Here is a 57,671-nt window from a genome sequence, read left to right on the forward strand (position 1 = left end):
TTGGCCAGTTCGTTATACAAGACTGCATTTTTATCAAAACCTGCGGCCAATCCAACCGGGTTTTTGAAGGTCAAACCAAATAAATGCCGCTCCAGGCGCTTATCGTTAACCACATACAAACGTCTGAATAAAGCGTTTACACCTGGGATTTTGGACGTGAATTTTATTAAGGAAAAGGTAAAATGATGGATTTTTTCTGGATCAAACGCAAAGAATATAGGGCGAAGTATCAGCTTATACATCAGTAATATTTGTGCAAAAGTACATAAATTTTTTCATTTTTAAATGCACCATTGCCATTGAAGAAAATGATATGGATCTACAAAGCGGTACCGAAGTCATACAATATGTTTGGTGAGGTATGGCATTCAACATGCAGTCCCTTCCCGAAATAAATGACCTTGCAATCCTTAAAATAAAAATCCCCTGAGCAAAACCTTAAAAAATTAATAATTGTACCTTTATACTGGTAATAAACGATGAATTATTTCAATAAACTGAACATGATTTCAAAAACTGCCCTTATTAAACGTTTTGTGGACTATGTTTCCATAGATACACAATCCGATCCTCATTCCAGTACGACTCCAAGCACTGAAAAGCAATGGGATTTAGCGAATAGATTGGTCAAGGAACTCGAAGCCATTGGTATGCAGGAGGTTTCCATTGACGAGAACGCCTATATCATGGCAACCCTTCCCAGTAATTTGGAGGTCGAGGTGCCCACTATAGGTTTTATATCCCACTTTGATACCTCACCGGATTTTACAGGAACAGGGGTCAAACCACAAATTATTGAAAATTACCATGGTGGCGATATTTTATTGAACAAGGCCGAAAAGATTGTATTATCCCCGAATTATTTTGAAGACTTGAAACAGTACATCGGACAAACCCTAATTACCACAGATGGTACAACCCTGTTGGGTGCCGATGATAAAGCAGGTATTTGCGAAATTGTTTCCGCTATGGAGTACCTTATCGCTCACCCCGAAATAAAACATGGTAAAATTAGAGTTGGATTTACCCCTGATGAAGAGATTGGTCGTGGGGCACATCAATTTGATGTTGAAAAATTTGGTGCCGATTGGGCCTATACCATGGATGGCAGTCAGATTGGTGAATTGGAATACGAAAATTTCAATGCCGCCAAAGCCGTTGTAAAAGTTAAGGGAAAAATGGTCCATCCGGGTTATGCCAAGGGCAAACTGATCAATTCCATGTACATTGCCACCGAGTTTATCAATTCCTTGCCCAAATTTGAAACCCCGGAGCATACGGAAGGCTATCAGGGCTTCTTTCACTTGACCGGCATTCATGGCGATGTCGAGGAAACCACTTTGGAATACATTATACGGGAACATGATAAAGGTCATTTTGAAGCGCGTAAAGCAGTGATGATTAACCTCACCAATGAGTTAAACTCGCAATATGACCGCTCCGTTATTGCTACGGAAATTACAGATCAGTATTATAATATGCGACAAAAAATTGAGCCCCTCATGCATATTGTGGATATAGCAGAAGAGGCCATGAGGCAACTGGACATTGAACCCCTTATTAAAGCCATCCGGGGTGGCACCGACGGCTCCCAATTAAGTTATATGGGCTTACCGTGCCCTAATATTTTTGCGGGAGGTCACAATTTTCATGGACGGTATGAATACATTCCCGTGGAGAGCATGATTAAAGCCACCGAAGTTATTTGTAAAATTGCTGAACTTACGGCTAAAACCTATATGACTTAACTCCTGAAAAAACAACTTGGGTTGGTAAACGGTTAAAATGAACAAGCCTTTTAGTCGTCCTGAACCCTTTTGGACCAAACCGCTCTGTAACCCTATTTAACCCTAAATGAAAGGTTGTGGTTTGCCAACGTCCTGTGCAAACGGAGATCAAGATGGCAGGGCGACTTTCGTTCCTACCGCTTTACCTTCAATAATATCAATAATGGTATTATCTTTCTTTCCATTGGCAATGTAGGTAGGGATATTATTTGCAGCGGTTTGCTGGGCATAATCGAGTTTCGAACCCATACCGCCTCTTCCTTCTTCATCAGACTTGTTACTATCTCTTATATATTTTTCCAGATTGTCATTCGGATCAACGCATCTTACGAGATCACTGGTTTTGGCCTCAGGATGTCCTGTGTAAAGTCCATCGATATCGGTTAATATGATAAGTCTATCCACCTTCATCAATTGGGCAATTAAACTTGCCAGCTCGTCATTATCGGAAAACATAGACATGGTAAGGGATACGGCATCATCTTCATTGGCAATAGGCACCACCCCTTCGGAAAGCAGCCCTTCACAACAGTTAATCATATTTTCCCGGTGTACTCCGGGGCTAAAATCGCGTTTCGTGGGCAGTACCTGGGCGCATTTCATCCCATAGTCGTGAAAAATATTATAATACAATCGCATCATTCTGGGTTGACCAATGGCCGAATACACCTGCCGCTTCTGGGTCTTATTCTTAATTTTTGATTTCCCTAAAACTTCCTTTCCCGCAATTACCGATCCGGAGGACACCAAAATGGTCATGATATTGCGGTCATAAAGTTCGGCTATTTGCCTTACCAGGCGTCTTAAAACAGGTCTTACAATTCTATTGTCCTTGTTGGTCATAACATTGGTACCAACTTTGATAACTATTTTTTCCTTATACATTTTTAATGGACTTTACCTAATTCTACAGCGCGGTTAAATGCTGCAAAAGCTGCCTCTTTTATTAATTCATTAATGTTGTTGTCTTCCATGGAATCCAATGCGGCCTGAGTGGTCCCGCCTTTTGAAGCCACGCGCTTCATCCAGGAATTTGGTGATAAATTGGATTGGTTGAATAGCTCTACAGCCCCGGAAAACGTCTGGCTTACCAAAACCGTGGACTCATTTTTTGTAAATCCCATTTGGACTGCGGCTTCCATCATACTTTGCATAAAATAAAACACGTAAGCGGGACCACTGCCCGAAATTCCGGTCGAGGCATCTATTAACTTCTCGTCTCCCACTTCAATGGACCTACCGGTTGTATCCAATAAATCCTCAACCGTTAACTTTTCTATCCGGGATACTTCTGCAGATGCCACATATGCGGTCAATCCCTTTCCAATCTGGGCAGGCAAATTCGGCATGGCCCTTACCACTTTTTGTAATCCGGTTAATGCCTTTAAAGACGTAATCGTTACGCCGGCCATGATGGAAATAAGAATCTGTTGTGGCACTACCAAATCGCTCATGGCCTTGAGCAATGGTTCTGCATGATAGGGCTTTACCGCTATAAAAATAATGTCCGCGTGTGGTACACAATCTTCTAATTTTTCATACGCGTCAAAATGCGATATTTTGTGAAGTGCCTCACGTTTAACCTCAGAATTATCCAAAACCATGATGTTCTTTCTATTCAACAGTTTCGATTTGGACATCCCTTCGGCATAGGTAAGCCCCATATTTCCCGCTCCAATTACCAGTACTTTCATTTCAATGTTTTATAAATAGGTTTGTATTAATGCTTACATATTAAATAAATAACATACAATCTTTGGTATCCTTAACTTCACCATAATAGGTTTCACGATATTTATGAAGTGTTTTTACAGGCATTCCAAAAAGATACTTTTTGATATAGGTGACTTTAGTGGTTAATTCTCCCATTTTTACTGAATATCTTTTTTCGTATGTTGTTCTTCTTTTTACTTGTACTATTCTCATATATTACGGTGTTTATTTTTTTTAATGGTGGTTTATCTAACCAACCTTAATTCTACATTCTTAACTTTAAACCCCTGTTTTTCAAATAATTTGATAACAGGGTTCCTGATGTTTATATACGTTCCTATATCGCCCTTGCAATATTTTTTGGTATGTTTAATTAAAGACTTACCAATACCCTTTCCCCGCTTACCTTCCTTTACAGCCACATTGACCAATAGGTTTTCCGGCATGTATTCGTTCATTCCCGTTCTATTGACCACAATGGCGCCAAGGATTTCATTATATTCCTCCATAACAAATACATAACCCCCCAGACCAGGAATTTCCTTCGCAGCGTATAAAATAGATTTCCTAATAGCAATTTTACTATCCTTAAACTCACCTGAATATTGATATAAGAAATTTGTTATTCGATTAATATCCATTAATGATAATCTGGTAAAAGCATCAAAGGTTTTTATGGCCATGTAATAGGGGAGTTAACAGGTTGTATCTTCATCGTAATGGACACAACATAATTATTGGAAAAAACATTAGAATGTTAACCAATTCTTAAGCATAAAATTGGCTAATCGCTAAGCCTTATAGGCAAAATATAGGACCTCTACTAGGCCTTACTAAGATACTGGTGGAATAAATTTATCGGACTGGTTTCTAAAAACCAGAAAACTGAAATTGAAGATTCTGCTATTTTGTATTTCATGTATTCCCTTTTCCATCCGGCAAATTTACAAAAACAAATGACCATATTCAAGTTATTGCGGACAAGCCTTCTAAATAAAAATAGTATGGGCATAAAAAAAGCTTCCATAATGGAAGCTTTTAATCTATAAGTTCTTTACTTATTTTGCAGGTTTATTAGCCTTACTGCTCATTTCCAAGGAAATTGCCGATCTATCAAACTTTAGCTTACCTGCCAAAGTTTCAATAACACAACTATTATCCTTATCATTTAATTCTGCAATTTTTCCATGCAAGCCACTTTTAGTCACGACCTTATCACCTCGTTTTAACTCAGCAATAAACTTTTTCTCTCTTTTGGCTCGTTTCATTTGCGGTGCAATCATAAAGAAATACACTACTGCAAACATCAAAATTAAGGGTAAAAATGACCCTATTCCTTCTCCCATTTTTTGTTTTTATTTGGTGGCCGTAACCGGTGTTTTATTAGGGTCTGGTTTAACAAAGGCTGTTATTTTAACCGTCTCTGTACCTTTTTCTGTATTGGCTGTTACCGTAATGGTTTTGGAAACCTTATTGGTACCGCTTCCATTAAATTTAACGGTAAACTGTCCGGAATCTCCCGGAGCCAGGGGTTCCCTACTCCAATCTTTAGGCACTGTACAGCCACATGAACTCTTAATGTCCGTTATCACCAAAGGTGCTTCACCGGTATTGGTGTAATTAAACACGGTCTCTACAGGAGTTTTTGCTTCAATTTCTCCAAAATCATGTTCGGTTTTATCAAATTGAATAACAGGAAATTTTGACGCTACCGCATCCCTTTCGGCGGCTTGTGCGACATTGTTTTCTTCTATTTTTTTCGTGGCATTTTCTTTACACGATGTGAAAGAAATGAAGCAGATGACGCTTAGTCCTAAAATTAATTTATTCATAATAGATGGTTTTTAATTTTTTGGTTCGTAAAAATAACAATTATTTAACCGATTAAAAATTTTTGTTGGTTTCTTAACAGAATATTATAGTAATCCCCTGCCTGTTTTGTTCAAAATATTGGTTTCTTGATATTCCTTGACCAGTTTATCGAGAATACCATTTATAAATATACTGCTTTTTGATGTTGAATATTCTTTTGCAATTTCCAAATACTCATTTATGGTCACTTTCACGGGTATCGAGGGAAATTCTTTAAGTTCACATATCGCCATTTGAAGCAATACAAAATCTACGGTCGCAATACGGTCGGTATCCCAATTTTTTGTTTTATGCTCAATCTCTTTATTGAGCACTGCACTGTTAAGCACCGTTTTTTTCAATAAATCAATAGCAAACTGCTTATCGTCTGCATCTTTATACAGTTTTGGAACAAAATGCCCGTCTGCCGTATGAGGCTTTGTTTTTCGTAATAACTTTAAAATTGTTGTATTCACTGTAGGAAGGTCATCCAGCCAGGTTAGGTATTTATCCTCAATATATTCATAAAGTTTATCATGCGGCGCGATGACTTCTTTAAAAATATCCACAATAAACTCCTTATCCTCCATAAAATTTGAAGTCCGGGTTTTCATGTAGGTCGCGTAAAGATGGCTTTTTACAATGCTCTTAAAAACCACATCGACATACTCGTTATCCAATTGCCAATTATTAATTTTAAAGGCACTTAATTGGTCTTTTAGCAGGGTGTTTCCCGCTAAAAGTTGCAATACTTCATTGTTAACAAACTTTCTGTTGGGGTTTTTATCTTCCTGGGTTGCAAGATATTTGTTTTGTTTTTTTTGTAAATCGGATTCAGCGCGCTTTTGAACCTCGATAAGCAAGGCCATTAATAACAGATACAAATTATACATGTTGTCAATACTAAACAAAAGGAATTTCTGGGGCTTGGCCAAATCGTCATTTTCAGCTTGTTTAAACGCATAAATCGATTGCATTACTTTTACTCGAATATGTCTTCTGCTTAGCATAATTCAAAGAACTTTTAAATAAATAACGTTATTTTAAAATTTCATTTCGGGCACAAAAATAACACTATTTTGAAAAAATAAAGTTTAAATCTTCATATTTATTCCGATCCATTTTTTATGTTATATTTAACATGCACCTTCCAAAAGCAAAACACTTTTATATTTTAAATCACGTATATTTGCTTTCTCAATTCTCACGAAGAAAACGCGGGTTATCTGTTTTTAAATGAAAGCACTTCAGCATTTAAATAAATACTTCTATAAATATAAAACGTACTTAATCATAGGGGTTATCATTACCATTGTGGCCAGAATTTTTCTGCTTTACACCCCGCGCTATGTAAAAAAAATATTTATAGTGGTCGAAAAGGGGCTGGATGGCGCTATTTCCAACGAGGTATTCAAGGCTGAACTTATTGAGGCCATTCTCTATATTATTGTTTCCGCTTTAATTGGGGCCTTTCTTACCTTCTTCATGCGACAAACCATAATCAATGTGTCAAGGTATATTGAATTTGATTTGAAGAATGAAGTGTTCAGCCAATATCAAAACCTATCGCTAAACTTTTATAAGAAAAACAGAACCGGCGATCTCATGAATCGCATAAGCGAGGATGTGAGTCGGGTTCGTATGTATGTTGGGCCGGCCTTAATGTATAGCATCAATACGGTAACCCTATTTATTATTGTCATCATTTACATGGTGAATGCCTCACCCAAATTGACCTTATACACCATAGTTCCCTTACCCATTTTATCGGTTATCATCTATAAGCTGAGCAAGGAAATTCATAGACGGAGTACTGTTGTACAACAATACCTTTCCAAGTTATCTACCTACACACAGGAAACCTTTAGTGGGATATCGGTGATTAAGGCCTATAGTATCGAGCCCTTAACCAATAAAAACTTCCACACCCTTGCCCTGGAAAGCAAAGAAAAACAAATCAGTTTAACACGCGTTCAGGCCTGGTTCTTCCCCATGATGATATTGTTGATCGGTACCAGTAACCTTTTGGTCATATACATTGGTGGTTTGCAGTATATTAATGGTGAAATCGGGAGTCTGGGAACCATTGCTGAATTTATCATCTACGTCAACATGCTCACATGGCCCGTTGCCACAGTAGGTTGGGTGACGTCCATTGTACAACAGGCCGAAGCTTCCCAACAACGCATTAACGAGTTTTTAAAGTTAGAACCCGAAATAAAAAATACGGTGGATCATCCTACAGAAGTTGATGGTGATATCGTTTTCGACAAGGTGTCATTTACCTATGACGATACCAACATTCAAGCCCTTAAACAGATTAGTTTTACCATTAAAAAGGGAGAAACGGTAGCCATATTGGGTAAAACCGGCTCGGGAAAATCCACTATACTCGACTTGATCAGCAGGTTATATGATATTCATTCAGGAACAATCACCATTAACGGGACGCCTATCGACCAACTCAATCTTACCAGTTTGCGCAACGCCATAGGCTATGTTCCGCAGGATGCCTTCTTATTTTCAGATACCATTAAGAACAACATTAAATTCGGTAATCAGGATGCCACCGACGATGATGTGATTCGCGCTGCTAAACAAGCCTACGTGCATAAAAATATTGTAAAATTCCAAAAGGGATACGATACCGTTTTAGGGGAACGCGGCATTACGCTTTCAGGGGGACAAAAACAAAGGGTATCCATTGCACGAGCCATAATAAAATCTCCAAAAATTTTATTGTTTGACGACTGTCTTTCTGCTGTTGATACAGAAACAGAAGAAAAAATATTGAAAAACCTAAATGAAATTTCTTCCAATAAAACAACGGTTATAGTCAGCCACAGGGTGTCTTCGGTTAAAAACGCCAATAAGATTATTGTTTTGGATAATGGCGCTATTGTTCAGGAAGGGACCCATGACCAATTAATAAATCGAGAAGGCTATTACAAACACCTCTACTTAAAACAACTCAGCGAGGGCGAGTCTCTTAAATAGTAAATGCTTAATTATCAAATCATTCTAAATAATTTGTTATTGGAAATACAATAAATATGTAGAATAATAAAAGAAACTGTAAAATTTGTTGGTTAGTTTCGGTTTTTTTTAGATTTTTGATGAATACAACGATTAAGCAATAAATTTAAAAATATTAATGAAAAACAAGATATGATGGAGAAAGAGGAGATTTTTTCAAAAGTGTTAAGAGCTGGAAGACGGACCTATTTTTTTGATGTACGCGCTACAAAAGCAGATGATTATTACCTGACGATTACTGAAAGTAAAAAGTTTACGAATGATGACGGGTCGTATCATTACAAGAAGCACAAAATATATATTTATAAGGAAGATTTTTCTGAATTCAGAGAAATTTTAGCTGAAATGACCGATTATATCATAAGTGAAAAGGGTAATGAGGTCATTAGTGAACGTCATCAAAAAGATTTTAAAAAGGAACAAGATTTTTCAGATAATGGTGAATCCGTCACTGAGGAGGCCTTAAAGTCAACGGATAGTTTTACCGATATTGATTTTGACGACATATAAAACCTGACTAACTTTCAACTAAACTAGACCAAAACCACTAACAACGTCATGTTTTAGTGGTTTTTTTATGCCCTGAATCCCCTGACTGTTATGAATAAGGCTTAGGTTTTGACCCTTACCAAAGTCAGGATTAAAAATAGCAGGACATAAAGGAGTGTCACCCCCCATCCAAACATAAAAAACAGGACAGAACCCATCAGTATGAGCCAAAGGGGCACCAAAGTTACGGCCATAGCAAACCTGAATGTCGATCTAAATTCTATCTCCACTATTTTCGGTTTCACCATCCGGTTCCAAATGAGATATGGCCCTATAATAGTACATATAAAAAGTATGTTTATCCATTTCTTTAAGGGTCCTAATGGCTTCTCCTTTTTAAATGGAACATTTGAAAAATTGGTGGCCATGCAGGTATTAACGGCCTTCGGATATAGAAAGTTAACGCCCAGGGATTCCAGTCGTTTTAAGGTCGCCTCATAGTCATGAGCGGGAATATGAGTGGTGAGTTGCGAAATTTCACTATGGATACGTTCTTTAAGATTTGCTGCAGAGGTATTTTTGTCCGCACCCAGCACCGCTTTAGCAGCAATGGGCTCACCGTAGTAAATAGATACCTCATCGGGAAACCCTTCAGCCTTTTTAAAATTGAAGCCTATGGGCACCAACTGTAAATCTGTATGAGGGTGTTTTTCCAAAGTTTCAAGAATAATCCTGGTAAATCCTTTGCTTAAGGGTCTCACCGTCCTTACCAGGCTATGGCTCCCTTCAGGAAAAATGGTAACTGCTTCTCCCTTATGCAACAGCCCGGTACATCTATTAAAAATAGCATTGTTCTGGGTGATATTGCTCCATCCATCCCTTATGCGATACACCGGCAGCATTCTTAGGGTGTGCAAAACTTTACTGACCATGGGGTTCTTAAAAACCCCCGCTCGCGTTAAAAAATAGGCAAAGCGTCCCGAAGTTGTAGCGATTAATAAGGCATCCAGTAGGGCATTTTGATGGTTTGCCAAAAACAATATAGGCTTATCCTTTGGAATAGCCCCTTGTTTGACCACAATTATGTTTTTGAAATAAAAAAATAAGCCTATGTTAATATAGGTTCGAATGACCTGTAGCCAAAATGATTTTAACACATTTCCCAAAGCATCATGTTTTTCTGGCCCATAAGGACGCAATTACCAATCCGGAAATGATATGCCAAATACCCCAAAAGGCAGTTATTATGGCCATACCACCCAGGCCGTCAAAAAAAGTAAAAATAAGTAACAAGCCCAAACCGGAGTTTTGAATTCCGGTTTCCAGAGTTATGGTCTTTCTGTTTTGCAAGGACAAATTAAAAAGATGGGCCACCATAAACCCCAAAACAAAAGCTATAAAATTGTGTGTTACGGTAAGGACAAACACACGATGAATATACAAATTAAAAACATCCATATTTCTGGCAAAGGCCAAAACCACAATAAACCCAAAAACCACAATTGAAAAAGGCTTTAAAAATTTGGACAGACGCCGTGCCCCGGATTCATTTTTACGGCGGTAATACATGCCCAACACCAAAGGAATGCCCAATATGAGTACCACCAGTTTGAAAAGATCGAAAAAATGTAATTCCACCAAGTGTAAAAGTTGCCCTGTGGGTTGGTACAACCCCCCATAAAACTGAAAATTAAAGGGCGTCATAATAACAGCTAAAAGTGTCGCAAAAGCAGTAAGACTCACCGATAAAGCCGTATTTCCTTTGGCCAGATGGGTCATGAAATTAGAAATATTACCCCCGGGACAGGCCGCAACCATAAACATCCCCAAAGCAATACTGGGCTGTGGTTTTATCATAATAATCAGGATATAGGTCAAAAACGGCAGTAAGACAAACTGGGTCACCACGCCAACCATAAGCAATTTTGGTGCTTTTAGTAACTGTTTAAAATCATCCAAAGTAATACCCAGGGCCACACCAAACATGATGATGGCCAGTGCGATATTCAGCACCCATAAGCCGGTATGGTCAAAATTAATTTTTACCTGATCCAGTTCCACCATCGCTTAAGCCACTACAGTTCCATTCTTAATGCTGACTTCAGGATGCAAGAGGATAACTCCCTTACCGCTTACGGCTCCCAGGACCAGGCACTCGCTCATAAAATTGGCGATTTGCTTTTTGGGAAAATTGACGACCGCAACGATTTGGCGATGCAATAATTCATCCTTTGTGTATAAGGCGGTAATCTGTGCCGAAGATCTTTTAAGGCCCAGAGCTCCAAAATCAATAGTAAGTTGATAAGCGGGATGTCTGGCTTCGGGAAAATCATCTACGGCCACAATGGTGCCCACACGTAAATCTACTTTGGTAAAGTCCTCAAAATGTATTGTATCACCCATATTTTAAAATTACCTAAAAATAACACGCCTGCGAAACCCATTTGAAAGCCCATGCTCTCAGGCCTGTCAACCCTTAATTTAGACCCATGAACAGGATACTACTCGTGTTTATGATGGTTCGAATTTTTATAATGTTCTTTAATGAGGTCCCTGCCAAAATCGCCATCAAAATCCCGCCACACCAAATGGATATGGTTTGCATTATTTTGGGTATTGTCGAATTCAATTAAGAAGGTTTTACCCTGGACCCTATAGTAATGGCCCACTCCCCGGGTTAACGATCCGGCCCATCCAAACCGAATATCAGGAAATTCCTCCCTAAAGATTTTATGACCCCGCTGTTCTGCCAGGCCCTCGGGCAATGTGGCGAGATATTCCTGAATGATATCTTTAAGCAGCCTCTGCTGGGTGTCATTTAAGGTCTTAGCCTCAATGCCAACAGGATCCAAAGGTTTAACTTCTGCAACTTTGGCGGTGGTAATATCTGCAAATGCCGTTTCCATAAAAACAGCCTGATGCCGTTGTTCATCCGACAGTGCCGCCATAAACGCATAGGCCAGATCTTCTTCCCTGTCTAAGGTTCGCTCTCCGGTTCTCGGTCCGGCGGTGATCCTGGCCGGATTGGCTCCAAAAAACCTGGGGGCAACAGATACGCTGCCTTCCGAAATGGTAAAGTTTAAAGACACATGATGCCCTTCGAACGACCAGGCCCACAGCTTATCCGTTCTCGGATTTCCATAAACAGCAACATAGTAAGCCCCGGCATCCCTGAAGGTCGGATTGTGTTCCAGCTCAGCCAAAACCCGTTCCAAATCCATGATACGTTGGGTTTTATGATAACCCACCTCCCCTAAAAAACTTTGGAGCATTTTAAAAAAGAGTTCCTTTTGGCCCTCACGCAATTGATTAAGTGAAATCCCTTCCCTGGGCCACATCTCACTGGGTAAAAAATGCCAGGTTTCGCGTGATTGATCCGAGAAAGAGAGCATGACCTCCTTCAGTTGGTTCTCATCCAATGCCTCTAAGAAAGCAATAGTAGGGTTGTTAACCCTTACACTAAAGGCCATAATTAGGGCCAATACCGGGACCCCTACTAAAAACGTTAATCGGTTCATCATGTTTTCATTTTAATGACACATCCTGTCTACAATGAGGCTTTTTACCAAATGTAACTATTATTTTCCAATTGTATTTTCAATACTAGGGCTTTTAGTCCCACGAATTCGTTTTCCATAAATCATAACATATCCATGGCTTTCGATTATTCATTCTACAGATTAATGCTTAATTTTGAAAAAACATTACGCTATGGCCAGAACACCTTCAAAGATGCTGCCCCTCGGAACGCAGGCACCGGATTTTTCACTGAAAGACACCGTTACCGATACCTTTATGGGTTTAAAGGACCTGAAAGGGCGTAAAGGAACCGTTGTCATGTTTATTTGTAATCATTGTCCATTTGTTATCCATGTGAACCAGGGATTGGTTTCCGTGGCCAACGATTATATCGAAAAAGGAATTGGATTTGTTGCCATTTCGAGTAATGATGTGGTAAACTACCCACAGGACAGCCCCGACAACATGAAAATACATGCCAAACGGGAAGGCTATCCCTTTCCGTATTTATACGATGAAACCCAGGACGTCGCAAAAGCCTATGACGCGGCATGCACTCCGGATTTATATGTCTTTGACGCCTCGTTGCAATTGATTTACAGAGGCCAGTTAGACGATTCAAGACCCGGAAACGGGATTCCTGTAACCGGTAATGATTTGAGACACGCCCTGGACTGTTTAATTGAAAACAAGGATAACAGCAGGCCTCAAAAACCAAGTATAGGATGTAATATTAAGTGGAAGGTTTAAGTCAGTTGCAATTGCCATATCCCTATGGTTTGCCAGGTATTGAATTTAAATCCGATATCTTTTAATTCCCCCGCCTTCTGAAACCCAAACTTTTCGTGCAGTTTAATGCTGGCCGCATTCGGTATGGTGAGCACCCCTAAAATAGTATGGTAATGGGCTTCTTTTAACTGACGGATCAATTCGGCATACAACTGGGTTCCTATCTGCTGGCCATGCGCATCATGTTTAACATAAACCGTTGATTCCACAACATAATCATAGGCCGGTTTAGGCCTAAACCGACTCCCGTAAGCATAGCCCAATATCTCGTGATCCGCTTCAAAAACGATAAAAGGATATACCGCCGTTATGTCCTTCAATTTGTATTGGAAGGTTTCTAATGAAAGCGGTTTAATATCAAAAGTAACTGCCGTGTGCAATACGTAATAATTGTAAATGTCCAGCAATGCTTTGGCGTCATCGAGATGTACAGGTCTTATCATTTAATTCCAACCGTTACGTTTTAGGGTGTTTTCTATATGGGCATAATGGTGATTGCAATGCCAGGCATAAATGCCAACATTCAGTTTAAGTGGTATTTCCGATTGGGTTTCGGGATGGATAAAACTCCTGCTCCATTCCGTTTCACTCAATCCTTTCAGTAAATAAACCAGCTTATGGTGCACCACCTTCAAATGTTCTAAAGACATGCCTATGGGCGCCGTTTTCGTATCGTGAAGTTCCGCCCAGAGTGCTTCGTTATAGGCCTTAATCACGGGTTTCTCCTCGGTTAAGGCCCATTTAAACCGTATGTAACTATGATGATGGCTGTCCGAAACATGATGCACGACCTGTCTTAGGGTCCAGCCTTCCGGTCTGTATCTCGTATCCAGCTGTTCCTGGTTCAACCATGCCACCAGATTTTCCAGTTGCTGTGGAAATTCCTCCAGGATGGTTATCCATTGCGTTAACAGCTCACCGGTAATGGTATCTGGTGCTGTAAATTTTCCAATAGGATAGCGCAGTTGTTCCAGGTCTTGACTTTTCATATATAAATATAAAAAAAAAGCACTTCAACTGAAGTGCTTTTAACTCATAATTCAACCCCATTTGGTTTAAAGCATTCCTTGCTTAGGACACCTGCATTAACTCGACATCAAAAATGAGCGTTGCATTTGGAGGAATAACGCCTCCGGCACCGGCACTGCCATAAGCCAAATGACCGGGAATGACAAAACGGGCTTTGTCGCCCACCTTGAGCAACCCTATGCCCTCATCCCATCCCGGAATGACTTGTCCTACACCAATGGTAAAATCTATGGGTTGGTTACGCTTATAAGACGAATCAAACACCGTCCCATCTGCTAACTGACCTTTATAATGTACTGAAACTGTTTTTCCTTTTTCGGCTTTTGCGCCATCCCCTTTCTGAATGATCTGATACCGTAAGCCGCTATCGGTTTTATTAAATCCGGCAGCAAGTTTTTCCAATTCCGCCTCAGCCCTGGCTTTTTCTTCAGCCAGTCTTTTTTCTCTCGACCCTTCAAATTGCCTGAAGGACTCCACGGCGTTAAATTCCTCCGCGTCTGTACCTACTCGCAGTATTTCGAGGGTTTCAATAACATCCCCCTGGGCTATGGCATCAACAACCTCCTGTCCCGATTGCACTTTTCCAAAAACGGTATGATTGTTATCCAACCAGGGTGTTTCCACATGGGTGATAAAAAACTGACTCCCATTGGTACCCGGTCCTGCATTGGCCATAGATAGTACACCGGGACGGTCATGCTTCAGGTCCGGATGAAATTCATCATCAAATTTATATCCGGGATTCCCGGTTCCCGTACCCTGAGGACATCCGCCCTGGATCATAAAATCGGGAATTACCCTATGGAACTTTAATCCATCATAATAGGGTGTTCCCTGTGGTTTAACAGAATTTTCCAGGTCGCCTTCCGCCAGAGCTACAAAATTACCAACCGTTCCGGGTGTTTTTTTGTATTCTAAAGCCACGAGAATCTCTCCTTTTGTCGTATTGAATTTTGCATATAATCCGTCTTGCATCCTAATATTTTTTAAATGAGTGGCAAAGATAACCATTACAGCCATATCTCTGTATATAAGTCCACAATTATTGGGGAAAAGCTATTAGTTGCAGTGCTTTTATATTCAAATAGTTGTATTTTAGTATCCTATCAATACCCAACCTATGATTCGATTATATTTTAGATTCAGGAGCTATGTCATGGTTTTAATTTTTGTTTTGTGCCAGTGCTGCCATTCAAAAAAGACAGAAACCGCCCCCAAACGTCCTAATATTGTGTTTATAATGTCCGATGACCATGCCTATCAGGCCATTAGTGCATATAACAGTACGCTCATCCAAACCCCAAATATAGATCGCCTTGCCAGTGAAGGCATGTTGTTTACCAATGCCTCGGTCACCAACTCGATCTGTGCGCCTTCAAGGGCCGTAATCCTCACGGGGAAGCACTCCCATATTAATGGTAAAATAGATAATCTATCCCCCTTCGATACCACCAATGTTACCTTCCCGCAATTATTTAAAACCGCGGGATACCAAACCGCTATGTTTGGCAAATTACATTTTGGCAATAACCCCAAAGGCTTTGATGAATTCAAAATTTTACCCGGTCAAGGCGATTATTACAATCCCAAATTCATTACCTCCACAGGAGACACCATTGTAAAGGGTTATGTCACCGATATTATTACAGATCTTACCATCGATTGGATGGATAAACGGAGAGATACAACCAAACCTTTCCTGCTCATGTACCTTCACAAGGCGCCCCACAGAAGCTGGCTCCCGGCACAAAGGCATTATACCAGGTATTCCAAAAAAACATTTCCCCTCCCCTCGACCTTGTTCGATGATTACAGCACCCGGGGTACTGCCGCAAAAACAGCGGAAATGAACCTTTTAAAGCACATGCACCTGGGATATGACAATAAACTGACCCAGGAAACTTTTAATACGCTCAATATGGATGATACGGGATTACGCAATGGGGCCATTAAGCGTATGTCGGAGGAGCAGAAAGCGCAGTGGGATTCAATATACAACCCTATAAATGACGAATTTATTGCGCAGTTTCCAACGATGACGGACTCTACCCTAATGGTTTGGAAATACCAACGGTATATGCAGGACTATTTAGGGTGTATTGCGGCGGTAGACGAAAATGTAGGTCGCTTATTACAGTATTTGGATACCCATCAACTGAGTGATAACACGGTGGTTGTCTACACCTCCGACCAGGGGTTTTATTTAGGGGAGCACGGTTGGTTTGATAAACGTTTTATGTATAACGAATCCTTTAAAACACCCTTACTCATCAAATGGCCTCATAAAATTCATCCCGGAACAACACAAACCGAACTGGTACAAAATCTTGATTTTGCACAAACCTTTTTAGAGATTGCCGGAATTCAGGCACCGGAAGACATGCAGGGCAAAAGTTTGGTACCCTTATTAAAAGGGGAAAAGGAACGTTGGGATAGGGATGCCGTATATTACCATTATTATGAATATCCTGCCGAACACGCCGTAAAACGCCATTATGGGATTGCCACCAAAAGCTATAAACTCATCCACTATTATTATGATGTCGATGAGTGGGAACTTTATGATAATGAAAAAGACCCCCATGAACTAAATAATGTATATGAAAATCCCGACTATGCCGACATCGTTAAGGACCTTAAGGCAAAACTTGAAACCTTAAGAATACAATACAAAGATTCCGATACGCTGAACAATCATTATATTCAAATCTATAAGGACAAGGGATATATAAAATAAGGCAAATGGAACAGGGGGTGGCAACGATGACCCCGATGAAACGATCTAATTTGCCACTTCACTGATAAATTTGATGCGGTAAAGTCTTAGTTCTTCGTCGTCGTAATCCCCATCAAACTCATCAATAGCGTTATCAATGCTATCGGTATCCGATTCCATGAAGTAGTCATGGATTTCTTCCTGTTGGTCTTCATCTAAAATATCATCGATCCAATAATCGATATTTAATTTGGTACCGGAATAGACTATGGCTTCCATCTCCTTGATAAAATCTTCCATACTCATGCCTTTAGAGGATGCAATGTCATCAAGAGGCAGTTTTCTATCGATATTTTGAATGATATACAATTTGTTGGCCGAATTACTGCCTGTGGATTTAACCACCAGGTCATCCGGTCTAATAATATCATGCTCCTCAACATATTGAGCAATCATTGCGACGAAATCCTCACCGTACTTTTTGGCCTTACCATCTCCAACACCATGCACGTTACTGAGTTCGGAAATGGTAGTCGGATATTTCAATGCCATATCCTCCAAAGATGGATCCTGGAAGATCACGAACGGCGGCACACCCAGTTTTTTAGCGTTTTTTTTACGTAGATCCTTTAGCATACCCATTAAAACCTCATCGGCCACTGCACCGCCTCCTTTGGATGCTGTGATGATACTTCCATCATCTTGTTCTCCATCAAAAATATGATCCTCGGTCATCATGAACGATTCCGGTTGATCGATAAACCTTCTGCCCGCTTCCGTTAATCGGATAACACCATAGGTTTCAATGTCCTTTTTAAGATACCCGGCAACCAAAAGTTGTCGTAATAAGGCCATCCAATATTTTTTATCCTTGTCCTTACCAATACCAAAGAATTTTAATTCATTGGTCTTATGGGAATTAATTAAGGCATTTTCCTTTCCAATAAGCACCATGACCAAATCTTTAGACTTATACTTTTCGTTGGTACTTTTTATGGTTTCAAGTAAAACTTTTACATCATCCCTGGCCTCATGCTTCTTTTTGGGATGTCTCACATTATCATCCATATCACCACCTTCGCCCGTTTCATTATCAAAGGGCTCCCCAAAATAGTGCAGGATGAATTTTCGTCGGGAAATTGATGTTTCCGCAAAAGCGACCACCTCCTGCAACAAAGCATGACCAATCTCCTGTTCGGCCACAGGTTTTCCGGACATAAACTTTTCGAGCTTCTCAATATCCTTATAGGAATAAAACGCCAGACAATGGCCTTCTCCTCCGTCACGTCCGGCTCTTCCCGTTTCCTGGTAATAACTTTCTATACTTTTAGGGATATCATGGTGAATTACAAATCGTACATCGGGTTTATCGATCCCCATACCAAAGGCAATGGTGGCGACCACCACATCGACATCTTCCATAAGAAACATGTCCTGATAACTCGATCTGGACTTGGCATCCAGCCCGGCATGATAGGGTACCGCCTTGATGCCATTTACCTGTAAAACCTGGGCCAATTCCTCAACCCGCTTTCTACTCAAGCAATACACAATACCGGACTTACCTTCATGTTGTTTGATAAACCGTATAATATCGGCATCCACCTGTTTGGTTTTAGGCCGAACTTCATAATACAGATTGGGACGGTTAAAGGAAGCCTTAAAGACCGTGGCCTTTTGAATGCCCAAATTTTTTATGATGTCTTCCTGTACCTTGGGGGTAGCCGTCGCCGTTAATGCGATAATGGGAATATTATTTCCTATCCTGCCAATAATATGTTTCAGATTTCTGTATTCCGGTCTAAAATCATGGCCCCATTCACTTATGCAGTGGGCTTCGTCTATGGCCATGAATGAAATTTTTACCGAACGCAAAAAGTCGACATTTTCTTCTTTGGTTAAGGATTCCGGTGCCACATAGAGCAATTTCGTGATCCCATTAACAATATCTTCCTTTACCCGTTTTACTTCTGTTTTATTGAGTGAAGAATTTAAAACATGTGCAACGCCCTCCTCATTGGATACCCCCCGAAGGGCATCTACCTGATTTTTCATTAGGGCTATCAATGGGGAGACCACAATAGCCGTTCCTTCCTGCATTAATGCCGGCAACTGGTAACATAGGGACTTACCGCCTCCGGTGGGCATGATAACAAAGGTGTTATCTCCCGATAAAATGCTTTCAACCACGCCTTCCTGAAGTCCTTTGAATGTATTAAACCCAAAATACTTTTTTAATGCAGCGTGCAAGTCACTTTTTGCTATTAACATGAACTTTGAAAAAAATTAAACGCATTACCTAAACGTACTCAGCCTCAAATTAGTATTAAATTTAGTATTACTAAATGGAGATCCCTCAATGATTTTTTCGTTAGTTTTGTAACTAAATTTTTAAAATCAAATAAAGTTTTATTCGATTAATAACTTAAAGATAAAAAAATCTTTAAAAGCATCAACCAAAAGTAAATAAATTTTGAACCAAAAGAATTCAATTATTAACACGGCAAAACAGACCTTTGAAATGGAAAGCAAGGCCATTTCAAACTTATCGAATCTCATCAATGAGGATTTTGCCGATGCGGTCGAATTAATCTACAAATCAAAGGGTCGTGTTATCATAACAGGTATTGGTAAAAGTGCCATAATCGCCAATAAGATAGTAGCGACTTTAAATTCTACAGGAACTCCGGCTATTTTTATGCATGCCGCCGATGCCATACATGGTGATCTGGGATTAATTTTAAAGGACGATGTGGTGATTTGCATTTCCAAAAGTGGTAATACCCCCGAAATCAAAGTATTGGTCCCTTTAATAAAAAGTGCCAAAAACAAAATGATTGCCATCACCGGCAATACGGATTCGTACCTCAGTCAGCAGGCCCATTATACCCTGAACACCTATGTGGAGAAGGAGGCCTGCCCAAATAATTTAGCACCGACAACCAGCACAACGGCCCAGCTTGTCATTGGCGATGCCCTGGCCATTTGCCTGTTGGAATTACGCGGATTTTCAAGTCGCGATTTTGCCAAATACCATCCCGGCGGGGCTTTGGGTAAAAAACTATATTTAAGGGTAAGGGACATTTCCTCTGTAAATCAAAAACCCAAAGTAACCCGTGATACCCATATTAAGGACGTGATCGTGGAAATTACGGAAAAAATGTTAGGCGTTACCGCGGTAGTGGACGCCGATAAAATCATAGGCATCATCACGGATGGGGATTTACGAAGAATGCTCTCCAAGACCGAAAATTTCATAACGCTCACCGCCAAAGATATCATGAGCAACAACCCGAAACGGATTGATGGTGATGCCATGGCAGTTGATGCTAAAAACATTATGGAAAGCAATGGAATTTCACAGCTTCTTGTTGAAGAACAGGGGGTCTATGCCGGTGTGATCCATTTACACGATTTAATAAAAGAAGGTATCATCTAATGGCAAAGCAAAAGAAGAATATCAATGAGATGTCGTTTCTTGACCATCTTGAGGATTTACGTTGGCATTTAATTCGAATTGTTACTGCGGTGGTTATCGTCGGGACCCTGGCCTTTATCTTTAGCCGTTTCATTTTTGATGATATCATTTTTGCGCCTAAGGACATGGACTTTCCAACCTACAGGATGTTGTGCAAGGCGGCTCAATTCATACATGTGGACACCACCTTTTGTGCCGACAAAATTCCCATGATTATACAAAACCGTACGATGGCCGGTCAGTTTTCTGCCGATATTTGGACCGCCATTTTGGCCGGCTTCATAATCTCATTCCCCTATGTCATTTATCAGCTATGGCGCTTTATAAGTCCGGGGCTTCACGATAATGAAAGAAAACATTCCAGAGGATTTATCATCATCTCCTCGTTGTTGTTCTTCATTGGAGTACTTTTTGGGTATTACATTATTACGCCTTTATCCATCAACTTCCTGGCCAATTACAGTGTGTCTTCGGTTGTGGACAACCAGATAGACATCAGCTCCTACATTGCTCTGGTCAGATCTTCGGCATTGGCCTCGGGGTTAATATTTGAGCTGCCCATTATTGTATACTTTTTAACGAAGATCGGGTTGGTTACCCCGGAGGTTTTAAGGACCTACCGGAAGTATGCCCTGGTTATCGTTCTGGTCCTGTCGGCCATTATAACGCCACCGGATATCGCCAGTCAGGTTATTGTAGCCATTCCCATTTTAATCTTATATCAGGTGAGTATTTATATTTCTAAGTTAGTTGTTAGAAATGAACGAAAAAAAGCAAAAAAACATGTCAAATAGTGTTAAGGACTTCAATGCCTATCGGTCCAAAATGAACGATAAAATTCTTGCAGACAACAATAAAATCATAAAACGTATTTTTAATTTAGACACCAATGCGTATACCCAGGGTGCTCTGGACGTTAAGACCAAAGAGCTTCTGGGCTTGGTCGCTTCAGCCGTTTTGCGCTGTGACGATTGCGTGAAATACCATTTGGAAACCAGCTATGGTCTCGGCTTAAACAAGGAAGAGGTTGTAGAAGCCCTGAGCATTGCCACTTTAGTGGGGGGGACCATTGTCATTCCGCATTTGCGTCGGGCCTATGAATATTGGGATGCTTTGGAATCTCAAAGTGAATCCTCTTAATTATTTAAAGCATTCTCCTATGGTCATGACTATGATTTTACTATTTTTAGCGTTCAGTATATAATTTATGATTTTAAAAGCCAAAAATTTAATGAAGTCCTACAGTGGACGAAAAGTGGTGAAAGACGTGTCCTTAGATGTCCAACAAGGTGAAATCGTTGGTCTTTTAGGTCCTAATGGCGCAGGTAAAACCACATCCTTTTATATGATTGTTGGACTCATTAAGCCCAATGGCGGTACTATTTTCCTGGATAAAACCAATATTACGAAATACCCCATGTACAAAAGGGCGCAAAACGGTATAGGGTATTTGGCTCAGGAGGCCTCTGTATTTCGAAAATTAAGTATTGAGGATAATATTTTAAGTGTGCTTCAACTCACCAAATTGAGTAAAAAAGAGCAGCATCTTAAAATGGAGTCTCTCATTGAAGAATTCGGACTTGGCCATATCCGGAAAAACAGAGGTGATCTGTTATCGGGTGGTGAGCGTCGGCGTACTGAAATTGCGCGAGCTCTGGCCACCGACCCGAATTTTATTTTATTGGACGAACCCTTTGCTGGGGTAGATCCTGTGGCTGTTGAGGACATTCAGCGCATCGTAGCCCAGCTCACCAAAAAAAATATTGGTATCCTCATTACCGACCATAACGTACAGGAAACCCTCGCTATTACGGACAGAACCTATTTGATGTTTGAAGGTAGCATTTTAAAAGCGGGAGAACCCGAGGAATTGGCGAATGATGAGATGGTACGTAAGGTCTATTTGGGTCAGAATTTCGAGTTGCGTAAAAAGAAAATCAGGGACTAGTTTATTCGGAAATACCCGTTCGATGCATAAGACCCCGCTGTCATTCAGAACGAGCGCAGCGAAGTGAAGAATCTCACTTCCATTCAACCAGATGCTTCAGTCGGTCGTCACAGGCCTTCTTCATATCAAGAGGTTAGCAAGAAGCATTAATATAACTTGTTCCTCCCTTGTTCATAAGGGAGGTGGCTAAAGGTGTAAGCCTTTAGACGGAGGGTTTAAAATAAACTTGAATAATTCTAGATAATTTTAAATCAAACTCCCCTTTCTCGGATTACTTGGCCTGCCCGCCAGCTCGCCCCATCGCTAAATCTATCCACTGGATAGATTTCTAACGCTCGGTCGTCCTCTTTACCCAAAGAGGGCAGCAAGTTGATTTAATATATAGAATATTTAAACAGAGGGTTTAGGAAAAAATAATATTCTGAATTTTCTTATCATTCAAAACAATCGTCTTTTAATCCATTTGACCCCTTTAACCAGTAAAAAAGCTACCGAACCCACAACAACCCCTAAAATAAAATCCTTAATAAAACCAGGCAGACCTTCTAAAACATGGTGAAAAACAGCGATGTTATGGGAAAAAATACCTCCTGCTACCAATAATAGCGCCACTGTGCCAATTATTGAAAGGCTTTTGATCACCCAGGGCAGAGCCTTAATTAAAAAATGCCCCAGGAGACTTAAAACATGTCTTTTATTGGAGGCGTGTGAGCGCACTAATTTATACCCCAGATCATCCATTCTAACAATTAACGCCACAATACCATAAACCCCAATGGTGGCGATCACGGCAACAATAGAAACCACTAAAATCTGAAATACTATAGGTTTTCCGAGCACCGTCCCCAGGGCAATAATGACAATTTCAACAGACAAGATAAAATCCGTAAAAACAGCCGACCGTATTTTCTGCTGTTCTGCTTTTAACAGGTCCTCGTCGTTATGCACTTCTTCGGGCTTTGCTTCAGTGATATGCGGATGAGGCACCAGGACCTCATATATTTTTTCAACCCCTTCAAAGGCCAAATAAATACCCCCTAAAATAAGGGCCAAAGTTACGGCCCATGGCGCAAAGGCACTCAAGAGAAAGGCTACGGGTAAAATAATAAGCTTATTCAACATGGAGCCCTTGGATATGGCCCAGAGCACAGGTAACTCCCTGGAAGACACAAAACCCGTGGCTTTTTCAGCATTTACCGCCAAATCATCTCCAAGGATACCGGCTGTTTTTTTGGTCGTAATCTTACTCATAACCACCACATCGTCCATGAGGGTGGCAATATCATCCAATAAGGCAAAAAAACCGGAAGCCATAACAGGTCACTTATATATTTGAGGAATAATTATCTAAAACAGACATCGCTATATACAGTAAAATAAGCAGCGGTATGGCTGAAAACTGTAAAAGAATCAATAGGATTATACAAAGCATAATGAAAATATACCGTGTCGCATTACCTTTAAAACGGTAGTCCTTAAACTTTAAGGCAAATAATTTAATTCCTGAATTGAGGAGATAACAGCTCAATAGCGTTACGGTCATTAAAAACCATTTGTTCAAGATTATGGCATTCATGGCATCGTTATTCTGAAACTCCAAAATCAAAGCCAACGACAGGATAAACAAGGCATTCGCCGGGGTAGGTAAGCCTTTAAAATAGCTTTGCTGTTCGGTATCGATATTAAAATGGGCCAAACGATAGGCCGAAGCCAAGGGTATCAGTAATCCTAAAAGCGGTAGGCCTGGTAAACCAAAATTTTCCGACAGATCGACCTCTACCCAATCCACCACTGCCAATTCCAGTAACTTATACATGACAATCCCCGGCACCAAACCACTGGTTACCATGTCGGCCAGGGAATCCAATTGCAGGCCCAAATCGCTTTGGACCTCCAGTTTTCTAGCTGCAAAACCGTCAAAAAAATCGAAAAAAATCCCTAAAAAGACAAATAGGCCTGCAGCAACAAAATTGCCGTTCACCGCGTATATAACACCAATACTGCCGCAAAGTAAATTCAAGAGCGTAAAAGCATTCGGAATGTGTCGCTTCATATACTTTTATTTGGTTGATTAAAAATAACAAACAAATATCGTTTAATATAAGCAGAAAACAATATCTATCCCAAATTCAAGTTTATACATTGTAAATTATGTGCATATTTGTAAAAAATTTGTGATTGAAAGTTTACCTCGTTACCATATGCTCCTTTCTAACACTACTCTTAAGTAGTCAGACCACCAGAAAATATTCCAACGAATTTATGAATATTGGGGTTGATGCTGCTGCATTGGGCATGAGCAGTGCCGTAACCTCACATTCTTCCGATGTGAATTCGGGCTATTGGAATCCCGCAGGGCTGTTGGCTCTTGAAGACAATCAACTGGCCTTAATGCACTCCAGTTATTTTGCCAATATCGCCAACTATGATTATGTGGCCTATGCCATGCCATTGGACGATAGAAGTGCAGTTGGCGTCTCATTAATTAGATTCGCTGTGGATGACATTCTAAATACCACCCAACTGATCGATGATCAGGGCAACATCAATTACGACCGCATTAGTCTCTTTTCCACGGCCGATTACGGGCTTACCTTTTCCTATGCCAGGGCCTTACCCGTTGAAGGTCTGAACTATGGGGTAAACGCCAAAGTCATTCGACGGATTATTGGGGATTTTGCCTCCTCATGGGGGTTTGGCTTAGATTTGGGTATTCAGTTTAAAACAGGAAACGATTGGAAATTTGGGGTGATGGCACGGGACATTACCACCACCTTTAATGCCTGGGCCATTGATGAAGATGAATTTGAAACCATCAGGAATGCCATAGAAGGTCAAAACCAGGAACTCCCGGAAACCACCGAGATAACCATCCCCAAATTACATCTTGGTATTTCCAAATTACTCACCTTTAATTATGATTATAAGCTACTGACTGCGGTAAATCTGAATGTTCGTTTCGAAGAGAACAATGACGTTATTTCAACATCATTTGCCAGTATCAACCCGGCTTTGGGATTCGAGTTTGCGTATATCGACATGGTCTATTTACGGGCAGGAATGGGAAACTTCCAAAATGAGCTGCAAATTGACAATTCCGAACAACTTACATTTCAACCCAGTTTTGGGGTAGGCTTTCAATACAATGGCATACAAATAGATTATGCCTTCACCGATATTGGCGATCAAAGTGTGGCCCTGTATTCCAATGTATTTTCCTTAAAGCTCGATTTTAGTATCTTTAGATAATTTCTGTGTGACATGTGTAAAAAACTGCTCGTCCTTATTGTTCTACTGCTTACCGCAACGGTCCAGGGACAACAAAACCGATTATCCCCCGAAGCCGAAATAAGTGTGCTGACCGTAGGTCCGGGGACGGCTTTAAACGATGCCTTCGGACATAGTGCCTTTCGAATAAAGGACCCTATCAAAGGGATCGACCTCGTGTTTAACTATGGGGTTTACGACTTTCAGACACCGCATTTTTACCTCAAATTCGCCCAGGGCAAATTAAACTATTTGATCGGGTTGGATTATTATGAAGATTTCTATGAAAGTTACGTGTCCCAAAACCGGACCATTAAAGCACAGGTTTTAAACCTGTCGCCATCCGAAAAACAAGGCTTGTTCGCGTATCTGTTACATAACTACAAGCCGGAAAACCGAGCCTATCTCTATGAATTCTTTTTCGATAATTGTGCCACCCGTATTCGCGATGTCGTAGAAGAAACGACCCAAAATGATATTACCTTTAATCCCCCGGACGGGTTTAAGGCCAAAACCTTCAGGCAACTCATCCACGATCATGTGAGCTTGAATTCCTGGGGCGCCGTGGGGATAGATGTGGCGTTGGGATCGGTCATCGACAGGAAAGCCTCTCCCTATGAGCATATGTTCCTCCCCGAAAACATCTATCGCTTTTTTAATACGGCTACCATGGCATCAAACCCCGACAAACCATTGGTAAAGCAACCCCGTGTACTGTTCGAGAAGCTGGAAGTAACCCCATCCCATAATTTTTTTACCAGTCCGCTGTTTGTTTTTGGCCTTATCGGGCTCCTAATTCTTTTCATCACCTACAAGGATTTTAAAAATACCCGGCGAACGCCTTGGATCGATGTGGTATTATTTAGTCTTACCGGGGTCATTGGTGTTTTTATTTTACTCCTATGGTTTGCCACAGACCACACGGGGACCCATCAAAACTACAATGTGTTGTGGGCCTTTGCACTCAATCTTTTGGTCATCCCCCAACTGATCAAAACCAAACCGGCCAAATGGTTTCAAAAATACCTGAAGTTTTTAATCATCCTATGGTGCCTGCTTACCTTACATTGGATTATTGGTGTTCAGGTATTTGCCGTAGCCCTCATACCCCTTTTTGTGGCCATAGCCTGCCGATACGTGTTTTTGGTGGACTTCTATGCCCGTATGGAAACCCGAGATAATTCCGAATCAGGTACACAGCCCTAACCCCTGTGCGCCTATTGCCCCCTGAAGAATATCACGGTACTTATGGTTTTTATGAGAATATTAATATCCAGAAAAAAACTGCGGTGTTTGATGTAGTACAGGTCATACTGCAGTTTAAGTAAGCTATCATCTACCGACGCCCCATAACGCGTCATAACCTGGGCCCATCCTGTAAGTCCCGGTTTAATAATGTGCCTCGTTTCATAAAACGGCAATAACTGGGACAATTCCCTGACAAAGTGCGGCCGCTCCGGCCGGGGCCCGATCAAGCTCATGTCACTCCTTAAAATATTTATAAATTGGGGGAATTCATCCAATCTGGTATTTCTCAGGAATTTCCCGAAGGTGGTAATGCGCGTATCATTTTTAGTGGCCCATACGGCACCCTGGTGTTCCGCATCCCGAATCATGGTTCGAAATTTGATCATCCGAAATACCTCTCCATTTTTACCAATACGGTCCTGAATATAAAATAAGGGGCCCTTATTCCCAATAGCGTTTCCTAACAGGATGAAAGGCACCATTATACTTCCGATAACAACCCCAATTGACGCGATCAAAATATCCGAAAGGCGCCTGAAAAACAGGTAGAGTTTATTTTGATTGCTGCGACTAAACGGGAAGTACTTGTAAAAATCCTTACCAACAAACTGTACGGGAACACGATAGGTCATTTCCTCATACACCTGGGTATATTCCTTGATGGGAAACCCGGTTTCCAGGAGATTAATAAGCTTATGATAGATCTCCGAGGTTATATTTTCGGAGTTATAAGTGGCTACCACGATTTCTTTAATGTCAAATTCCTCAATGATTTTATGGATTTCGGTGGGATTATATTCCGGAATTCCCAAAAAACGCAGGCTTTCAGGTTTTTCCAGCTCACAATTTATAAACCCAATAATCTTATAGTTGGGATCGGCTTCCTTAAAGGCATTGATAATACTTTCGATATTGGAGATTTCACCAATTAAAAGCACCCTTTTATAAAAACGCGGGGAAACCACAAAGGTGAGATACATATACCGCCAAATCAACAAAGCACTTAGAATGGAAAAATAAAAATAGAGGATCTGTAAACGATTATCCGGTAAAAAGGGAGTGAAAAACGGGGTTAAAAAATAGAACAACACGGTTACCGATGCGGTCAGGACAATATTGGGAATGACCGATTCCAACCTACTTGATTTTTGAAGATCGTAGAGTTCAAAGACGGTTCCGAATATGGAAATGTATACAATCAGTACAAAAACCCAGGTCCAGTTTTCTTTATTGATACTGAAATAATCGAAATCAAAACTGATGCCAACGCCGTAGAGTAACCCTAAAACGAAAAGTATATCGCACATCCTGAGAAGGACTTTACGCTCTGAAATATTGAAATGAATATTTAGATTGGGCATGAAGATTAAGAATTAATAGCACAGCATAAAGATACCACCTTAAATGTATTAAATTCCGCTTTACTTTAAAACATTCCACCATTGTTTTTTAACTATAGTCCAATCAAAGGATTCCGCTTTCTGTCGTGCTTTTTGGGTGATGTGCATTAGGAGCCCGGGATTTGACCTTAATTGTTTTATGGCCTCCACAAAACCATGTGTGTCATCGGGGTCCACGAGCAAACCATCGGTACCGTGTTCAATTAAATAGGGCATACCACCCACATTGGTGGATACCACCGGAAGACCTAAGGCCATGGCCTCTATCACACTAACGGGCATATTATCCACATGGGTCGTGTTTATAAATAGATTGTAAGCCTTAGACAGGGTTACCCATTCCGCTTTAGGCAACTTACCGGTAAAGGTAACATGAACCTGCAATGCTTTGGCCAACTGTTTGGTGGATTCAAAACTACCGTCACCACTATCGGGTCCCACCATACACAAAGTGGCCACCAGGCCCTGATCTTTTAAGCTTCTTAAAATCCTTACGGCCAATTGCGGGTTATATATAGACGAAAAGGAGCGTACCCATAGGATGTTCAGGTGGTGTAAGGGTCTGGTCTCGAACGGATAATTGGCCAGGCTAAGGCTATTGGGGATATGTGTTACCTGATTATACCCATAACGGGCAAAAGTAGCCTTTAGGAAAAGGGACGGGGCGATGCTCTTATAGGCATATTTGAGCAGTAACCGACAGGAACGGGGGTTATGTTTTAACCGCGATTCTAAGTTACCCCCATGTAAAATAGGAATATAGCGCAATTTTAATCCTCTGCATAACTGGGAGACCAAAACCGCATACCAAAAATTTAAGGTGCTGTACGTATCAATAAGCACATAATCTGCTTTTTTTCTGTACTTAAAACACACCCTCAGCATGTCCAAAAGCCTGAGGACCTTATTTTTCTTTGTAGAGGCATAAATTAAGTGATCCCCTTCCAATTCCAATAAGTATCCAAGGTTGTTTATGCCAGTTTCATTAGACTGTTTATGCTTTAACCTGTTTCCTATGTACAGTAGGTTTGACATTTACAATTTTTAACAAAGATAAGGCATAAATAAAGGCTGGAGCCGCAATCCGCATAGAGGAATGATTAATAGTTAAAAACCAAAAACACAAAAAGGCATAAAAATAATAATTGCTTTTATTTCGAGACCTTAAATCAAAAGGTTTAAATACCAGAATTAGTACCATTATAATACCCAAAATGCCATGTTCGGCCAATAATCTACTAATTTCACTATGGGAGGTCACTCCCTGTCCTTCGATTTCCAAACGCATATCTTTGGCCCTGCTGGATCCAATCCCCAAAAAGGGACTAGAAACAAAACCTTCCAGTTCATCCATAAACAAGGCTACGCGTCCCGTAGTTAGATCACCCTTTTCCCGACCCAAATGATCCTTATTGGCATAACGCAGGTCAATATACCCTTCCGATTCTTTGGAACTGATTACCCATGTTGCCATTAAACTGAGACAAAAGAGCAGGAATACCATAAAAATTTCATTCTTTTTTCGTGCTGAAGCCTTAAAAAAATAAATCACTAAAAAAGCGATTATGACAATTACCGCCGTTACAACCCCTCCCCGACTAAAGGTAACTACCGCCCTATAGGATATTAAAACCAGTATAACTGCATTTAAAATCTTTAACACTGGTGTTGGTGATTTAGTAAAAAGACGAACCGCGATAATAAACATCCCTAAACCTAAAACTGTGGCTACCTGGTTAGGCCCAAAACCACCCGAAGCGGCACGGTTTGATGCCGTACTGGACAACACCTCTTTAATACTTGGGGTATAAAAATAAATATATGCAGTATGGGCAATAATAGGCAATAATATATATAACAAAACTTCGGAGAGTTCCTTGTTGCTTATCTTTTTGTCATACGCAAACAAAGCGGCCAACCCTAAACATATCGGTCCAGATAAAACAAAAGCAATATTGGTTCTAAAATTAGCATCAAAGCTTAAAGTGGTTGAAGCCACAAATATTGAGGGGACCAAAAACATTAAATATATAAAGTACGGATAGGCCTTGCCAGATATACCTCTGTAGAACATACCTATCATCACAAATACAATCACTAAATACTTCGAAGCCTCATAAGCAATAGCTCCTTTAGTCATCCTCAATAAAACCTCGGCCCCTACAAAATAAGCACAAGTCTTTAAAATTTCAATTGTTTTAGAGCTATCGGGAACCACTATTATGCGGTAAACAAAAAAGAGTAAAGCCAAAGCAAAATACAATTTGGCTAGGGTCTCGTTATAATAAATAAGCATACCTATTAAAACATGTAGTCCAATGGCAATTATATATAAATTTTTAAATTTCAAGAATTATTTAAACAATTAGGGAGTTACAAACAAGTAAATATAAAATAATCCCGGTTAAATGGTATGGCATTAAAAAATAAAACAATTCTAACTTTCCATAATAACTAAGTCATAATATCCGCTAAAACCTAAACTTTAAGAAATATTTTCCTGTAATCATCTATAGGAAATCGGTAATGATAACTTTTGTTTAATACATATAGTATAAAATGTACTACAAATATTGGAACATAAGGCCTTAACCGTTTCAAAAAGAGATCATAAGTCCTATTAGAATAATTACAAACCAAGAAGGGAATAGTATTATAAAAATTGCGTATAACCCTATTATGATTTGCACGCTCAATTTCACAAAAACTATCAAAGCGAATAGCTCTGTTATCTCTTAAAAATTGATAGAACTCAATTACAGATAAGGGTGTAGTACCTTCATAATAAAACATAATACAGCTGGGAACATCTAACAAAACCCACTTGTTTAATTCCGTAATAAAAACCTCATTAAAGGAGTGCCCACCAAAACTTTTATCAAAAGGCGCTCGTGTGCATCCCCACTCTCTAACAGATATGCCATTTAAAACGCAAAAATTATTAAATACTTGCACTATATCACTACAAACGCCACCCTTATTATTTAACATTTTTTTGAGTGCTAATTCTGAATGCTCACTCAGTCCAGCTCCACCTCTAATATGGGTTTTCAACCATCTACACAATGTCTTAACACACTCTAAATCTGTTTTTGGTAATGAATCTTTAAATATAAGCTCATTAATTTCATAAAAAAAAGGTGAAATATCCTCTTTAGGATTAATACTATTATAAATATAAACATCTAATTCATCAACGCTAGAATCTTTAGATAATAGACGAAATCTGCTTAGATATAAAAATGGATGGCGTCTTATGGCCCAAATCATTTTTTTAATATTCATCAAAAAAATTGTGCTTACATGGAATCCACAAGTTAAAAAAAATAAAGAACTTATTAGCCCATCAAAGAACATTCTCCGTTAATCTTCTATTATAATAGTCATAAGAAAATTTTTCAAGCAATTCCCTATCATTTTGTACTAGGTTAATATAATCCCCATTAGGTCTACTCAAAAGATCTTCTAAAGCTTTCTCTAGAGAGGCTACGCCGAGACCATCCAATAAAAACCCATTCACATTATGTTTTATATAATACCCAATAGCAGAAATATTAGAAACAATAGGTATACAGCCATAATTCAAAGCTTCAGTAATTACTTTGGGGAAACCTTCCGAAGCCGATGGTAAAATAATATAGTGGCATTGTTTATAAATTTGGTGAACATCCATTCGGGACAACAATCCATGATATATCATATTCAAGTTTATTTTGTTGGATTTTTCTTTATATTGAGATGCCAAACTTCCACCACCAACAATATGTATTGCCCCAATTTTGTTTTTGATTGTAGATGATAAATTATGCAAAGCTTCAATAATAATGCCTATTCCCTTTTCTTCCTCCAAACGTCCAACAAAACATAAGTTGACCGCATCATCACCAAGCTGCTTGTTTTTAACAATGTCATGTCCCTCTTCAATCTCTTTTAAGGTCAAGCACGGATTTTCAAAAGTCAAACAGTGCTTAGGCTGCTGTTCCCAAACACCATTAATAGTCACTTTTCTATCTTGATTTCTTAGCAACCACCGTTGAAAACGATAAGAAAGTGGACGTACTTGCCCCCAATTTCCGGCATATTTAAACCAGCCTTTCTTAGAACTAAATGCTATCAAATACGGAATAACAAAAACACCAATACCTGTAGGCGCCCTAAATTGAAAATAATCACATTGCTTTAAAACTTTTCTTATTGTGAATATAATCCCAGGGATCTGACTCAACATAAAAAACTTATCCCATAAACCATGACCTCCAACAGCAGGAATAGGAATGAATTTAATCCTATCTGATGTATAGGCTAACATATTGGTCGGTGCAGGGCCCGAATGAAGCATGGCCACATGATAAATTTCGCCGAAAACATGCAATAAATGATTGATTTCGGTAACGGTTGCTCCCAGACCAAGTACCGTACCATCAGGATTTATGTAATGTTCTGTATGGGAGATGATAGCGAGTTTCATAAGCGTCCAACAAAGTTGCCATTTTTATTTTAACTTAAAAATTATTTTCGGTGTTATGTGCATTTCACGCTGACCTGTAACACGTATTGGCAACCTGCCATTGGGAAGCATTAGAATAATCCATGTAAAGGGTGAACGCTAATTTTTGTCCTTATGAAAAAGGGCGTTTACGACCGATTGAAGCATCTGGTTGCATGGAAGTGAGATGCTTCGCTGCGTTTCACTCGGCTCTGAATGACAGTAGTGCTTAAAATCAACGGTTTGTTTGCTGGCATTCCATACTTTTTTCATTGATAAAAAAGTATGCAAAAACTCTAGACTTGCTTTTTATTCCTTGAAAATCTGGCACCAATGGCTTATCATGCGCATTGCAACCGCTTCGCTTAGGCAATGCTCCTCTGTCCTACGCAATCCATTGGCTGGATTTTGCTACGGTATAAAAACCAGGTCATTTAAGTAGTCTTCAGGATAAGTGTAAAGGATTAAGCAAGAGATTCTTCACTTCGCTACGCTCGTTATGAATGACAAAGGCATTAAACCCACTTGCTCCCCTCTTTGGGTAAAGAGGACGACCGAGCGTTAGAAATCTATCCGGTGGATAGATTTAGCGATGGGGCGAGCTGGCGGGCCGGCTAAGTAATCCGAGAAAGGGGAGTTTGATTTAAAATTATCTGGAATTATTCAAGTTTATTTTAAACCCTCCGTCTAAAGGCTCAGGCCTTTAGCCACCTCCCTTATGAACAAGGGCGAACGAGCGTTAGAAATCTATCCAGTGGATAGATTTAGCGATGGGGCGAGCTGGCGGGCAGGCCAAGTAAACCGAGAAAGGGGAGTTTGATTTAAAATTATCTGGAATTATTTAAGTTTATTTTAAACCCTCCGTCTAAATTTCAAAAACATTAAACGAGCTTGCTCCCCTCTTTTTACGGCAATCATAAAAAGAACATAGAAAAGGAATTAGAGATACCATGCCGATATTAATTTCATCACACTTCCGGAATAAAGCAAAAAGACGATCTTGTCAAGGAGCCAAATGCTCGACGAGAAGCATCATTTTGCACTGCAATTATGAGCTTGGGAAGACCTTCCAAATTCCCTGCGCAGAAATTAGAATTTTATGCGCAAGAAATGACAAACCTCTAGGCAAAGAATTTTTTTTTCTAAGCAAGAAATGAAAAAGCTCTAGGCAAAGAATTTAATTTTCTAAGCAAGAAATGATGAAGCTGTAGGCAAAGAATTTAATTTTATGCGCATCCTTCTTAAGCCCTATAAACACTGGTGTTTCCAGAGGCTATTTTGGATTATGAATGACCGACTCGGGTTCTTCGAAAAAATGGCCTTGAGAGGAACAAGGTACATTCATCTTTCTTGCTCCCCTCTTTGGGTAAAGAGGGGGATGAATCCCGCTGTTAAGCGGGAGAAAGGGGAGTTTGATTTAAATTATCCAGGTTTACATTTTTTTTTCTAAACCCTCCGTCTAAAGGCTTTAGCCTTTAGCCACCTCCCTTATGAACAAGGGAGGAACAAGGGACATTCATCTTTCTTGTTCCCCTCTTGAGATAAAGAGGGGTATGAATCCCACTGATAAGTGGGAGAAAGGGGAATTTGATCTAAAATTACCCCATACCCTCTAAAACAGCTATATACTGCCTAATAATATGACGCCATTGATGCTGCTCCGCCCATAAAAGGGCCTGTTTTTTAAATTCAGTTTTGTGATTCATAATGGTGGCTACGGCATCCGCAAGGGCATCAGCATCGGTTCCATCTATTAACAGCCCGGATAACCCATCCTGAATGGCATCCTCTACACCCGATCCCCTGGCCCCGATGGCAGGAATACCCAAAGCATTGGCTTCCAGAATGGCAATTCCAAAGCCTTCCACATCGCCGGTTGGGGACGCTGTACTTAACATGACCATGATATCCGATTGTGCAACGTGTTTGATAAGTGCGTCCTGAGACACTTCCCCATGAATATGGAGATGATCCTGAACCCCCAAACACTGGGCTAATTCCAAACAAGCGTCTTTTTCGGTGTCTATCCCCACACAATGGTAATGCACCTCGGGGAAGACTTTAACCAATCGTGGCAAATGTCCAATTACCCGGGTCTGGCCCTTACGTGGTGACAGGCGCCCTACGGTGATTAGTTTCGGACGACCTTCAAGGAGGGGGGCTGCTTCATTGGATTTGGGGGTCCATATCTGAGCATCGTAGCCATTGGGAATGACCTTTACCTGTTTTAGTTTTAAAGGATCCACCAGGTGTTTGGTATAGTTGGACACGGCCACGACCCCATCGAACCGTTTTAGGGCCCTGGCTACCGACCATTTTAAAAGCGGCGATTTAAAATTAACCTCTGTGCCATGAATTACCGCCAGACAAGGTGTTTTACCAAACACGTTACCGAACCCCACCAGCCACAGGGAAAATTTACCGGAAGCCAGGATATAATCCTGCCCTTTTTTTAATGTATTGAAATATAGAAGGCGTTTGATGTACATTATAAAACGCACCCGGGAAACTGCAATCCGTTTAACCGCAAAGGGTAATCCGGAATCAAAATCCCTTTCTATTTTACCTGAATTGCTTCTGGCATCAACCAACACCGTAACTTCAAAATTAGACTCCTTTAGGGCCCTGGCCAAATTATAAGCGTGATTACCAATGCCCCCCGGTTGGGGAGGAAACTCAGAGCTGACGATAAGGATACGTTTTGATCTTGTCATTATTCTAAAACATCAATTAAGGGGCCCTGTTTCAATTTTTTACCGGACAAGTGCCAGGACCTGTAAACCTGGTAACAGACAAAAGGTAAGAATAAAACACTTATAATGCCACCTAATATAAGCAGTGAACGGTTTTTTTTAAATTGATACGGTACTATTGATAAAGGTATGGTTCTTAACAAGGCTAAGCGAGCTGCTCCATTACCAAAATAACGTCTATAAAAATATAATACACTGGGAATAGGTCTTGGAGCGAAAAATTTAGATGGTCTGAAGGCATCCCAACTCCCCAACTCACGTAAGCCACCTGTACTTGCCTTCACATCTACGCAAGATGCAATGGGATTAGAGATACTTTTAATCCCAGATAAATAGACCCGTAAACCAAACTCACCATCTCCCATGCGTTGCTTCTCAAACTGGCGATCAAATAACCCCACGGTATTAAAAACATGTTTGTACAACATGGCATTTCCTGTTGCAAACTGAGAGGCCACAGCAAAAAAGGAACGTGCTTTGGGAATGGATTTCCCCTTGGGATAAAACACACCGGCCGATACCTCTGCTTTAAAATATTCTAGACATTTAAGATGATTGGAAATCCAATCAGGTTGTATCCTTACATCATCCTCAGATAACGCTATCAATGCACCTTTAGCTCGTTTTACAGCCGTATTTCTGGCTAACCATAGGGCCTTTGCCTCTTGTCTAATGAGTTGAATATCAAGATTAAAGGCATTGTAAAACGAAGGGTCAAAAGGGGTGGATTGATCTACTACGATAATCTCAAAATTTTTATAATCCTGTTGTTCCAGGTCCTGTAAAATAGCTTTTAGATGTTCATATCTGTTTAGAGTGGGAATAATTACACTAACCTTTGGGCAGTTTTTTAGTATATGATAATCGTAAGTTTGCCATTTCGGATGGCAAATTGGTCTGGAACCAAATTGAACTTGTTTTATTCCTCTTGTAGTGTACCAAGCGCATATTTCTTTAACAGGGTTATGAAAAGAAACTAATCTTAAAAACAACACATAAAGCACCCATGCCGGATGAAAATATTTGCGTATAAAGTGATAATTATCCCGAGTGGACAACGCTTCAAACACGGTATACGTTGGAACTTCTCCCACAAAACCACTCTGTATAGCCTGCCATGACAAATCATAAGCTTGTGCTTGTTTAGATAGATAGTGAGTATCTGGTATTAGTTGATTCAAAATCGTATCAGGCAACTTACCCATTATTGGAAAAATTGATTCCCCGTTAGTTCTATAACACTGAAAATAATGCGTAGGCTGTAAATACTTTAAAAAGTTAAACAACATATTTTATAATATAGGGATTACATGAAACACATAAATAATTCATTTCTTATTAATCTTTTAGAATAATACTTTTTATTTTAAAATAAATATTGCCCTTGTTAAAGTTATCGTTATATAATTTTTTAAAACAACTTCTATCGCTATTATCGCCTTCAAAATAAGGAATTAATTTATCTACAAGTGATTCAACAGATTCAGGATTAAAAGTAATGTCTTCTAGTATGCCTTTGTTCTCTTTAATAAACATTAAGGCACCAAATCTAGACGACACTATAACTGGAGCTCCTAAAGCCAATGCTTCAATTAACACCAACCCAAAAGCTTCATGTAAACTTGGTAAAACAATAATATCCATACTTTTATAAAAATCCACCATTTCCTCAGGAGAGAGCGTTCCTAAAAAAGAAACGTTGTCAGATAGATTCAAGTTGGACACCGCTGTATTCAAACTATTTTTATTATTGCCGCTTCCGGCAAAATATAAATGAAACTTATGGTATTGGCTTTCCTTTATTCTTGATAAAGCCTGTATTACAACATTTTGATTTTTATGAGTTGTTAATCGCCCAGGACAGCCAATCTTTAAAATGTCAGAAGAATTATAAAATTTATTACTAGCATAGTCTTTCTGTTCTTGAATGTTTGTCCAGAAAGGCACGACTTCTAGCTTTGGTTCAGGTACTTTATAAACTTTATTTAGCTGTGCCTCAGTAATAAAAGAATTAGCAATAACGGTATCTGCTAATTTTAAAAATTGTTTTTTTATAAAAATATTTTTGAATGAAGTATTCATTTGTTCATTCAAAGAATGAAACCATGTAATATTTTGTCTTACACCTAATAATTTACCAAAAAGTAACGCCGGATTAGAATAACTAAAATTGGATAGAATAACATCTGGTTTTTCTCTTTTTATAATGGTATAAACATTATAATAATTGCTAAAATAGTTCCCCTTTTGTTTTACAATTACTTTTACAGAATCTATAATGGATTCCCTTTCTGAGGCTTTCCATGAAAAACAAACCACTTCATGTCCTTCTTGAGTTAACTTTACAGAAAGTTCATGAAAGAAACTGGAGAGATAACCTTTATTATAGGTGTGAAATAAGAGTAGTTTCAAAAGTTTTTTTTAATAGTTTTTCTTAAAATTCCAGTATAGTGAACGTAAATCTCGATATAATTTATAGTTTGGCAATTTACGTTTTTTATTATGTCTTGCATGAGGAAAAGCTTCCTGGGGAATTTCATCTATATTTAAAAAACCACATAAGGTCTGGTAATTAAAATCCTTTTCCATTTCCATAACTAAAAAATTAGGTTTGTTTTTAAAAAATTTTAAAATTCGGGCATTAGTCTGCTCATAAACTTCTTTATAGCGAAACTCATAGCCTTCCGCACAAGGAACCCCATAAATCGTTTTATGTAAGGGAATTCTAATACTTGCAAAATAGGTTACCACACTTCTAATCCATGTATTCGTATTTCTAAGAGTCAATATATATTTGGCTTCCGGATAAATTTCATAAAGTTCTTTATAAAATAAAGGCCAGGGCATATCTTGTACAGCATCCCAAGAATGTAGTGTGGTTTTAATGTACGCTTTTAAGTCATCCGAATTCGTATATTTCATTAAATTTTTATCCCCTCCATAAACACGATAGCCTAAATACTGTAAGGCATGTTCTAAAGAAGTGGTTCCTGTTTTTTGAAATCCTATAACAAATACTTTTTGTTTCATTCACTAAATAATCTTTTGGTATCGTGTTTCTAATATCTCTAATAAGGAACAAGATATGATGACACAGCATGAATTAAAATTAAAATCGGATGATGATTACTATACTGACTCATTCCATTAATAGAAGTATTTTTTGAATATACTTAATTTAAAAATAAACTCTTTTAAAACAATCATGGAGATTTAAGCAAAATCTTTGTGTTTAACCTCTTCAAATTTATTCATAGCTTTAAAAAGCTTATTTCTTTAATAACTTCAACTAAGCATTTTAGCTTTCTTAAATTTTCATAAATTTCAACATAATCTGTTGCCTATCCATTTTTTTACCTGTATTATGGCCTAATCCTAATAAATTCCCCATGACTTCCACTGTCATGCCATTTTTAGCCGCTAAATCATTATAAAATTCTTGACTGCGAAAAACAATTGGAAATTCCAACCAATTTCCTTCTTTATGTTCAGCAATATTAACATTAGCATAGAAAACCCCTCCCACTGCTAATGATTTTGAGACAAATTGAAAACAGCGGTCTGCAATTTTATCTTCCAAATGAATTAAAACAGAAAAAGCAAACATTACGTTAAACTGTACGTCAAGTTTTACTTCAGAGAAATGTTTAAACGAAATTAAATTTGGATTTTTATACTCTAATTTGGCTGATTTTATCTCTTTTCTGCCTTCATCTAAAACTGCGCCCCTTACTTCCATCCCATAATAATTACCTTTATTAAGATATTGAATCATTGGAATACCTCCTCTAAGCGTTCCGCATCCAATATCCATTAACTTATCTGTTTTTTGTAGACCTTGATCTAAAAGAAATTGAAATTGAAAATCACGAGCATATTTCCAAACCTTAGGATTACCTACAAGCCCATGTCTCCTTTCTTGTGTGGTTTTTGTAAGATTACCTATATAACACCTAACCTTTGAAATTATTTTTTTTAACATATCATGTGGTATTTAATAGTTCCACTTTATTTACTTATAACCAATAGCCACTAAATGCGCGGTTTCTTGCGAGGTGTTTTCTATACCTTTAGATTGAAACCTATTTACAATATTAGCATAAATAGATTTTAGGGTTTGCAATGGTCTTTTTAAGCTATAGCTTTTTAAACCTTGTACACGATATGGTCCGGTTTTCACGGCATAATGCACATCAACGGTATCAAAATACGTTTCTAAAAGTGTTTGCAACTGTATTTTAGTATAATGCCGAATATGGTCCGGATTTTTATCGGGACCTTCATTTTTGATATAATCGCCATTTGGTGTTGTAAAATAGGCCCACCCCCCTGGTTTGATCACCTTATAGATATTCCGGACAAAACGTGCATCGGCCTCCACATGTTCTATAACTTCAACAGAAACCACCCCATCATATTGATTATCATTAAGTGTAGATTTGGTCATATCCTGGATGATGAATCCAGAAATATTAGACCGTTTTTTCTGTATTTGCTTCAAATTAGTTTCTGTAAACCCTAACCCCAACTGCGCTTTCACCCCGGGCTCCTGAGGTACGTCCAATAGTGTAACCCGCGCCGGTATCCCAATGGTATAGGGCGTCGTTCTGCCACCAACATCCAATATATGGACTAGGTCCTTCCCTTGCTTAGTTTTCATTACCAAGGTCTTAATATCTTTATGTACCGTTTGTAAGTGAACGGGCATTAAGGGAAATGTAACCTGCCGGAACCATTCATAAATTGTCATAGAGATCGCTATGTTTTTTTTATCCATTAACTCTTAATTCACTGTAAAAATCATAAAAGTCCCGTTCTTGATGTTCTAACCTAAACTTGGTTTGTACTCTATTCACGGCTTGATTTCTTATACCTTCCTTTTTCGAATCCGGCAAAGCAAGTATGTCTTGAATTTGATCTGCCAGTGCTTGGGGTTGTCTTTTGGGTACCACCCAACCCGTTTTATTGTGCAGGACATTTTCAGGAAGCCCTTCGGCATCACTCACTACACATAGATTGCCCATGGCTTGAGCTTCCAAAACAGCATTACAGAAACCTTCTTGAATACTGTATTGTAAATAAATGTCAGATTGTGCCATATAAGCTCTAACCTCTTTAGGCGTTAATTTACCCAAAAATGTAACACTATCTTTAAGTCCTAACTGATGTGCCGCAAAAACCAAGCGCTCATATTGATCCCCCGTTCCGATGATAAAATAATGGAACACAAGGCCCTTATTTTTTAATAATGCTAAGGCCTCCAAGGTATACTCCAATCCCTTTTTCCAATGTAAGCGCGCAACGGTTAAAAAATTAAGCCCTGGTAAAGCATCTTCTCCATGAGTCTTATTAAAAAAATTCACATCAATGGCTGGCGGGATTACCCAAACCATTGTCTTAGAGATTCCATAGGCTGTCAAGGTCTCTTGCATCGACAAGGACAACACATGATACTTAACCGGCTTGGTAAAGAGTCGGCTATAGCAACCCGGGTGCTTTAAAGGTGATAAATAGAGATCGGAACCTCTAAAACTAACCGCCATTTTAGCACCAATGGCTTTGGCCACATTTTCTCGATCTATGGCTAACATTCCAAAACCAAAATGCAACCAATCCAATGATTCCGAGAATACATACTGATGACGAATAATATGTTTAACACAGTTCTTAACGGATATACCGTCCTTTCGCTCAAGCCAGAAATAGTTATAATTTTTTTTGGGTTGAATAAATAGAGCTTTCACTATAAGCCATAAACTTGTAATAACAGTTTTTAATACCCCTTTACTAAAATCAGGAGCTGAAATGACCTTACAGCCTAAATTATCTTCATCTCGTTTAAAATCATTTACAAATAGAACAACCTCAATACCATTGGCTTGCAAACCGTGTATCTTATTCCTGAAAAAAGTCTCAGAATACCCAGGTACGGCAATCAAAACCAATCCTATTTTTATTCTTTTTGTCCTTTTCATATACATTCCTAATTCTTAACCATGATGCCCTTTGCCATTATTATGCAGTACATCACCATATAAGGCCTGCATACCCTTAACCATCTGTTCCAATTGGTGTTGTTCTGTAACCGTATTATACGCCTTATTACTAATCTGTTTCTTGCTTTCATTAGACAATGCCCTAATTTCAATAAGCTTATCTGCTATGGCCTTAGGGTTTCTTATAGGCACTAAAAAACCGTTAACACCATCGTTAATAACTTCCCCCATGCCCCCACAATCCGTACTTAGCACCAAAGTTCTCAAACTCATGGCTTCCAGGACCACATTAGCGATTCCTTCTTTTAAACTGGGCAACAATAGCACAGAGGCCTTACGAATTAACAACTGTACACGGTCAAAAGGGGTATGCTTCAAAAGCACCACCTCATCTTCAAGGCCTAGATCTTTAATCTGATACAACAGCTCAATATCATGCGCAGCACCAATAATGGTATACTTGAATGGTATTCCAGCATGTTTAAGCTGTTTACAGGCATCCAACGCATAATGATAGCCCTTTATCCAATGTGAACGTCCTACCGAAACCATCTCAAAAACCGAAGAACCATCTAGCTTCTCAGCTTCTAAAGCCTCCAAATTCAGGCCGCTGTAAACCACAGCGATCCGTGCCTTAAGTGCACCATAACCTTCAGCCTCTTGAGCTATAGCTTTAGAAACGGCATGAAACCCATCAACTTTGGGGAAATGGGCACGATACATCGCAGCCAGTTTATCATTGGCAATCGGTGAATAATTAATGTGAGCCCCTCGTAAACTAAGCACCAACTTCATACCGAAACTCTGCACCCACATCCAGTTATTCAAATCCTTGGCCCATTGCACATGGAATACCTCCGGGCGATGCCACAATACCGGATAGGCTTTTACTTTAGCCCGAGTCAAATGGGTAGCTGTTTCCTTTAAGAACTTATCCAATTGGCGCTTATCCTTATACCTAAATAGAATAAGCAATAATGTGTATTGCAACAAGTGAAGCCCCTTCCCTATTTTTGTATTTCTATAACCTACAACCTTAACCGTTTTGGGATACGCAACGGGAGCTTTTAAAAATCCAAATCGGTATACCCTTTGTCCGCTAAGGGCCAATCCCAACACCAAACGCTCTATAAACGTAGTACCCGGAATATCCCCGGAATAGATCGCTACTGCAGGTTTGGATGTCATGGCAGTCCTTTTATTAATAATTTTAAATCTTCAGCAAACTTCAGACTTACCTGTTTATTACCTGCAAGATTAACATGAATGGGATCATAAAAAAAATAGGCATCATCAAGAATTGCACTATGATTGATCACTTTATAATTATCATTTAAAAAAACGACATTTTTGCCTTTCATCGGTGGTATATAAACGACCAATGTTATATTATTTTCTTTACACAACATGTTTAAACGCTCTAAATAAGGATTTTGTAAATTTATGGGTAACGTCGTAAAGGTTAACTTTTCGTGTCCTTTTAAATTTTCAAGAGGATACTGATAATTTCCTGCTCCATCAAACCTGTTCTTCATGTTAGGTCTAAATGCACTCAAAATAGATGGATAAAATAATTCCAAATTATAATAAAAAACACCTGCAAAAGAAAAATACTTGGACCATAAAATAATGTTAGCGTCACCCTCCTTAAATTCATTAAAATAAGATGAGACATAGTTCCTTCTAATATAGGGTAAAAACCGATAATTATTAACACTTAAACCAGGATGCTTGGTATTTAAATCTGCAACACTTGCAGAAAGAACGCAATATTTTGTGGACTTACCTTGAGCTAAAAAATGTTCAAGCATTAAACATTGGGTACCTATTCCAGTATCATCCATACTTAAATTCACGCCCTCCAAATCTGAAGCATTATCAATAACCTTCGTGTTAAGGGTGGTCAACCCAATACTAGAGCCTAACACAATATAATCATAAGCCTTTTGTTTCAAAGCATTTGCCACAAAAGAAGGCTTGTAAAATGAGGAATGTCGCAAAAAAAACAAACTTCCTTCAGATAGCAGAGTGGCACATCCCATAAGCAGAATAAGAAACCAACCAATATGTTTTAAAAAGGCTCTCATAGTTAAAACTGAAAATATATAAAGGTTTCCGGATTTTTAAAAATCCCCATAAACAAAATCATCAACCCTATGAAAAAAGCCGTCTTGGAGGATAGAACAACTTCTTTTTCATTTTTCTGAACCGCTAAAAATTCAAACATCAATAAAACGATACTACTAAACAAGACGATCAAACTAAATAGGATGATCTTCGGTGTTTTAACAAAGAAGGTCAATGCCATTCCTGAAAAATTAAAAATTTGCATGACGTATTCAAAAGCCAACTCTATGTTATCTGCTCTAAAAAAAACCCAGGCCAAAGTAACCAAACAAAAAGTAAAGCTGATTTTAAAAATCTGATTCACAGAAAACCGCGTTGAAATTATATGTTTACGATTTTTTTTTACAATAAAAAGTGGCAGAATAAACAAGGCATGAAGGCCACCCCAAAGTGCAAAAGTCCAATTAGCGCCATGCCAAAATCCACTTACCAAAAATACAACGAGTACATTTCTTATCTTTTGTTTAAATGTTCCTCTAGATCCTCCCATAGGAATATAAAGGTAATCCCGAAACCATGTGGACAGAGAGATATGCCAACGACGCCAAAACTCTGCTACATCTCTGGAAAAATATGGAAATTTAAAATTCGTCATCAATCGAAAACCAAACAAACGTCCTGTCCCAATGGCAATATCAGAATAGCCTGAAAAATCGCCGTAAATTTGAAAGCCAAATAAAATAGCTCCAAAAAAAAGAGTCATGGAGTTATGATTTTCAGGATGGTCAAAAATTTGGTTGACAAAAAAAGCACAGTTATCTGCGACAACCATCTTTTTAAATAGACCCCAAATAATCAAATTAAATCCTCGAAGAGCAAAAACGGTATCAAACTTTCGTTTTACCCTGAATTGTGGCAAAAATTGATTAGCGCGCTCTATGGGACCGGCTACCAATTGCGGAAAAAAGGACACATAAGCAGCAAACTGCATTAAATCTTTGGTGGCACCTACCTTTTTTCTATAAACATCTATGGTATAGCTCAGGGTTTGGAACGTGTAAAAACTGATCCCCACTGGCAAAATAATGTTAAGTGTAGACCGCTCCATCGAAATGCCAAACAGGAGCCATGCTTCTGCCCAGGTATCTACAAAAAAGTTGTAATATTTAAAAAACCCCAGCAGTCCAAGATTACAAACCAAACTAATGCCCAGCAAAAGTTTTCTTTTTGTTGTTTTAGTTATTGCTTCCATTTGTTTTCCCACAACATAATCCACTACTGTGCTGAAAGCAATCAAAATCAAAAACCTATAATCCCACCATCCGTAAAACACATAACTGGCTACAACGATTAAAAGATTTTGCCATTTTAGAGAGTTGTTGAAAACAAACCAATACAATAAAAAAACGAGCGGTAAAAATAGGGCAAAGGCTAAGGAATTAAACAACATAAAATCAAGCTTTAAACCATTTATCCATAACAGGCGCTCCTACAATCTCGTCTATACCTTGTAATGCCTTTTTAAAGTAGGCATCCAACAAGATTTCCGTTTTTGGGTTTACCACAAAATTGTTGTAATCGCCTAACGGATTTATAATGCCATGTAATTTATTAAGCACTTTATAGCTTAATGGCATATCCCTAACAAAAGTGGCCGCTTTAGGTAACATTTTGGCGTACCTTACATCGCGTTTATGCTTTAAGAACCTATTGCGTAATAACTGTAACCTAAAATACTTCGGAGTCTTTGTTTTATTGATATGCAAATCAAAATTGGAGGCATCAAAGGCTTTAAAATCTAAGTTTAAAAAAGTAGAAATAGCCTTAATAACCTCAGCCTTGTTTCTTAAAAAATCTTCAAACAACACGACTTTTATCTGTTCAGAAGGCAAATGCTTATAGTACACATCCAACTGCTCCTTATACAAACTTCGCTTTAAAATACTGTGAGGGTCATACTTTAAGGTATCCTCTAAACTGTATAAAGCCCTTCCAGATTTTACCGCATGTAAATAATTGGACAGTGCCCGTTTGGTTGGATGGCGCAAGATAAAAATAACCTTGATGGCTTTTTTTTGCATGGCCAAACGCTCTGCTACTCTGGGAGAGGCCAAATAGGTAGTTGAATCTTCCCCAACAAGCATATGGTCCGTTCTTTTAGGAAACTGGGAATAGTACCAATCCCACAGCACCTGCATTTCGGGAACCAACAATGTTGACTTCCATAGCTTTGCTTTGCGATCATAAAAATGATAATCGGGATGCTGCAACCATTCATCCATATCCAAAAAGCCCAATTCCTCATGGGCCATCGCCACCTGTGGATGACTATTAAGTATGTTATGTAAAGTACTCGTTCCGGATTTCATAGCTCCACCAATAATAAAATCGGGGAGTTTTTCCGGGGTTTGCGATTGCCACAATAATGGGTTGGTTGGTTGGTTTTCCATGCAATATCAGGCTAATAGTTCTGTATACACTTGTTCATGGGCGGCCACAAAGGTTTCTAACGAAAAATGCGTTTTACAATAATCCCTTAAGGCTTTCCCAAGCACTTCACGTTCGGTTAAGCTCATTTGGGTAAAGGTAAACAATTTGTCTGCAAGTAACCGGGGGTTGTTAGGCTCAAAAAGCAGCCTATCAAAGTCTTTCAGCACAAATTTAACACCGGTAATATTCGAACCCAAAACAGGTATACCCATACTCATCGCCTCCACCAAGGCCATAGGCATTCCTTCTTTACGGCCTTCATCTAGGGTTGGGATCACAAAAACATCGGCCTGTTCTAAATAAGGCCTTACATCCAATTGGGTTCCCACAAAATCAATTTGCTTCTCCAGACCCAGGTCTCGCACCAATTGTTGCATGGCTTTCCCATAGGCATTATCACACTTCCCAACAACCTGCAATATAAAATCCTGTTCTGGTAAGAGATTCAGCGCCTGCACCAAAGTTTCCAATCCTTTTACGGGTACTAAATTAGCGACCATCACAATGTTCAATACAGCACCAGGTGGCCTCTTGCTTCCATCTGTTAAAGGTTGATAAAAAGTGGTGTCCAAACCTAAAGGGATCAGCCTTTGATTTTTTTTCTTAGGGAAATAATCGCGCATCTCATCATTAATGGTAATGATAAAATCTGCCAAATAGCTTTTCAATTTCCAATGCCTGGCCTTATAACCCATAGCTTTTTTGGTATACATCCATTTTACACCAGCCAATTTTGCAGCCAAGGCTTCTGTCCAGTCACTGCTCCATTGCCAGGAATGCACCAAATCATATTGGTGTTTTCTATAAAACCTAGAGATTTTAAGAATCCTGAACAACAATGTAGAATAGGGTCTGTAAGGTGTCTTTGTTGAAAAAACATGAATAGGAACACCCAATTGCTCCACGGTTTTAAAGAATTTGCCTTGATCATGACCACAAGCGATTTCTATATCGAACCGCCTTTTGTTTAACCCTTTTATTAAGTCGTAAATCACCTTACCACTACCGGCAGTACTAAAATTGGATATGGTGAATAAAATCTTGATGCGCTTATCCATTAGGCAATGTTTTCAAAACCACAGCTGGGTTACCTGCAACAATACAGTGGGAAGGCATATCTTTCACCACTACCGAACCAGCACCTATTTCCACATGATCGCCTATAGTAATAGCTCCAATAATAGCTACTTGTGCCCCTACGGTCACATGATTCCCTATAGTTGGCAATTGGGTATTATCATTGTTCTTGTTTCCTATAGTTAATCCATTTCTAAACTGAAAGTTTTTACCAATGGATTTTGCGTTAATAACTGTAGCATATGGATGATAACACATCAGCCCACCTTCAATTTTAGTACTTTTAAAAATCTTGCAATGAAAATCCTTAGCGAAACAACCATAATACCAGGGTCGCTTTCTAATACGCCAGAAAAAAATCATGGCGTATTCAGGATAATATAACATTAAATGAAAAAAGTGTTTTCGTAAAGTAGGCGGAGTAACCACACATCCCCTTGTACCAATAGTTGTTGCTATATCCTCCTGTATTAGTTTATGAGATACAACATAGCGTTTAAACATCCTATTTAACAAAAGTTTCCTAATTATATGCTTAACTAAATGTATCATAACATGTTATAAATAACTGAGTTTACGCGCCACATAAGGTTTGGCTATCCAATATACGTAAACCTTTAATAATATTTTGATAGGCAATAGCACCAACAACCACAAATATAGAGTAATATAAAACGGAAGTCTTATAGGAACTATATCCTGATGTATCTGTTTTACTAAACTCACTCGCTTACGCATTCCTTTAGTATCAAAAATAAGCTTCCCCATAGTACTAAAAATACCATGAAATAAAATACGCTTATAAGCTAAGGGAGGTTCATACTTCACATAAAAAGGCAAATGCTCCAACACAAGGCGTTTCCATGTGTGAAAAATCATTGATTCTTGCTTTTTTGCCTTTTGGGTAGTCGATAAATTATGTTTCCGATACAAATAAACATAAGCATCATACGCTGCAACCTTACACAACATTCCCAATTTTATATCAAAAGCGGTGTCTTCTCCCAACCTTAAAGCCTCATTATAGAAGCCAATTTTTTTAAAAACAGCTTTCCTATATAAAAACGCAGGTGGCCCAACAACAGTTCTCAAATCGCCAAACCATCTTATCCCTAAATCAGGTGGATTTTTAACAGTCACATCCAAAGTTTCATCAGTAGGTTTTTCTGTACTTTCAATACCATTATAAGACTTAACCATTTTGCCAAAAACCGCATCAACTTCCGGAGTAGTATCTAAAATTTCAATCATACGTTTTAAAGTACCTGGGTAAATCTCGTCATCCACATCAAACAAATACACATAGGTTCCATTCGCTTTAGATATTCCCAAATTTCTTGATGCCCCTGCTCCTTGCTTTCTTTGATGATAAAGCCATACCCTACTATCTTTAATACATATCTGTTCTATTAATTTTACTGAATCATCTACCGAATTATTATCAATGTAAATAATCTCAAAATCATCCAGCTCCTGCGCTCTTACAAAACGATAGGATTGATCAATAAACTTGCTATTATTGTAAACAGGTATAATTATAGATAACTTCATACAAATTTAAATTTCTACCACCCCCAATCCGTATTTATGTTGCGATGCGCTTGTTATAAATTCCTTATAAGGAAATATCACTTTTAATTCTTCCCATAACCTGTCCACATAACAATCCATTTGATGATGATAGTCTGAAGCTATAATATCATGAAAACCTACATACCCTCCTTTTCTAACCAATGGGCTGTACATTTCAAAATCTTGTCTAACACCCTCGTACCTATGGTCTCCATCAATAAACAAAAAGTCTATAGCAGCTCCATTTAACAGATGCTTTAAACGCTCTAGGGTATCTTGTGCATGTGAATCGGCTTGAATGAGAGACACTTTACTTGAAGGTAAATCTGATAAAAACGTTTCAAAAAAACGGGCTTTCTGTTTGGGATATCCCCCTCCGTGAATACCCCCTGGTAAGTCAATAGAAATTAAATGCATTGGCTTAAAATAACGAGCCCACACATAAAAACTTCCACCTCTCTTCGTACCAATCTCAACTACAACCTTGGGACGTATTTGCGAAACATATTTAGTAAAAGCCTTAAATTCTTCAGGATATTGGTGCATGGCAATTCTTTCATAATACCCTTTGCCCTTATAGTCTTTTGTAAACTGGTAGATGGCATCCATATCTTTTAATGCAAAAGACTTCCTTAAACAATAAATGGAGTACTTTAATTTTAAATAATTTAAAAATTCGGCCCGTTTCATCTAAGTCCTGTTTACAGATTGGTTAACCTCTTATTAAATACAGATAAGGTAAGCAACATGCTAATTGGATGGGAAAACTCCACATAATCGTCTTTTGTAAATTTAGCATAAATAGCATCTATAATAGATTTAGGTATAAACTCATAAAATGACGGGTCAAAAAGATACTGCCTGAGTTTTACATCATTGTCCGCCCCTAAAAACTGTAATTCAAAATTTCGTTGCACATAAGGTTGTCCAAACCACCCCATCAATAGGCGTTTAGATTTATTTAAAGCCCTATACGGTAAATTATATGGCATTTTATTATATTGGAAATTACTAAGGTTAAAAGGCCTTTGAGCTTGCCAGGTAATCTTAGCCAGAGCTTTGTCCTGTTGTAAATGAGCGATCTGTAAACGGCGATCTGCCAAATAGGCTTCGGGTACCCTACAAATAAAATCAATCATCCTATCATCATAATAAGGCAATCGAATTGGATGTGCTGCGGCAAAAACGGACAGATTGGTGGTGGTCCAGCGGTGCGCCCATTGACTGGTCTTAAATGCCCGGGCCTTCGCACTTGTATTTTTAATAGCAATTTTGGCCAAAGCGGTTTCTATACGCCCTACAAGATAATCCTTAAACCGTCCTTCCAGTTCCCAAACCTCCCAAAGTTTTTCAGCCAGGACCATTCCACCGGGCTTAACCATTTTTTTTATAAACAAAGGTACCAGATCACGGTCCATAGTGCCTTCCGGTACACCACGGTCAAATAACACGTCGCCCCAATGCCCTAGGCAAAATACGCCTTGCATTAGTTTCAATTGGGGCAAAACAGCCATTTGTCTGGGGTGGGTAAACTCCGAATAACAACCATTAATCTGTGCCAAATCCGCTATACAATCCCACAAATACCCTTTACCTATCCTAAAGGCATCAAATTGAAAGCCACATCCCTGAGCTATTCGCCTAGCTATTTTGGTTTCAGGATATCCGCCTTCAAACTCATAACTAAAGGCCTGTACAGGATTATCCAACAGTTGCAAGACCGCGGCCAAGCTCCTACTGTCCAAACCTCCCGACAAGGGTAAAATAACCTGGTCATTTCCCACTTGCTCCTTTACTATTTGGGTTAACAAGGCCATATATTCCTCTAAAACCACCTCAAAAGGTCTACGTTCCGGTTCATGGTACCAATTAAAATTGGACGTACTGGAAATAAGGTGACCTAAAGCATCAACTTCATGGGTATGGGCAGGCAACAAACAAACACGGTCCTTCCAAAACGTATCATCGTCCATAAAAAATCCCGTAGCAACATATGTACAAATGGCTTCCAAAAACAGCTCATTTGGAGCTTGCGATTTGGCATAAATATGATTGGTAGGCAATATGGATAGATGAATAGACATAAATTCGTTTCGAATATAAGGATTTAATCGAGGTCTTAAACGATCCCTTAAAATTAAAATCAATTAAAATCCACCCTTTGACATCACCAAAGTCTGTTTTTAATCTTTAAAATCAAATCGCTGGATTCATCATCAAATTTTCTGGCAAATAAACAGGAGCTTTGTGCCAATTTATCATAGTCACGCATATCCAGCACGACTGGGGTACTTCCCCTGTCTTTACTCCAATCGATATAACGTAAATTAGTGTTCACCATGTTATTTTTTAACGGTGAGTTACATAATAGTGTTTGGAAATATATTTCTTCGGCACAAAAACTATAGTTAAACCGCTTTAGATACCTTGGGTTTTGCAATGTGTAATTAACCACATAGGATAGTGACTCTTTAGTTAATGACCAGTAAGTTGACCCACCATACATTGCAGGAAATGATTTCGAAAAAGAACGCTCTAATCCCATCTTTTTTTGCAGCCTAACTAATTTTCTAATAAACCGCTTATGCCTTTTGCTATCTAAAACATCATAAAAATGGTAATACTTTAGACGATCCACACCCCCTCCATAATGCCAATTAGGATTAGGTAAAGGAACATACTTTATATAATCCTTTTTTTTGCCTTCCGGCTGATTGCTAAAAAATGATAAAAATTTAGTTTTCGAAACAATAGGAAAATCTTGTCCGGTAATAAGATGAAAATAGGATGAAGATTCTGTTAATAAGGCTTCTTGAGCCAATAAAAGATAGGCTTTTAAGTGATTGACACCGCCCCAATTAACCCGATACTTTTGAACCAGCATTTGCACTTGCGCTTTATTTTTTATACGCTCCAATACGGTCTCATCATAACGCCCCTTCTTATCGAGATGTATATAAATGCGAAAAGAACTCTCTTCAAAAAAATCTACCAACTGCTCCAGTTGCGATAAGTTCTTATAAGCAGTGATCAAAATGGTATGTATCATTCTAAAATCAATCTTTTCTTGGATAAATCGATAGCTAATTTATTATTCTATTCAAATTTCTCCTGAATATTGTTAAACAAACCTACAAAAAAGGATGTGCCGCGTAAAATATTCAATACTTAATGTCACCAAATAGTTATATAAGTTGCCAAATTAAAGCCCTCTGTTCGATTTAGGAATTACTATGGCAGTTTTAAAAAGTAAAAATACAAGACTTAAATAAGTCCGGCATCTTACTTTAAGGATAATGAACTATGAAATTCCATTATTTGCTTACTAATAACTTTCCAGTCGTAAGACAAAGCCTTTTGCCTCGCTAAAACAGCAAGTTCATTAATCTTTTCAGGATCAGATAATAGAGTTACTACACTAGCTATATACTGATGATAATCTGTCCTTGGCACCAAAACACTGTTCGTGCCCTCTAAATATTCTGAATTCCCACCTACATTACTTGTAACCACGGGAAGTCCACAAGCCATAGCTTCTAAAATAGAATTACACGCTGTGCTATCTTTCATAGGTAAAAATAATAAGCTACCCTCTTGGTAGGCCTGTCTTAATGCCATATCACTTAAGCCACTTAACACTGTTATACTTTCATGAAAATCAACCTTTGGTTTATACGCTGGATGCACAATAACATGAATACTCAACCCCCTAATCTTTTCTGCAATTCGTGGCACACAATAATTCAAAGCCTCAAAATCCCGCAAATGTTGCCCCACAAAAAGCAATCTATTGGGGTGCCGTTGTGTCGCATCTGGATAAAAAAATTGGGTATCTACCCCATGTGGAATATAAGCCACCTCTTTAATTTTAAAATGCTCCCGGATATAGCCTAGCTGATTTTCCCCTACAGCAACGGCTCCGTCTAAGTGCCTAACATATTTTGGATTGCTTATACGCCAAGTCAACACACTAGGGGGTTTATGGAACGTGGCACAAAATTGAACATTCTTGAATAAGCTTTTGTATTTTACCACAAATCTTATATCTCTTTCGGCATTTAAATAATGAACTATGGCAGGGGTGTTGATTGGCTTTCGTAAGCATTTGAATAATTCAATATCCTTATTTAAGCTATCAGAATTATATACGCCTGCCTTTTGATTTACAAAACCTGAAACTACTTTTGCCAATTGATACGGTATTCCAGGCTGCCCAGACATACTTTTGGCATTAGGATAATAATCCAATAGCCTATCGTATCCAGAACTTTTGGCGTGGTGTGGCGAACGATGTTGGATAAAAAAAGTATACAAAAGGACTTAAAAGGTTTTTAAGAGTCTCTCAAAAATACACTTTCTATAAGACTTTTAAAACAATCTTTCGTATAATCAAGACTCCATTTGTTTAATACACTAAACCTTGCATTCATTGCCATTTTATGTAATGTTCTAGAGGTCAAAACATCAAAAACCTCAACACTATAGTCTTCCGGTGAACATAAATATCCATTTACACCACTCTCAATAATTTCATCCGGCCCTCCGGTATTTTTTAATGCAACAACAGGCGTACCACAAGCCATCGCCTCGATCATGACCATACCAAAAGATTCGTGTTTACTGGGCAACAAAAGCAAACTCGCATTTTGGTAATACGGAATCAGGTCTTTTTGGTTGAGTGGCCCCATAAACGTCACACAATCATGTAAAGCGTTTAACTCGACCATTTTTTTAAGTTCTTGGTAGTAACCCGTATCACTAATAAACCCTATAATTGTTAAATGACAATCCACTCGTTGTTCGCTCTTAATATAAACGATTGCCTCAATAGCTTTTTCAATTTGCTTTAATCTCGAAATTCGCCCAACATATAATAATCTTAAATCCTTTGGTTTAGACTCTGAAGGTTTAAACAAGGACGTATCAACCCCTAAAGGTACCACCCTTATGTCCAAATTTTTAAATTCACTCAGTGCTTCTAAATTCCTTTTTTGAACTTCTGTATGGACCACAACGCATTGGGCTTGTTGGTAATATTGTATCGCCAATGGATTAGCAGACACATTCAATCCGCCTATCATCGCCACATAGGCCTTCCCCTTTTTTTTCAATAATTCACCTAATTTAAAGACATAATTACTACCATGACCGGACATGTTGATGATAGTTAAATCGGGAGGACAAATCACAGTGGATAAATAATGAAATAGTGAATCTTGTTTACGCCATTTATGCCTATTCGCAAATAATGGGGTTGTTACAGGAAAAAACATTTTTTTGACGCCTTCTACGTTTTTAGTAAAAGGAAGAAACCCACCAGTAAAATAACTAATACTCGTACTATAACCCAGTTTACTGAGATATTTTAAAGCATTCTCATGGGGTTTGCTGTGATTGCAGTACAAATCGGTTTCTTTAAGCCCTATGGCTTGTGCTGAAAATGGATGAAGAAGAGAAATTGTTTTCATTTGGTTTTTGCTGCAATTAAAATTACCGATCTATAATTGAAAGGTGATATTTTTAGATTGAACTTATGAACTAATTTCACAAAAGGATAGAAGATATAAAACCTCCATTTCGAGTTTTGTCTTAATATGCTCAATAACTTATTCAAACAAGGTCGACCTTCTTGAAAACAGATTTTAACAAGACTATTACCGCTTTGCTTTAATCTCTTAATATATTCTCGTTTAGAATAAGGAATCTCCAAACCAAAGCTCCAATTATTGTATTTTATAGCATAGTGCATCCAAAGTCTATAATTGATTGCGAATTTATAGGGACAACTTATAATCGTGATTCCATTATTCTCTAAACAATTAAAGTGAAGTTCGAAAAACTCCTGGCGCAATTCATTTTTATAGTGTTCAGCAGTTCCAAAAGACCATGAAAGATTATATCTAGTATTTACTTCTTTCAATAGGTCAAAAGCATTTCCAAAAATAAAATTAGCTTCAAATGAAAACATTTCAAACCTAATTTGTGCTAATCGTAAAGCACCTTCCGAATAATCTATTAAAGTTACATTAGCACCCTCACTTGCGGCAACAAAACTATACCAGCCCATTCCTGATCCAATTTCAATTGCATTTACATTCTGCCATCCTCCAAAATTATCAGTAATAATTTGAGAATATTTTTTCCAAGCAGCACTGTTTTTGGTTTGAACTAATTTCTTATTTAATGAATCATAGTCTTCGGTAACATGTGCATCCCAAATCTCATCCCAAACAACCGCATCATTTTTAATTAGCTCCATCTGACCATGATTTGTTATTAATATACTCTATATCAAGCAACACATCTGAGATTTTCCATAACCCTAAAGATTTGTCATAATAATCTGGATGCTGGTATTTTTCTTTAATCATCTTTATCGGCTTACCAAAAAAAAAGGGAGCTTCCTCAAGATTTAAGGGACGCCAATCTCCTGTAGAAATATCTTGGTTAATTTTATGGTTTGGAAAAGTTGTAGATAGTAAATAGGTACACCCAGAATTTTTAATCTGCTTCAATGCTAAAAATATATCGTTAAATGACAGGTGTACCAAGCAATCTCTATTTATCAACATATCCGATTTTGGCAAATCATCCTTTAACAAATCAATTACCTCAAAATGAGCATTTTTATTATGCTTATATTTTTCAATATTTTCTTGAATTAAAGCCTCTACTATATCTCCACCGGTGTAACTACAACCCAAAAGATCAACATGTTGCATCCAAATAAAATCACCACAAGGCACATCCAATATGGAAGAAAATTTGTACTCCCTAATCAAGCGACTAATTTGATCTATAACAACCTGGGTATGGTGCAAATCGGATCCTCCTCCCGATATACTTTGATGCCCACTCCAATGATTGGTCTCATATATAAAAGTAAAAACCTCATTTGGGGATTTGCCTTCAAACTTAATGCGCTTTTTTTTTTGTTTACGGCGCCATTTTAAAAAACGCCAATAATATTTTTTAAACCTCAAGGGTATTAATTGTTTCATAAGTTATTTACTATTTAACATGCCTCTCAATATATTAGAAGGTTTATTTATAACCTTTAGCATTAAACCGCGTCCGCCATATCCACAAGCGTAGTCAAGTATTTGCAAGACTCCAACTAAAAAATTGATTTTTATTGATGCCCATACAGAAAACCGATCAGGATAGGTTTTCATAAATGAGCTAAAATCTACAAGCCACTTTAAATACAGTTCTTTATCCAAATAACGGAGCTTTACAATTTTCTGTAATGTAAGCACTTGATGACAATTAGGCACCATAAACCACAAAACATTTATAAGAAAACACGTATATTTAATAACACTCACAATTTGGACTTATTATTTTTTCCATTTAAGCAGACTTTTGATAAAAGTAGTTTTCCCTGACAACATCACAACAGGAGAAAGCACTAATATAAATAGCCCATGAAACAAACTTGTATTCACCACAATAAATTTTTTATAAATAGAAAACGCATATTTCAAATCCTTGTTCCTCAAAAACTGCAAGTATTTACTCAGTATGTAATTGAACAAATGTTTTAGAAGAAATGATTTTTTTCCATAGTTCCCAGGTTTTAAAAAGTTGTAAATTTTTACTCTAGCCAGATAGTAATGATAATTCCTCAATTGAATATTCCCAGAGCTTATACTTCTCTGATTTTTTCTATAATATACCAACGGAACATCAATTGCTTTATAATTAGGTGAACTATAAAGGACTCTACAAATAAATTCCCATTCCTGTGCTGCTTTCAAATCTTCATCAAAAACCAATTTATTTTCCTCTAGAAACGATTTTTTTATAAGTGGCGCTTGTGTTAGAAATTCAATCTTATTTGTAATAAAATCAAAGAAAGGATCTTTCGAAAAAATCTTATCACCTCTAAAGCCTATAATATTTTCTTTGTTCACTTGAAAAACCAAAGTTTGGCATACCGAAAATTCACAATGACTTCCCTGCAAGACCTCCACCTGCATTTCCAACTTTTTGGGATGCATCAAATCATCACTATCAAACCAATTGACGTACTCTCCCTTGCACATTTTAAATCCATAATTCCTTGCACCATTGCCACCAAACTTAAAGCTGTCTGGCCTATGGTAAAAATGAAACCGGGCATCATTGACCATATAATTACCAACAACGGCATCAGTATTGTCCGAACTACCGTCATCTACAATAATGCACTCCCAGTTTTGGTAGGTCTGTGCAAGTACACTATCCAATGTTTCTCCTATTAAATGGGCTCGGTTATAGGTGGGGATGATTATTGAAACTAAAGGCTGCTGTAGCATAAGTTAAATTTTCTCAACAAGATAATATTTCATATAATAATTAACAATGGAACTTAAACAATTAATGACTAGCAATAGGATGAAGCGATAAACTCTGAAACTCAAAATTTAGTATGGCAAAATTCATTTAAAAAAAATATGTTACTCTGAACATAGTTCTGAGTCTTAAAACCCATTCCCATAAAGACTCTAAAAAATGCCATAATGTTCATAAGGATAAAACAATGTCATGTAGAGCAGTAACGTTGCATTTCTATTATAGATTCTTCAGTTTATCTATTCTTTTTCTATCCTCCTAAATAACATAGTCAATAAAACAGAGGTTTTACCTTATTAATTTAGAGTAACTCTTTTTTAAAAGCCTATAGGCATCTATTTCAAGCTTAGTACATTTAGCATGTATATAAAACCAAAACAAGTTAAAAGACAATGCTTTGTCTTGCTTTATAGCTTTTTCCAAACTTAAACTTACCTCATTATATAAAGTAATATCTTCCTTATTGTATTCCCTAATGGCTTGAATAGTGTTCGAATCGATAGCGGCAAGGTTCGGTCTATTTTTTGTTTTATTCTCTATTTTGTAGTAGGGCATGGCCCAATGGTATCTTTTTCTTAACAAGAGTAAACACCTGTCAAACTGTTCTACAGTACCTACAAAAG

57 protein-coding genes (2 of these 57 cut by a window edge) are annotated in these 57,671 nt (G+C 38.4%); 11 read left to right on the plus strand and 46 right to left on the minus strand.

Translation table 11 applies throughout. From position 1 onward, the window contains the following. A protein-coding gene (locus MR054_RS00210; RefSeq protein ID WP_242155077.1) for a quinone-dependent dihydroorotate dehydrogenase crosses the window boundary here: on the minus strand, nt 1-242 show its beginning. Its footprint begins 790 nt before the window's first position; only the first 242 of its 1,032 coding nucleotides appear in the window; its start codon is at nt 240-242; its stop codon lies beyond the left edge, outside the window. A 261-nt stretch (nt 243-503) separates the two neighbouring features. Between MR054_RS00210 and pepT the strand changes: the two genes are divergently transcribed. After that, a complete protein-coding gene (pepT, locus tag MR054_RS00215) occupies nt 504-1,748 on the plus strand; it encodes a peptidase T (RefSeq protein WP_242155079.1) in 1,245 nt (414 codons plus the stop codon). A 147-nt stretch (nt 1,749-1,895) separates the two neighbouring features. Here the strand turns inward: pepT and proB are convergent, their stop codons facing one another. From proB to nusB, 7 genes are all read right to left on the minus strand, one after another. Next, nucleotides 1,896-2,672 carry a glutamate 5-kinase gene (proB, locus tag MR054_RS00220; RefSeq protein ID WP_242155081.1) on the minus strand — a complete coding sequence of 259 codons (777 nt, stop codon included), beginning with the start codon at nt 2,670-2,672 and terminating at the stop codon, nt 1,896-1,898. A gap of 2 nt (nt 2,673-2,674) precedes the next feature. Beyond that, nucleotides 2,675-3,481 carry a pyrroline-5-carboxylate reductase gene (proC, locus tag MR054_RS00225; RefSeq protein WP_242155083.1) on the minus strand — a complete coding sequence of 269 codons (807 nt, stop codon included), beginning with the start codon at nt 3,479-3,481 and terminating at the stop codon, nt 2,675-2,677. Nucleotides 3,482-3,521: 40 nt separating this feature from the next. Continuing rightward, nucleotides 3,522-3,713 (minus strand): hypothetical protein, encoded by a 192-nt coding sequence (locus MR054_RS00230; protein WP_242086143.1) that lies wholly within the window; start codon nt 3,711-3,713, stop codon nt 3,522-3,524. A 32-nt stretch (nt 3,714-3,745) separates the two neighbouring features. Next, nucleotides 3,746-4,183, minus strand: coding sequence for a GNAT family N-acetyltransferase (locus tag MR054_RS00235; protein ID WP_242155084.1), 438 nt, complete (start codon nt 4,181-4,183; stop codon nt 3,746-3,748). Nucleotides 4,184-4,558: 375 nt separating this feature from the next. After that, nucleotides 4,559-4,846, minus strand: a complete 288-nt coding sequence (gene yajC, locus MR054_RS00240; RefSeq protein WP_242086140.1) for a preprotein translocase subunit YajC — start codon at nt 4,844-4,846, stop codon at nt 4,559-4,561. A gap of 9 nt (nt 4,847-4,855) precedes the next feature. Then, nucleotides 4,856-5,332: a DUF1573 domain-containing protein gene (locus MR054_RS00245; RefSeq protein ID WP_242086138.1), complete on the minus strand. Its 477-nt coding sequence runs from the start codon at nt 5,330-5,332 to the stop codon at nt 4,856-4,858. Between the two features lie 84 nt (nt 5,333-5,416). Then, nucleotides 5,417-6,361 (minus strand): transcription antitermination factor NusB, encoded by a 945-nt coding sequence (nusB, locus tag MR054_RS00250; protein WP_242086136.1) that lies wholly within the window; start codon nt 6,359-6,361, stop codon nt 5,417-5,419. 226 nt (nt 6,362-6,587) lie between these two features. Here nusB and MR054_RS00255 point away from each other — a divergent pair, with 226 nt between their 5' ends. Both MR054_RS00255 and MR054_RS00260 read left to right on the plus strand, forming a co-directional pair. Further along, complete coding sequence (locus MR054_RS00255; RefSeq protein ID WP_242155085.1) at nt 6,588-8,348, plus strand: ABC transporter ATP-binding protein; 1,761 nt, start codon at nt 6,588-6,590, stop codon at nt 8,346-8,348. Between the two features lie 171 nt (nt 8,349-8,519). Next, complete coding sequence (locus MR054_RS00260; RefSeq protein ID WP_242086132.1) at nt 8,520-8,897, plus strand: PUR family DNA/RNA-binding protein; 378 nt, start codon at nt 8,520-8,522, stop codon at nt 8,895-8,897. Nucleotides 8,898-8,998: 101 nt separating this feature from the next. On the opposite strand, the gene MR054_RS00265 is transcribed toward MR054_RS00260, so the two are convergent. The 4 genes from MR054_RS00265 to MR054_RS00280 form a co-directional block, all read right to left on the minus strand. After that, nucleotides 8,999-9,955 (minus strand): 1-acyl-sn-glycerol-3-phosphate acyltransferase, encoded by a 957-nt coding sequence (locus tag MR054_RS00265; RefSeq protein WP_242155086.1) that lies wholly within the window; start codon nt 9,953-9,955, stop codon nt 8,999-9,001. 91 nt (nt 9,956-10,046) lie between these two features. Then, nucleotides 10,047-10,940, minus strand: a complete 894-nt coding sequence (locus tag MR054_RS00270) for a bile acid:sodium symporter family protein (RefSeq protein ID WP_242155087.1) — start codon at nt 10,938-10,940, stop codon at nt 10,047-10,049. 3 nt (nt 10,941-10,943) lie between these two features. Next, complete coding sequence (locus MR054_RS00275) at nt 10,944-11,279, minus strand: tRNA-binding protein (RefSeq protein WP_242086126.1); 336 nt, start codon at nt 11,277-11,279, stop codon at nt 10,944-10,946. 98 nt (nt 11,280-11,377) lie between these two features. Then, on the minus strand, nt 11,378-12,397 hold the full coding sequence (locus MR054_RS00280) for a DUF3500 domain-containing protein (protein WP_242155088.1): 1,020 nt from the start codon (nt 12,395-12,397) through the stop codon (nt 11,378-11,380). Between the two features lie 190 nt (nt 12,398-12,587). Here MR054_RS00280 and MR054_RS00285 point away from each other — a divergent pair, with 190 nt between their 5' ends. Next, nucleotides 12,588-13,145 carry a thioredoxin family protein gene (locus MR054_RS00285; protein WP_242156348.1) on the plus strand — a complete coding sequence of 186 codons (558 nt, stop codon included), beginning with the start codon at nt 12,588-12,590 and terminating at the stop codon, nt 13,143-13,145. Here the strand turns inward: MR054_RS00285 and MR054_RS00290 are convergent. From MR054_RS00290 to MR054_RS00300, 3 genes are all read right to left on the minus strand, one after another. Continuing rightward, entirely contained in the window at nt 13,142-13,627 is a 486-nt protein-coding gene (locus tag MR054_RS00290; protein ID WP_242155089.1) for a GNAT family N-acetyltransferase, read from the minus strand. The two genes, MR054_RS00285 and MR054_RS00290, sit on opposite strands and share 4 nt — an antisense overlap. After that, nucleotides 13,628-14,173 carry a YfiT family bacillithiol transferase gene (locus MR054_RS00295; protein ID WP_242155090.1) on the minus strand — a complete coding sequence of 182 codons (546 nt, stop codon included), beginning with the start codon at nt 14,171-14,173 and terminating at the stop codon, nt 13,628-13,630. It lies immediately after the preceding gene. An 82-nt stretch (nt 14,174-14,255) separates the two neighbouring features. Next, nucleotides 14,256-15,188 (minus strand): peptidylprolyl isomerase, encoded by a 933-nt coding sequence (locus MR054_RS00300; RefSeq protein WP_242155092.1) that lies wholly within the window; start codon nt 15,186-15,188, stop codon nt 14,256-14,258. A gap of 145 nt (nt 15,189-15,333) precedes the next feature. Between MR054_RS00300 and MR054_RS00305 the strand changes: the two genes are divergently transcribed. Continuing rightward, nucleotides 15,334-16,950 (plus strand): sulfatase family protein, encoded by a 1,617-nt coding sequence (locus MR054_RS00305; protein ID WP_242155094.1) that lies wholly within the window; start codon nt 15,334-15,336, stop codon nt 16,948-16,950. 45 nt (nt 16,951-16,995) lie between these two features. On the opposite strand, the gene recQ is transcribed toward MR054_RS00305, so the two are convergent. Beyond that, nucleotides 16,996-19,200: a DNA helicase RecQ gene (gene recQ / locus MR054_RS00310; protein WP_242155096.1), complete on the minus strand. Its 2,205-nt coding sequence runs from the start codon at nt 19,198-19,200 to the stop codon at nt 16,996-16,998. A gap of 202 nt (nt 19,201-19,402) precedes the next feature. Between recQ and MR054_RS00315 the strand changes: the two genes are divergently transcribed. From MR054_RS00315 to lptB, 4 genes are all read left to right on the plus strand, one after another. Further along, nucleotides 19,403-20,368: a KpsF/GutQ family sugar-phosphate isomerase gene (locus MR054_RS00315; RefSeq protein WP_242155098.1), complete on the plus strand. Its 966-nt coding sequence runs from the start codon at nt 19,403-19,405 to the stop codon at nt 20,366-20,368. Further along, nucleotides 20,368-21,201, plus strand: coding sequence for a twin-arginine translocase subunit TatC (gene tatC / locus MR054_RS00320; protein ID WP_242086097.1), 834 nt, complete (start codon nt 20,368-20,370; stop codon nt 21,199-21,201). The genes MR054_RS00315 and tatC overlap by 1 nt, the downstream gene beginning before the upstream one ends. Then, nucleotides 21,191-21,547 carry a carboxymuconolactone decarboxylase family protein gene (locus MR054_RS00325; protein ID WP_242086087.1) on the plus strand — a complete coding sequence of 119 codons (357 nt, stop codon included), beginning with the start codon at nt 21,191-21,193 and terminating at the stop codon, nt 21,545-21,547. Before tatC ends, MR054_RS00325 begins: the two co-directional genes overlap by 11 nt. 67 nt (nt 21,548-21,614) lie before the next feature. After that, nucleotides 21,615-22,355 (plus strand): LPS export ABC transporter ATP-binding protein, encoded by a 741-nt coding sequence (gene lptB, locus MR054_RS00330; protein WP_242086078.1) that lies wholly within the window; start codon nt 21,615-21,617, stop codon nt 22,353-22,355. 438 nt (nt 22,356-22,793) lie between these two features. On the opposite strand, the gene MR054_RS00335 is transcribed toward lptB, so the two are convergent. Then, a complete protein-coding gene (locus MR054_RS00335) occupies nt 22,794-23,669 on the minus strand; it encodes a DUF808 domain-containing protein (RefSeq protein WP_242155099.1) in 876 nt (291 codons plus the stop codon). A gap of 10 nt (nt 23,670-23,679) precedes the next feature. Then, on the minus strand, nt 23,680-24,408 hold the full coding sequence (locus MR054_RS00340) for a CDP-alcohol phosphatidyltransferase family protein (protein ID WP_242155104.1): 729 nt from the start codon (nt 24,406-24,408) through the stop codon (nt 23,680-23,682). 125 nt (nt 24,409-24,533) lie between these two features. Between MR054_RS00340 and MR054_RS00345 the strand changes: the two genes are divergently transcribed. Further along, nucleotides 24,534-25,604, plus strand: a complete 1,071-nt coding sequence (locus tag MR054_RS00345) for a putative type IX sorting system protein PorV2 (protein ID WP_476774948.1) — start codon at nt 24,534-24,536, stop codon at nt 25,602-25,604. A 12-nt stretch (nt 25,605-25,616) separates the two neighbouring features. Beyond that, nucleotides 25,617-26,828, plus strand: a complete 1,212-nt coding sequence (locus MR054_RS00350) for a lipoprotein N-acyltransferase Lnb domain-containing protein (RefSeq protein ID WP_242155106.1) — start codon at nt 25,617-25,619, stop codon at nt 26,826-26,828. 11 nt (nt 26,829-26,839) lie between these two features. On the opposite strand, the gene MR054_RS00355 is transcribed toward MR054_RS00350, so the two are convergent. The 28 genes from MR054_RS00355 to MR054_RS00490 all read right to left on the minus strand — a co-directional run. After that, complete coding sequence (locus MR054_RS00355) at nt 26,840-28,231, minus strand: exopolysaccharide biosynthesis polyprenyl glycosylphosphotransferase (protein WP_242155116.1); 1,392 nt, start codon at nt 28,229-28,231, stop codon at nt 26,840-26,842. A 60-nt stretch (nt 28,232-28,291) separates the two neighbouring features. Continuing rightward, nucleotides 28,292-29,305 carry a glycosyltransferase family 4 protein gene (locus MR054_RS00360; protein ID WP_242155121.1) on the minus strand — a complete coding sequence of 338 codons (1,014 nt, stop codon included), beginning with the start codon at nt 29,303-29,305 and terminating at the stop codon, nt 28,292-28,294. Continuing rightward, complete coding sequence (locus MR054_RS00365; protein WP_242155123.1) at nt 29,265-30,620, minus strand: O-antigen ligase family protein; 1,356 nt, start codon at nt 30,618-30,620, stop codon at nt 29,265-29,267. The genes MR054_RS00360 and MR054_RS00365 overlap by 41 nt, the downstream gene beginning before the upstream one ends. 128 nt (nt 30,621-30,748) lie before the next feature. Then, nucleotides 30,749-31,540 (minus strand): transglutaminase-like domain-containing protein, encoded by a 792-nt coding sequence (locus tag MR054_RS00370; protein WP_242155125.1) that lies wholly within the window; start codon nt 31,538-31,540, stop codon nt 30,749-30,751. Nucleotides 31,541-31,616: 76 nt separating this feature from the next. After that, nucleotides 31,617-32,738: a glycosyltransferase gene (locus MR054_RS00375; protein ID WP_242155127.1), complete on the minus strand. Its 1,122-nt coding sequence runs from the start codon at nt 32,736-32,738 to the stop codon at nt 31,617-31,619. A gap of 1,616 nt (nt 32,739-34,354) precedes the next feature. Next, the gene (locus tag MR054_RS00380; protein ID WP_242155129.1) at nt 34,355-35,470 is read right to left on the minus strand and encodes a glycosyltransferase family 4 protein; all 1,116 of its coding nucleotides are present in this window, start codon (nt 35,468-35,470) and stop codon (nt 34,355-34,357) included. Beyond that, entirely contained in the window at nt 35,470-36,714 is a 1,245-nt protein-coding gene (locus tag MR054_RS00385) for a glycosyltransferase family 2 protein (RefSeq protein ID WP_242155131.1), read from the minus strand. Before MR054_RS00385 ends, MR054_RS00380 begins: the two co-directional genes overlap by 1 nt. A 133-nt stretch (nt 36,715-36,847) precedes the next feature. Continuing rightward, a complete protein-coding gene (locus MR054_RS00390) occupies nt 36,848-37,921 on the minus strand; it encodes a glycosyltransferase family 4 protein (RefSeq protein WP_242155133.1) in 1,074 nt (357 codons plus the stop codon). Between the two features lie 9 nt (nt 37,922-37,930). Further along, on the minus strand, nt 37,931-38,539 hold the full coding sequence (locus MR054_RS00395) for a sulfotransferase family protein (RefSeq protein WP_242155134.1): 609 nt from the start codon (nt 38,537-38,539) through the stop codon (nt 37,931-37,933). Between the two features lie 277 nt (nt 38,540-38,816). Further along, nucleotides 38,817-39,491, minus strand: a complete 675-nt coding sequence (locus MR054_RS00400; protein ID WP_242155135.1) for a class I SAM-dependent methyltransferase — start codon at nt 39,489-39,491, stop codon at nt 38,817-38,819. Nucleotides 39,492-39,521: 30 nt separating this feature from the next. After that, nucleotides 39,522-40,169 (minus strand): class I SAM-dependent methyltransferase, encoded by a 648-nt coding sequence (locus tag MR054_RS00405; RefSeq protein WP_242155137.1) that lies wholly within the window; start codon nt 40,167-40,169, stop codon nt 39,522-39,524. A gap of 109 nt (nt 40,170-40,278) precedes the next feature. After that, entirely contained in the window at nt 40,279-41,484 is a 1,206-nt protein-coding gene (locus MR054_RS00410) for a glycosyltransferase family 4 protein (protein ID WP_242155139.1), read from the minus strand. 15 nt (nt 41,485-41,499) lie between these two features. Continuing rightward, complete coding sequence (locus MR054_RS00415; protein ID WP_242155143.1) at nt 41,500-42,693, minus strand: glycosyltransferase family 4 protein; 1,194 nt, start codon at nt 42,691-42,693, stop codon at nt 41,500-41,502. Then, on the minus strand, nt 42,690-43,592 hold the full coding sequence (locus MR054_RS00420; RefSeq protein WP_242155145.1) for a hypothetical protein: 903 nt from the start codon (nt 43,590-43,592) through the stop codon (nt 42,690-42,692). Before MR054_RS00420 ends, MR054_RS00415 begins: the two co-directional genes overlap by 4 nt. Nucleotides 43,593-43,594: 2 nt before the next feature. Further along, a complete protein-coding gene (locus MR054_RS00425; protein WP_242155147.1) occupies nt 43,595-45,022 on the minus strand; it encodes an MBOAT family O-acyltransferase in 1,428 nt (475 codons plus the stop codon). A 4-nt stretch (nt 45,023-45,026) separates the two neighbouring features. After that, nucleotides 45,027-46,022: a sulfotransferase family protein gene (locus MR054_RS00430; RefSeq protein WP_242155149.1), complete on the minus strand. Its 996-nt coding sequence runs from the start codon at nt 46,020-46,022 to the stop codon at nt 45,027-45,029. 6 nt (nt 46,023-46,028) lie between these two features. Continuing rightward, nucleotides 46,029-47,120, minus strand: coding sequence for a glycosyltransferase (locus MR054_RS00435; RefSeq protein WP_242155151.1), 1,092 nt, complete (start codon nt 47,118-47,120; stop codon nt 46,029-46,031). Continuing rightward, nucleotides 47,113-47,643 (minus strand): LbetaH domain-containing protein, encoded by a 531-nt coding sequence (locus tag MR054_RS00440; protein ID WP_242155153.1) that lies wholly within the window; start codon nt 47,641-47,643, stop codon nt 47,113-47,115. The genes MR054_RS00435 and MR054_RS00440 overlap by 8 nt, the downstream gene beginning before the upstream one ends. 54 nt (nt 47,644-47,697) lie before the next feature. Beyond that, complete coding sequence (locus tag MR054_RS00445) at nt 47,698-48,690, minus strand: glycosyltransferase family 2 protein (RefSeq protein ID WP_242155155.1); 993 nt, start codon at nt 48,688-48,690, stop codon at nt 47,698-47,700. A gap of 6 nt (nt 48,691-48,696) precedes the next feature. Continuing rightward, a complete protein-coding gene (locus MR054_RS00450) occupies nt 48,697-49,401 on the minus strand; it encodes a class I SAM-dependent methyltransferase (RefSeq protein ID WP_242155157.1) in 705 nt (234 codons plus the stop codon). Nucleotides 49,402-49,412: 11 nt separating this feature from the next. Beyond that, nucleotides 49,413-50,795 (minus strand): asparagine synthase-related protein, encoded by a 1,383-nt coding sequence (locus MR054_RS00455; RefSeq protein ID WP_242155159.1) that lies wholly within the window; start codon nt 50,793-50,795, stop codon nt 49,413-49,415. Nucleotides 50,796-50,878: 83 nt separating this feature from the next. Beyond that, nucleotides 50,879-51,760 carry a beta-1,6-N-acetylglucosaminyltransferase gene (locus MR054_RS00460; RefSeq protein WP_242155161.1) on the minus strand — a complete coding sequence of 294 codons (882 nt, stop codon included), beginning with the start codon at nt 51,758-51,760 and terminating at the stop codon, nt 50,879-50,881. A gap of 233 nt (nt 51,761-51,993) precedes the next feature. After that, on the minus strand, nt 51,994-53,025 hold the full coding sequence (locus MR054_RS00465) for a glycosyltransferase family 4 protein (RefSeq protein ID WP_242155167.1): 1,032 nt from the start codon (nt 53,023-53,025) through the stop codon (nt 51,994-51,996). A gap of 17 nt (nt 53,026-53,042) precedes the next feature. Further along, entirely contained in the window at nt 53,043-54,179 is a 1,137-nt protein-coding gene (locus MR054_RS00470; protein ID WP_242155169.1) for a glycosyltransferase family 4 protein, read from the minus strand. Then, nucleotides 54,176-54,970, minus strand: coding sequence for an SAM-dependent methyltransferase (locus MR054_RS00475; RefSeq protein WP_242155171.1), 795 nt, complete (start codon nt 54,968-54,970; stop codon nt 54,176-54,178). Before MR054_RS00475 ends, MR054_RS00470 begins: the two co-directional genes overlap by 4 nt. Continuing rightward, nucleotides 54,957-55,712 (minus strand): class I SAM-dependent methyltransferase, encoded by a 756-nt coding sequence (locus MR054_RS00480; RefSeq protein ID WP_242155173.1) that lies wholly within the window; start codon nt 55,710-55,712, stop codon nt 54,957-54,959. Before MR054_RS00480 ends, MR054_RS00475 begins: the two co-directional genes overlap by 14 nt. 339 nt (nt 55,713-56,051) lie before the next feature. After that, complete coding sequence (locus MR054_RS00485; protein WP_242155175.1) at nt 56,052-57,011, minus strand: glycosyltransferase family 2 protein; 960 nt, start codon at nt 57,009-57,011, stop codon at nt 56,052-56,054. A 325-nt stretch (nt 57,012-57,336) separates the two neighbouring features. After that, a protein-coding gene (locus MR054_RS00490; protein WP_338081487.1) for a sulfotransferase family 2 domain-containing protein crosses the window boundary here: on the minus strand, nt 57,337-57,671 show its 3' portion. It continues 484 nt past the right edge of the window; 335 of the gene's 819 nt are visible here — the last part of the coding sequence; its start codon lies off the right edge, out of view; the stop codon is at nt 57,337-57,339.

This window comes from Aestuariivivens sediminis, assembly GCF_022662105.1.
Classification (GTDB): Bacteria; Bacteroidota; Bacteroidia; order Flavobacteriales; family Flavobacteriaceae; genus Aestuariivivens; species Aestuariivivens sediminis.

What these genes read in the sequence shown, in the direction of transcription:
- pepT (WP_242155079.1), top strand. Translation starts at nt 504, where the DNA reads ATGATTTCAAAAACTGCCCTTATTAAACGTTTTGTGGACTATGTTTCC.
- proB (WP_242155081.1), bottom strand. Translation starts at nt 2,672, where the DNA reads ATGTATAAGGAAAAAATAGTTATCAAAGTTGGTACCAATGTTATGACC.
- proC (WP_242155083.1), bottom strand. Translation starts at nt 3,481, where the DNA reads ATGAAAGTACTGGTAATTGGAGCGGGAAATATGGGGCTTACCTATGCC.
- MR054_RS00230 (WP_242086143.1), bottom strand. Translation starts at nt 3,713, where the DNA reads ATGAGAATAGTACAAGTAAAAAGAAGAACAACATACGAAAAAAGATAT.
- MR054_RS00235 (WP_242155084.1), bottom strand. Translation starts at nt 4,183, where the DNA reads ATGGCCATAAAAACCTTTGATGCTTTTACCAGATTATCATTAATGGAT.
- yajC (WP_242086140.1), bottom strand. Translation starts at nt 4,846, where the DNA reads ATGGGAGAAGGAATAGGGTCATTTTTACCCTTAATTTTGATGTTTGCA.
- MR054_RS00245 (WP_242086138.1), bottom strand. Translation starts at nt 5,332, where the DNA reads ATGAATAAATTAATTTTAGGACTAAGCGTCATCTGCTTCATTTCTTTC.
- nusB (WP_242086136.1), bottom strand. Translation starts at nt 6,361, where the DNA reads ATGCTAAGCAGAAGACATATTCGAGTAAAAGTAATGCAATCGATTTAT.
- MR054_RS00255 (WP_242155085.1), top strand. Translation starts at nt 6,588, where the DNA reads ATGAAAGCACTTCAGCATTTAAATAAATACTTCTATAAATATAAAACG.
- MR054_RS00260 (WP_242086132.1), top strand. Translation starts at nt 8,520, where the DNA reads ATGATGGAGAAAGAGGAGATTTTTTCAAAAGTGTTAAGAGCTGGAAGA.
- MR054_RS00270 (WP_242155087.1), bottom strand. Translation starts at nt 10,940, where the DNA reads ATGGTGGAACTGGATCAGGTAAAAATTAATTTTGACCATACCGGCTTA.
- MR054_RS00275 (WP_242086126.1), bottom strand. Translation starts at nt 11,279, where the DNA reads ATGGGTGATACAATACATTTTGAGGACTTTACCAAAGTAGATTTACGT.
- MR054_RS00280 (WP_242155088.1), bottom strand. Translation starts at nt 12,397, where the DNA reads ATGATGAACCGATTAACGTTTTTAGTAGGGGTCCCGGTATTGGCCCTA.
- MR054_RS00285 (WP_242156348.1), top strand. Translation starts at nt 12,588, where the DNA reads ATGGCCAGAACACCTTCAAAGATGCTGCCCCTCGGAACGCAGGCACCG.
- MR054_RS00290 (WP_242155089.1), bottom strand. Translation starts at nt 13,627, where the DNA reads ATGATAAGACCTGTACATCTCGATGACGCCAAAGCATTGCTGGACATT.
- MR054_RS00295 (WP_242155090.1), bottom strand. Translation starts at nt 14,173, where the DNA reads ATGAAAAGTCAAGACCTGGAACAACTGCGCTATCCTATTGGAAAATTT.
- MR054_RS00300 (WP_242155092.1), bottom strand. Translation starts at nt 15,188, where the DNA reads ATGCAAGACGGATTATATGCAAAATTCAATACGACAAAAGGAGAGATT.
- MR054_RS00305 (WP_242155094.1), top strand. Translation starts at nt 15,334, where the DNA reads ATGATTCGATTATATTTTAGATTCAGGAGCTATGTCATGGTTTTAATT.
- recQ (WP_242155096.1), bottom strand. Translation starts at nt 19,200, where the DNA reads ATGTTAATAGCAAAAAGTGACTTGCACGCTGCATTAAAAAAGTATTTT.
- tatC (WP_242086097.1), top strand. Translation starts at nt 20,368, where the DNA reads ATGGCAAAGCAAAAGAAGAATATCAATGAGATGTCGTTTCTTGACCAT.
- MR054_RS00325 (WP_242086087.1), top strand. Translation starts at nt 21,191, where the DNA reads ATGTCAAATAGTGTTAAGGACTTCAATGCCTATCGGTCCAAAATGAAC.
- lptB (WP_242086078.1), top strand. Translation starts at nt 21,615, where the DNA reads ATGATTTTAAAAGCCAAAAATTTAATGAAGTCCTACAGTGGACGAAAA.
- MR054_RS00335 (WP_242155099.1), bottom strand. Translation starts at nt 23,669, where the DNA reads ATGGCTTCCGGTTTTTTTGCCTTATTGGATGATATTGCCACCCTCATG.
- MR054_RS00340 (WP_242155104.1), bottom strand. Translation starts at nt 24,408, where the DNA reads ATGAAGCGACACATTCCGAATGCTTTTACGCTCTTGAATTTACTTTGC.
- MR054_RS00350 (WP_242155106.1), top strand. Translation starts at nt 25,617, where the DNA reads ATGTGTAAAAAACTGCTCGTCCTTATTGTTCTACTGCTTACCGCAACG.
- MR054_RS00355 (WP_242155116.1), bottom strand. Translation starts at nt 28,231, where the DNA reads ATGCCCAATCTAAATATTCATTTCAATATTTCAGAGCGTAAAGTCCTT.
- MR054_RS00360 (WP_242155121.1), bottom strand. Translation starts at nt 29,305, where the DNA reads ATGTCAAACCTACTGTACATAGGAAACAGGTTAAAGCATAAACAGTCT.
- MR054_RS00370 (WP_242155125.1), bottom strand. Translation starts at nt 31,540, where the DNA reads ATGATTTGGGCCATAAGACGCCATCCATTTTTATATCTAAGCAGATTT.
- MR054_RS00375 (WP_242155127.1), bottom strand. Translation starts at nt 32,738, where the DNA reads ATGAAACTCGCTATCATCTCCCATACAGAACATTACATAAATCCTGAT.
- MR054_RS00380 (WP_242155129.1), bottom strand. Translation starts at nt 35,470, where the DNA reads ATGACAAGATCAAAACGTATCCTTATCGTCAGCTCTGAGTTTCCTCCC.
- MR054_RS00385 (WP_242155131.1), bottom strand. Translation starts at nt 36,714, where the DNA reads ATGGGTAAGTTGCCTGATACGATTTTGAATCAACTAATACCAGATACT.
- MR054_RS00395 (WP_242155134.1), bottom strand. Translation starts at nt 38,539, where the DNA reads ATGAAACAAAAAGTATTTGTTATAGGATTTCAAAAAACAGGAACCACT.
- MR054_RS00400 (WP_242155135.1), bottom strand. Translation starts at nt 39,491, where the DNA reads ATGTTAAAAAAAATAATTTCAAAGGTTAGGTGTTATATAGGTAATCTT.
- MR054_RS00405 (WP_242155137.1), bottom strand. Translation starts at nt 40,169, where the DNA reads ATGAAAACTAAGCAAGGGAAGGACCTAGTCCATATATTGGATGTTGGT.
- MR054_RS00410 (WP_242155139.1), bottom strand. Translation starts at nt 41,484, where the DNA reads ATGAAAAGGACAAAAAGAATAAAAATAGGATTGGTTTTGATTGCCGTA.
- MR054_RS00415 (WP_242155143.1), bottom strand. Translation starts at nt 42,693, where the DNA reads ATGACATCCAAACCTGCAGTAGCGATCTATTCCGGGGATATTCCGGGT.
- MR054_RS00420 (WP_242155145.1), bottom strand. Translation starts at nt 43,592, where the DNA reads ATGAGAGCCTTTTTAAAACATATTGGTTGGTTTCTTATTCTGCTTATG.
- MR054_RS00425 (WP_242155147.1), bottom strand. Translation starts at nt 45,022, where the DNA reads ATGTTGTTTAATTCCTTAGCCTTTGCCCTATTTTTACCGCTCGTTTTT.
- MR054_RS00430 (WP_242155149.1), bottom strand. Translation starts at nt 46,022, where the DNA reads ATGGAAAACCAACCAACCAACCCATTATTGTGGCAATCGCAAACCCCG.
- MR054_RS00435 (WP_242155151.1), bottom strand. Translation starts at nt 47,120, where the DNA reads ATGGATAAGCGCATCAAGATTTTATTCACCATATCCAATTTTAGTACT.
- MR054_RS00440 (WP_242155153.1), bottom strand. Translation starts at nt 47,643, where the DNA reads ATGTTTAAACGCTATGTTGTATCTCATAAACTAATACAGGAGGATATA.
- MR054_RS00445 (WP_242155155.1), bottom strand. Translation starts at nt 48,690, where the DNA reads ATGAAGTTATCTATAATTATACCTGTTTACAATAATAGCAAGTTTATT.
- MR054_RS00450 (WP_242155157.1), bottom strand. Translation starts at nt 49,401, where the DNA reads ATGAAACGGGCCGAATTTTTAAATTATTTAAAATTAAAGTACTCCATT.
- MR054_RS00455 (WP_242155159.1), bottom strand. Translation starts at nt 50,795, where the DNA reads ATGTCTATTCATCTATCCATATTGCCTACCAATCATATTTATGCCAAA.
- MR054_RS00460 (WP_242155161.1), bottom strand. Translation starts at nt 51,760, where the DNA reads ATGATACATACCATTTTGATCACTGCTTATAAGAACTTATCGCAACTG.
- MR054_RS00470 (WP_242155169.1), bottom strand. Translation starts at nt 54,179, where the DNA reads ATGAAAACAATTTCTCTTCTTCATCCATTTTCAGCACAAGCCATAGGG.
- MR054_RS00475 (WP_242155171.1), bottom strand. Translation starts at nt 54,970, where the DNA reads ATGGAGCTAATTAAAAATGATGCGGTTGTTTGGGATGAGATTTGGGAT.
- MR054_RS00480 (WP_242155173.1), bottom strand. Translation starts at nt 55,712, where the DNA reads ATGAAACAATTAATACCCTTGAGGTTTAAAAAATATTATTGGCGTTTT.
- MR054_RS00485 (WP_242155175.1), bottom strand. Translation starts at nt 57,011, where the DNA reads ATGCTACAGCAGCCTTTAGTTTCAATAATCATCCCCACCTATAACCGA.